Consider the following 56679-nt stretch of genomic DNA (forward strand, 5'->3'; position numbering starts at 1 on the left):
GACCAAAATCCCCCAGAGGGCTTAAAGCCAGGATACGCATCTCGAACAACGGCCCAAGCCAAAACAGCTCGCAAAACCGCCGTCCGCGTATCCCTTCCAATAACAATCAACAATGTCAAAGAGCCGAGGCTTCGCTCGTCCGGATGGATATCCGTTTTGTGAAGGCCTCCGCAGCGGATCGGCCGACGCCGTCGCTGCGCTGAGGTTGCGGGGTATAGCTCCACTGCCCGGGGACTGTCAAACCCTTTGTTACGAATTTCTTTCGCGACCGCAAAACCCCCGTCCCGACTCAATCGAACAACCCGCCAAGCAAGGTTGAGAATCGATGATTCACAGCAACTTGAGTGGGACAGCTCGGTGGTTTATGGATGTATTAACCATTGACATTCAGAATCCGTGCGGACATTGTCCTTTGCAAGGCTAAGGCAGGGGCCATGCCTGGAAGACATACCTCCCGCGTAAAACTCAGCTCGCCTTGTTTATTCCTGGGGCTGTGCTGAGGCGGGGCAGATTCAAATCGGGGAGCACGTGGCCGAATGCGACACGGCAGGCAGAGAACACGCAGATTCGCCACAACATGGCGTCTGTCGCTTCTAGCCGGAACAACAGCACTGACACTGGCGCTTGGCACTTTCACAGTCATCACAGACGTGGGCAGCCGCCCAAATCCTCCCTCTCCTCCCACAGATCTCGAAAAGAACGTCGATCCCTTCCAGCAGGTGGTCTATCTTTCCGGCCTGGTTGGCCAGGAGGACAATGCCGAACTGCTGCAGCAGAAAACCCTGACGGTCACGGTCGAGAGCGGAGACACCCTGACGAAGCTGTTGACCGAGACAGGCGTCAGCCAGAAGGAAGCCTATCGTGCCATCGAGGCTCTGAAGGAGGTCTTCAGCCCACGTGACCTGCGGGTGGGACAAGAGGTCAAGCTCGCATTCAAGCCGGAGAGCCGCGGTCTCTACAGCATCGAAGCCTCCGATGCGCCGCCTGAACTGGTTTCCCTCAGCCTCAGTCCCAACGTGGACGAGGAAGTGGAAGTCCAGAAAACGGATGCCGACAAGTATGCGACCCGGACTCACGAACGCACCTTTGAAATGGTCGATTCCAGCGCCAACGGAACGATCACGACCAGCCTGTTCGAGGCCGCCAGCAAGGATCGCGTGCCCTACAACGTCCTCTCCGACGCCGTGCGCACGCTGAGCTTCGACGTGGATTTCCAGCGGGATATCCAGAGAGGCGACGAATTCGAGCTGCTCTACGAGAGCTACACCAACGAGAAGGGCGAGGTCGTCAAGACCGGCGAGATTCTCTACGTCTCACTGAAGACTGGCGGCGAGGACCTGTCCTACTATCGCTACGAGACGGGCGACGGGGATGTCGACTATTTCAACAGCGAGGGCCAGTCGGCACGCAAGGGCCTGATGAAGACCCCAGTCGACGGTGCTCGAGTCAGCTCAGGCTATGGCATGCGCAAGCATCCCACGCAGGGCTATACCAAGATGCACAAGGGCGTCGACTTCGCCGCGCCCACCGGAACACCGATCTATGCCGCCGGCGACGGCGTCGTCGAGAGGGCCGGGCCTTTCAGCAGCTACGGCAACTACATCCGTCTGCGCCACAACAACTCCTACCAGACCGCCTATGCCCACCTGAACGGCCTGGCCAAGGGCATAACGGCCGGCACCCGCGTAAAGCAGGGAGACGTCATCGGCTATGTGGGCAGCACCGGCCGGTCCACTGGCCCGCACCTCCACTACGAGGTCCTGCAGGACGGCGCTCACGTCAATCCATCGGACATCAAGCTGCCCACCGGGCGCAAGCTGGCCGGAAGCGAACTGGAAGACTTCGAGTCTCACATGCAGGCGATCGACCTGCGCCGGCAGGACATCGACACCTCCACTCAGTTCGCCAGTCGCGAAGACTGCGAGCCGGAAGCCGACACCGCAAAGAAAGAGGCGGAGCCTTCCTGCTGAAGGCCCCGCCTCTTCTACACGCACTTTCCCGATAGAGATCAGGCGGCTGCCGCCTGGGCGGGCTCGCCGTTGATGGTCAGGCCAGAGTCCTGGGTGCGGATCTGTACCCTGTCACCGTCGGAGACATTGCCCTGAAGAATCTGCTCGGCCAGCGGATTCTGCAGCTCCTTCTGGATGACGCGCCGCAGCGGACGGGCCCCGTAGACAGGGTCGTACCCCGCATTGGCAAGCCATTCCCGGGCGTTCTCGTCCACGTCCAGCCTGATCTTGCGCTCGGCCAACAGTTTCTCCAAATGCGCCAGCTGGATATCGACGATGCCGGTCATCTGCTCGCGGCTCAGGCGATGGAACAGCAGGATCTCGTCCAGCCGGTTCAGGAACTCCGGCCGGAAGGCGCCGCGCACCACCTCCATGACCTGCTCGCGCATCTCGGCACTGTCCTCGCCCGGCGTCTGCGCGGCCAGGATCTCGGCGCCCAGGTTGGAGGTCAGGATGATCAGGGTGTTGCGGAAATCCACGTGACGTCCCTGGCCGTCGGTCAGGCGGCCGTCATCCAGCACCTGCAGCAGAACGTTGAAGACATCCGGATGGGCCTTCTCGACCTCGTCGAACAGAATCACCTGATAGGGACGGCGCCGCACCGCCTCGGTCAGCGCTCCGCCTTCCTCGTAACCAACATAGCCGGGCGGCGCGCCGATCATGCGGGCCACCGCATGTTTTTCCATGTACTCCGACATGTCGAGGCGCAGCAGGGCCGTCTCGTCATCGAACAGGAACGAGGCCAGCGCCTTGGTCAGCTCCGTCTTGCCGACACCGGTGGGCCCCAGGAAGAGGAACGAACCGATGGGCCGATTCGGATCCTGCAGGCCGGCGCGGGCCCGACGCACGGCATTGGAGACCGAGATCACGGTCTCCTCCTGGCCTATCACGCGCTTGCGCAGGGCCGATTCCATGTTCAGCAGCTTCTCGCGCTCGCCTTCCAGCATCTTGTCCACCGGAATCCCGGTCCAGCGTGAGACGACCGACGCGATGTGCTCGGCGGTCACCTCCTCCTCCAGGATCTGTTCCTCGGGATCGGCTTCCGCCTCGGCCAGCCTGCCCTCGAGCTCGGGCACGATCGAGTAGCGCAGCTCGGCCACCCGCTCCAGGTCACCGCGCCGCTGGGCCGTCTCGATCTCCTGGCGCGCCTGCTCCAGCTGCTCCTTCAGCTTCTGGGCGTCAGCCAGCTTGCCCTTTTCCTTCTGCCAGCGTTCGGTCAGCTCACTCGACTGCCGTTCCAGCTCCGCCAGTTCGTCCTCGAGCTTCTCGAGACGCTCCCGAGAGGCCTTGTCCTTCTCCTTGCGCAGGGCCGTCTGCTCGATCTTCAGCTGGATGATGCGCCGGTCCAACTCGTCCAGCTCCTCGGGCTTGGAATCGACTTCCATGCGGACACGGCTCGCCGATTCGTCCACCAGGTCGATGGCCTTGTCCGGCAGGAACCGGTCCGTGATGTAGCGGCTGGACAGGTTGGCCGCCGTCACCAGGGCGGCGTCACTGATGCGCACGCCATGGTGCACCTCGTACTTCTCCTTCAGCCCGCGCAGGATCGAGACCGTGTCCTCGATGCTGGGCTCGGAAATGAATACGGGCTGGAAGCGCCGAGCCAGGGCTGCATCCTTCTCGATGTACTTGCGGTATTCGTCCAGGGTGGTGGCGCCGACACAGTGCAGGTCACCGCGAGCCAGGGCCGGCTTCAGCATGTTGGAGGCGTCCATCGCGCCTTCCGTCTTGCCGGCGCCGATCAGGGTGTGCAGCTCGTCGATGAAGACGATGATCTCGCCCTCGGCGGCCGAGATCTCCTGCAGCACCCCCTTGAGGCGTTCCTCGAACTCGCCGCGATACTTGGCACCGGCCACCATGGAGCCGAGGTCCAGGGACATCAGGCGCTTGCGCTTCAGGCCCTCTGGAACGTCGCCGTTGACGATGCGAAGCGCCAGGCCTTCCGCGATGGCGGTCTTGCCGACACCCGGTTCGCCAATCAGGACGGGGTTGTTCTTGGTGCGCCGCGAGAGGACCTGGATGGTGCGGCGAATCTCTTCGTCGCGGCCGATCACCGGATCCAGCTTGTTGTCCCGGGCGGCCTGTGTCAGGTCGCGGGCATACTTCTTGAGGGCATCGTAGCTGTCCTCGGCATTGGCGCTGTCGGCGGTGCGCCCCTTGCGCATCTCCTCGATTGCCTTGTTGAGGGCCTGCGGTGTGACTCCGGCCGCCTCGAAGGCCTTGGCGGCGGCCTGCCCCTTCTCCATGGACAGGGCCTGCAGCAGGCGCTCGCTGGTGACGAAACTGTCACCGGCCTTCTCGGACAGCTTCTCGGCCTGTTCGAAAACCCGTGCCAGCTCCGGCGTCAGATAAATCTGCCCGGCACCTGAGCCTTCGACCTTCGGCAATTTCTCCAGCGCCTCATCCACATGCTTGCGGGCCAGGCGCGAGTCACCACCGGCCTGGCTGATCAGGTTCGCGGCCAGGCCTTCCTCGTCGTCCAGCAGGGTTTTCAGGAGGTGTTCGGGGGTCAGTCGCTGATGCCCGCGGCGCAGGGCCAGGGTCTGGGCCGCCTGCAGGAATCCGCGCGCGCGTTCCGTGTACTGTTCAGGATCCATGTTCAAACTCTCCTCTTCTGCGTCTTATCAAGCCCGCAGATGATTCTGTTGCTTTTTCGCACCCTCTTAAGAGGCGTGCGCCTTATCTCCAACGGCAATCACCGCTCCAGCGATATATGGTGCGTTGCAAAAACGCCACAAGACTTGCGCACAGCAAAAAAAGCCCCCGCACAGAAAACTGTGCGGGGGCAGGGTCAGGAGAGATCGATGCCTACGCCCGTCATCGCCTTGAGGAACTTCAACGAGACCGCAAGACGACCGGCCGCAAACAACGCGTGGAGCATAGTAAACTTCGGCGGGGTAACGCAACTGCAATTCATTATCATCTACAGAAAAAATTTCGCTCCATCCGACACTTGATTGCGGGAACCGCCGGCGGTTGAATTGAAACTCGCAAGCAGTCAGCCGGCCGGACCCATGACAATCACTCTTGCCGCCATCAACCGCTACCCCATCAAGGGCCTGAAGGCCCAGGTCCTGGAGTCCGCGCGCCTGTCTCCCCAGAAGGGCCTGATTGGCGATCGGCTCTTTTCGCTTGCGCGTGGCTCGGCCGGGTACAACCTGCCCCATCATATGTCGCCGAGCGCCATGAGCGTCCTGGACCTGGAGAACGAGGAACGCCTGGCGAAGCTGGAAGCGCACTATGACGACGATACGCAAACGCTGCAGCTGCTGCGCAGCGGACAGCGCCGCCCCCTGGCCCAGGCCCGGGTCGACACCCCTCTGGGCCGCAGCCTGATCAGTCAGTTCTTTGCCGATTTCCTGGGCGACAGCCGGCGCGGCCTGCCCCGCCTGATCGAAAGCGAGGAGGCCCTTGCTCCCAGCGACTGGGTAAGCCTGATCAACCTGTCTTCCCTGAAGGATATCGAGCGCGTCGCACGGCAGCAGCTGGACCCTGAGCGGCTGCGCGCCAATCTCTGGATCGAGGGGGCCGACCCCTGGGAGGAGCGCGAGTGGCAGGGCAGCAGGTTCCACCTCGGAAATGCCGTCCTGCAGGCTACGTCCCCCTTGGAATGCACCGCCAGCGCCAATGTGAACCCGCGCGAAGCCCAGCGGGATATCAACCTGCCGCTGCTCATGCGCAAGGGTTTCATGCATCAGCAGGTGGGCCTGCAGCTGACCGTCCTGGAAGGTGGGCGCATCAAGCAGGGGGACCGGCTACAGCCCTTCACTCAATAAGACGGTTCAGCCCGAAAAAAAACAGGGCCGCCGTCCCCGGTGCGGGACGGCGGCCCTGTCGCGATTCGCTGCAACGCCGATTCAGGAGGTTACCAGACCCGAATCGCCGCTGGTCTCGTCGCTGCTAACCGTTGAACGCCGGCGGCGGCGCTTGGGTGCTTCGTCCTGCTGGGTCGTTTCCGAGTCGCTGCCGGAACCGGCATCGCTGCCGTTGCCTTCCTCCTTGGGGGACTCGCCTAGGATCTTGAGAAGCCCGGCCTCTTCCTCGTTTCCGCTACTGTCGGAGTCGGACTGGCCCGCCTCGCTGGTTTCGGGCTTCTTGCGCGGACGGCCACGGCGTGCCCCGTTTCCGCGCGACGGAGCCGCAGCCTTGTCGCTGCCCTCGTCCTGATCGTTGCCTGTTTTCTGGTTGCGCGCAGCAGGCTTTCGCTTGGGAGAAGAGGCAGGGCTTTCTTCGGTATCACCCTTCTCGCCGTCAGAAGACGACGAGGCCTCTTGCGTGTCCTCATTGTCGCTGCCCTTGGCCGCGGCCCGTTCGGAACGGCTGCGCCCATTGTTGCGGCGGTTGTTGCTTCGTCCGTTGCCGTCACGGCTGTCACTGCGCTCGTCCTGATCGGAGTCGCCCTCGCCGTCTTCCGCATCGTCGCCGTCATTCTGGCGCGGCTGGGTCCGCTGCTGGCCCGGATCCATGCTTTCGTTCAGGATCCGGTAATAGTGCTCGGCGTGCTGCTGGAAGGATTCGGCAAGCACGCGGTCTCCCGCCGCCTGCGTATCCCTGGCCAACTGCATGTACTTCTCGTAGACCTGTGTCGGGTTCCCCCGCACCCGGCCCTCAGGGCCGGCGCTTTCGAAGGTCTGCGCGCGAAGTGGCACATTGGAGCGGCGCCCGGAGCGTCCGCGGCCCCGCCGTTGATTGTTACCTTGTCTCATCGATGCGTACGTCACATGTTGGATAGTGTTTTTTGCACGAGCGGGTCGTTCATTCCCGATGATCTCAAACAATCCGGGAAAGACGCTTCAACATTAATGTCTATTGAACGTCTCGGGATTATCGCCCTGATGTTCAGCGCCGAAGCGCTGGACCCGATCAGCTTCGGGCAACACCCTATCTCCCTCGCCTGCGCTTTCCAACCTTTTTTTTAATTCGCGGCGCATTGCGGAAAGCCGGAAAGCAACAGGCAGCGCGGATGTCCTGCAATATCGCGCAACACTTCCACCGAACCGGCCCCGGCCTGCCGGAAGAGTCGCGCGACCGCCTCGGCCTGAGCGGCACCGATCTCCACTGCCGCGATTCCATTTTTTCCAACGAGATCAGGGAGTTGCCCTGAGAGGCTTCGATAGGCCGCCAGTCCATCCGGACCGGCAAAGAGAGCCGTGGCCGGATCGTGCATCGCCACTTCGACCGGCAGACCGGCGCGCTCCACCTCGCCGATGTAGGGGGGGTTGCAGAGAACAATATCGAACGGCCCCTGCAACGCAGCGCCCCAATCGGCACAGAGAAACCTGCAGCGCGCATCCAGTCCCAGCCGAGTCGCGTTCCGGCGCGCCACGAGGAGCGCCTCCTCACTGCAGTCCGTGCCTATGCCCCGGGCCTGGGGCAGCTCGTGCAGCATAGCCAACAGGAGGCATCCGCTGCCCGTGCCCAGGTCCAACACGGACCATTCACCTTCCCGCTCTGAAAGACGGGCCAGCAGACCCTGTATCAGGGTTTCACTGTCGGGACGCGGGTCCAGGACGGCCGGCGTGATCTCGAACTCCAGCGACCAGAACTCGCGCCGGCCCAGGATGCGGGACAGCGGCTCGCCCTGAAGACGCCGCTCCAGAGCGGCACCGAAATCGTTTTCGCCGCGCGGGGCAACCTCCTGTTCTGGATAGGCCAGCAGCTTGCCCGAAGGAACCTCCAGAACGCCGGCCAGCAACAGCCTGGCCTCCCGGCGAGGGCTGGCGAACCCGCTCTCGCGCAGACGCCGTGCCGCCTCGTCCAGCAGGCGCCCGACCCGGGTCACTGGTAGTCCGCCAGCCGTGCCGCCTGGTCCTCGTAGATCAGGGTCTCGATGACCTCGCCCAGGGCTTCCCCGGAAATCACCTTCTCCAGCTTGTAGAGGGTCAGGTTGATGCGATGGTCGGTCACCCGCCCCTGCGGGAAGTTGTAGGTGCGGATACGCTCGGAGCGATCGCCCGACCCCACCTGCTGGCGCCGTGCGGCCGCCTCGGCCGCCTGCTGCTCGCGCCGCATGCCGTCGTAAAGCCGCGCCCGCAGCACCTTCATGGCCTTCAGGCGATTCTTGTGCTGTGACTTCTCGTCCTGACACTGCACCACGATCCCGCTGGGCATGTGGGTGATCCGAACCGCCGAATCCGTGGTGTTCACATGCTGGCCGCCAGCCCCCTGGGAGCGGAAGGTATCAACACGCAGATCCTTGTCCTCGATATGGACGTCCACCTCCTCTGCCTCCGGCAGCACGGCCACGGTGGCCGCCGAGGTGTGAATGCGACCGCCCGACTCCGTGACCGGCACGCGCTGCACCCGATGAACGCCGGATTCGAACTTCAGCTGGCTGTAGACGTTCTGCCCGGAAATGGAAGCACTGGCTTCCTTGAGGCCGCCGATCTCCGTCTCGGTATAGTCCAGGGTCTCGAAGCGCCAGCCCTGGCTGTCGGCATAGCGCTGATACATGCGGAAGAGCTCGCCGGCGAAAAGTGCCGCTTCGTCACCGCCCGTGCCGGCACGCACCTCCAGGATGACGTTGCGATTGTCGTCGGCATCCTTGGGCAGCAGCATCAGGATCAGTTCGTGCTCCGCCTCTTCTATGCGCTGGCGAAGCGCATAATACTCCTGTTCCGCCAGCTCCCGCATCTCGCTCTCGGCGGTGCTGTCCTGGCGAAGGCTGTCCAGGTCGGCCAGCTCGCGCCGCTGCGCCTCCAGCGAATCCATCTTCTCCACCAGGGGCGTCAGCTCATGGAACTCACGCAACAGCTTGGTATAGGCCTCGGACCCCGGATCGGGATGGTCGCTCAGCAGGGCAGTCAGTTCCCGGTGCCGTGCGGCGACCTGCTTCAGATTCTCGTCCAGTCTCACCTGTCGTTCTTCCCCTTCCCGGTATCGATCCGGAAAAGTCTTTCCAGAAATCGTTCCAGTTGCGCCTTCTCCTCCGGACTCTCGGACGCCATCTCCCGCAGCGTCCGGCTCGGCTCATGCAGGAGGCGGTTCAGCAACAAGCGCGTTGCGGCCTCCGCGTCAAGCCTTCCATCGGCCAGCACCTCTTCACGCAATTCCTCGCAGTGCCTGCGAAAGGCCACCACGGGCGTGTCCGCGCCGCCCGGGTGCACTTCGCGCTGGAAGCTCTCCAGTTCCTCGGACAGGATGCCCCAGGCTTGGGTCGCTGCTTCCTCGCGAGCCTGCTGCCCGGCCCGGGCGCGCTGCTCCAGGTCGTGCAGGTCATAGACGAACGCGCCCTCGACGGCATTGACCTCCGGCTCGATGTCCCGGGGCACGCCGGTATCGAGGAAAAGCAGGGGCCGCCGCCGGCGCTGCTTCATCAGGCGTTCCCCCGCGCGGCGATCCACGAGGAAATGGCCGTTGCCGTTGGCGCAGAGCACGACATCGGCCGTCTCCAGCGATGCCTCCCACTCCGTCCAGTCCAGGTAGTGTCCCGCCAGACGCTCGGCCGTTGCGCGGGCCAGGGCAGGCCGGCGCTGGGCCACCAGGATCTTCTCCATTCCGGCTGCCCGGAATTCGGAGGCCAGGACCTCCCCCATCTCGCCGGAGCCGATCAGCAGAAGGCTGCAGCCCTCGAGGCGCCCGTAAAGATCGCGGGCCACCCGCAGGGCCGAGGCCGCCAGCGTGGCCGGCCGCTCGGCTAGGGAAGTTTCGCTGCGCACGCGCTTGGCCACCCGGAAGGCGGCCTGAAGAGGTTTGTCCAGGCCGGGGCCGCACATGCCCAGGCTCTCGGAGAGGCGATGGCTTTCCTTGACCTGTCCCAGGACGTAGGGCTCACCCAGGACCTGGCTGTCGAGCGCTGCGGTCACGGCGAAGAGGTGGTGCAGGGCATCCGTCCCTCTCAGGCAATAGGCGCGCGGCAGGAGCTCCTCCTGCCCCACGCCGATCCACGCGGCGATCCTGGCAAGAACGGCCTCGTCCGGGACCGCAGTGTCTTGCCCGGCGACCACCACTTCGATCCTGTCACAGGTCGACAGCAGCAACGCCTGCTCGACCCCCAGACCACGCAACTCCCTCAGGGCCTGACTGCGTTTCTCGCTCTCGAGAAAGAGCTGTTCGCGCAGCAGACCGTCGACGGAGCGGTGATTGAGGCCAACAAGGATCAGGTCATCGGGCATCCGCTCATGCTAGCAAAAAAGTGGCCGTACCATCATGCTCGGGTCGGCTTCAGACAAGTTCGCGCAAACGCGTGCCGATGGCATCCAGGGCCAGGGTCTCCTGCGCGCCGCTGTCGAGATCGCGCAGGGTCGCTTCACCGGCCTTCAGTTCGTCCTCGCCGATCATCACGGCAGCCCGCGCATTCATCTGGTTGGCCCGCTTCATGCGCTTCTTCAGGTTGCCGGAATAGCCGAGCTCCACGGCAAACCCCTGATGGCGCAGATCCTGCGTCAGTTTCAGCGCCGTCGCCTCCGATGCGTCGCCCACGGGAATCACGGCCACCGGGCGAGGAGGCGAGTCAACGTCACGGACCAGCATGGCCAGGCGTTCGATTCCGGCCGCCCAGCCGATTCCAGGTGTCGAGGGACCGCCCATGGTCTCCACAAGTCCATCATAGCGGCCGCCGGCGACCACGGCGCTCTGGGCGCCCAGACGGTCGCTGGTGAACTCGAAGGCCGTGTGACTGTAGTAGTCCAGACCGCGCACCAGGCGCGAATTCAGCGTGTAGGGAATCTCCAGGGCATCCAGGCCGCGGCAGACCTGCGCGAAGAAATCGCGGCTGGTCTCGTTGAGGTACGCCTCGAATGCGGGGGCATCCTCAACCACCCTGCGATCGCCTTCATCCTTGGAATCGAGGATTCGCAGGGGATTGCGTGTCAGACGCATCCGGCTGTCCTCGCTCAGTTCGTCCTGGCGCGTCTCGAAATAGCTCACCAGTGCTGCGCGATAGGCCTTGCGGCTGTCCAGGTCGCCCAAGGTATTCAGCTCCAGGACCGTGTCCTGGAGGATACCCAGCTCCTGCAGGATATGACGGCCCAGTGCGATCACCTCGATGTCCGCCTGGGGCTGCGGCGCACCCAGCAACTCGACGCCGATCTGGTGGAACTGGCGCTGGCGGCCCTTCTGCGGGCGCTCGTGACGAAACATCGGCCCGGAATAGAAGTACTTGAGCGGCAGGCTCTGGTGCAGGCCGTTGGAGATCAGTGCGCGCGCCACCCCGGCCGTGTTCTCGGGCCGCAGCGTGATCTCCTCGCCCTCCTTCAGGGAGAAGCTGTACATTTCCTTGGTCACGATGTCCGAGGTATCCCCAAGCGTGCGCTTGAAGACATCGGTGAATTCGAAAATCGGGGTTGCGATTTCCTCGAAACCGTAGCGCTCGGCGACGCCACGCGCGCGCTCGATCACCGCACGGTGACGGCGCATCTCCTCGGGCAGCAGGTCATGGGTTCCGCGTACAGGCTGCAGGGTCGACACGTTTCTTGTTCCTGGTTTCTGTCGAATGGGGACGAACAGGGGCGGTCTGCGCCAGGGCGATGCTATTCAGCTGCCGTCTGATGCTGCGCGTCCTGCTTCTCGGCCTCGATCTCGGCGGCCTTCTTTTCCACCAGTTCGACCAGATGGTCAACGATATCGGCATTCTGCAGGCGATGGTGGGGCTGTCCCTGGATATAGACCTGATGGGTGCCGCGCCCGCCACCGGTAAAGCCGATATCGGTCATGGTGGCTTCGCCCGGCCCGTTCACGACGCAGCCGATGACGGAGACCGTCATCGGGGTGGTGATGTGAGCCAACCGCTCCTCTAGCACCTCGACCGTCTTGATGACATCGAACTGCTGCCGCGCGCAGGAGGGACAGGAAATCACGTTGACGCCCCTGTGGCGCAGGTTGAGGGACTTCAGGAGCTCGAAGCCGACCTTCACCTCTTCCACCGGATCGGCGGAGAGGGAAACCCGCAGCGTATCGCCGATGCCGGACCAGAGCAGCATCCCCAGTCCCACCGAGGACTTGACCGTACCGCCACGCAGGCCGCCCGCCTCGGTAATCCCGATATGCAGCGGCGCATCGGTGGCTTCGGCCAGCTGCTGATAGGCCGCAACGGCCAGGAAGTTGTCCGAGGCCTTGCAGGAGATCTTGAACTCCAGGAAATCCTCGTCTTCCAGCGCCTTGGCGTGATTGAGCGCGCTTTCCACCATGGCCTCCGGACAGGGCTCGCCATAGCGCTCCAGCAGGGAGCGTTCCAGCGAGCCGGCATTCACGCCGATCCGGATCGAGCAGCCGTTGTCGCGGGCCGCCCGCACCACTTCCTGGATCCGTTCGCGCGAACCGATGTTGCCCGGATTGAAACGCAGGCAGGCCGCCCCGTTCTCCGCCGCCTCGATGGCACGTTTATAGTGGAAATGGATGTCGGCAACGATGGGAACCGTCACCTCCGGCACGATCTCGCGCAGGGCTGCGGAGGAGTCGGCATCGGGGCAGGACACACGCACGATGTCTGCGCCCGCGACCTCGAGCTGGCGGATCTGGTCGATCGTGCCCGCAACGTCCGTGGTGGCCGTATTGGTCATCGACTGCACGGTGATGGGGGCATCCCCGCCGACGGGCACCTTGCCGACGTGGATCTGGCGGGATTTCCGTCTCTGGATATCGCGATAGGGCCGCACACTCATGACCGACCGGCTCCTCGGGCTATAGCGGCAGTGGAAAGCATACTCGGAAGATGCCCTTCCAGCGTCCGGACTTCAAGATCGCAGGCTTGGCCCTGCCTACTGCTGCAACGTCCCGGAGGTCAACTGCTGGGGATCCAAAGGCACATCCCGGCGCACGGTGCCCATGCCCCCGAGTGACGGGATCGCGCTGCCGTCCACGCGAATGTCCAGCCCTCCGGCATTGCCCGTCAACAGGGTCATGCCGTCCTGGTCGGGCACGAGATAGCTCTCGCCCGCGCGCAGGACACGCGTGAAGACCAGCTCTCCCTGGGCGTCACGGATCTGGACCCAGCTGTCCGAGGTGGCCTCCAGGACAATGCGCGCATCCTCGTTGTCTTCACCATAGACGCGGCCGGAGGCCGTTTCGGGTTGCGTTTCCTCCGCCCCATCCTCTTCGGATCCCGGCAGCTCGGGAATGTCGTTGTCTTCACCGGTCTCCTCGGCACCTGTCTCGGCTGGACTGTCGTCCTCGGGCAGGGCTGCCTGCTCGCTTTCCTGTTCCGCAGCATCCGCCGTCCCTTCCGCAGTCTCTGGCCCTTCTGCGGTCTCTGGCAGCTCCTCGCCCGTATTATCCGCGGCGAGATCTTCGGATGCGGGCTCCTCGGTCGCCGGTTCCTCCGGGGAAGCGTCGTCCGCCTGGGCGCCCGACGGCTCGTCGGGCGTCGGGGCAACTTCACCATCTCCTTCGCCCTCGGCCGCCTCGGACGCGTCGTCGTCCGCCAGCCCGGAGTCCGCCGGCACCTCCTGCGCATCCGGAGACGCGGTTTCGAAGGCGGTCGTCTCCCCGTCCGCGGGCTCTGCATCCTCGCCGAGAGGCTCGGAGTCGCCCTCCGGTCCGGCGGCGCTCTCCGTCTCACCGGACAAGCTCTCCTGCTCCGAAACCCCGGGCAGGAGCTCCACGTAGGGGCGCCCCTGGTCGTTCCAGAGATACCAGGCTCCATAGACCAGCGCGATCAGCAGGACGGAGATCAGGACCAGTGCAATGCCGGGGATGCGTCCTTCCGGCTTGGGTGCCGGGAAGCTGAGGTCCTGGGATGCGGCGGCAAGATCGCGAACCTCGGCCTTGAAGCGCTGGACCATGTCGTCGGAATCCAGCCCGAGATATTCGGCATAGCTGCGCACGAAGCCGATGGCATAGGTGGCACCCGGCAAATCGTCGTAGCGTCCCTCCTCGATGGCCAGGAGATAGTCATAGCGTATGCGCAACTCCTTGCTGACATCCCGCAGCTCGTGCCCCAGCTCTTCGCGCACGTGCCTCAGTGTCTCGGAAACCGCCGGCTCAGGATATCGCCAATCGCCATCGTCGTACTCGGGATGAGGGGAGGGTCCTCGCATACCGTCGTTTTGCGCCATCTGTGCTTATTGCAACCGTGTCTTTCGGAGACAGACGGGATGCCCGCCTCGCATAAGGTTAAAGAGGCCGGCCGGGGCAGATTCCTATGTGTCCCGGTCAGATAAGTCGCGACTCTTCACATTGGTTTCTAACAAATCCCCGCAGCAAACAGCAAATGACTTAATCATAGCGAAATACCTTCAGATTGAAATACCGTGGTCGATGGCATAGCCGCGCAAGACCTCCCGCACGCTGTGGTCGGGCCGGACCACCAGATCGTCGATGAATTCCTCCAGTTCCGCCAGATCCAGGCTGCGGATCATGGTTCGGATCTGGCCGACGGAGGCAGGAGGCATGGAGAGAATGCGAAATCCGCATCCCAGCGCCGCCAGCGCTTCCAGCGGATGTCCCGCCATCTCGCCGCAGAGGGAAATCTGCGCTCCCGCCTCGTCGGCCTGGCGCATCACGCCCTTCAGGAAGTTCAGGGCCGGCGGTGAGAGCACGTCGTAACGCCGTGCCAGCCTGGGATTTCCGCGGTCGCTGGCAAAGAAGAACTGGAAAAGGTCGTTGCTGCCCAGGGAGACGAAGTCGCTGCGTTCGAACAGGGCCGGGAGCTGCCACGCCAGGGCCGGCACCTCCAGCATGGCCCCGACCTCGAGCCGGGCAGGCTCACTGCCGCCGTTCTGCAGATGCCGCTCCATCTCGCGGTCGAGCAGATTCCGGGCGCGGGTCAGTTCGCTGACATCGCTGATCATCGGAAACATCAGGCGCAGATGCCGCTTTTCGGATGCTTTCAGGAAGGCCCGCAGCTGCCGACGCAGCATGGCGGGACGATCCAGGCCGATCCGGATCGCACGCCAGCCCATGACGGGATTCTCGTCCGGCGTCCCACCCCAGTACGGCAGCGCCTTGTCGCCACCGATATCCAGGGTGCGGAAGGTCACCGGCTTGTCCTCGGCGAGGGTCAGCACCCGGTCATAGAACTCGGTCTGCGTCGGCACGTCGGGAAAGGCCTCCCGGACCATAAACGGCACCTCGGTGCGATATAGCCCGATCCCCTCCGCGCCGCAGTCATGGGCCTGGGAAATGTCAAGCAGCAGGCCGGCGTTGACCTGCAGGCTGACGCGGGTGCCGTCCTTCGTCTCCGAGGGCAGGTCCCGATTGTACGCAAAGAGGGCGCGGCGCTGCTCACGGACCTCGATGGCATCCGCGAAATGCTCGCGCACGCTGAGCCGAGGCCGCAGCAGGACCTGGCCGTGATCCCCGTCCAGGATCATGAAGTCGCCGGGCCGCACCAGGCTGAGAAGATCCGGGCAGCGCCCCAGCATGGGGATACCAAGCGCCCGTGCCACGATCGCCACATGGGCGGTCGGGCCGCCCTCCTCGAGTACCACGCCACGCAACCGGGCCGGATCGTAATCGAGCAGTTCGGCCGGCCCCAGGGTGCGGGCGACCAGGATCATGTCGTCCGGCAGGTCATTGGCCTCCGCCGAGCCTTCCGCGCCCAGCAGGTGGTGGAGAAGCCGGTTGCCCAGGTCCTCCATGTCCGAGTAACGCTCGCGGATATAGGGATCGCGGACCTTCGACATGCGCGTGCGCATGTCCTTCTGCACCCGTTGCACGGCGGCTTCGGCGGTCAGACCGCCCCGCACGGCCTCGCGCAGGCGTTCGATCCAGCCGCGGTCCGCCGCGAACATGCGGTAGGTCTCCAGCACCTCGCGATGTTCGCCGGATTCCGCAAGTTCGCTGCGTTCCAGCAGGTTGTCCAGCGCCCCCAGCATCTCGTGCAGGGAGTGATCCAGCCGCTGCAGCTCGCCGCCGACGTCTTCGGCCACGATCTGCTTGATCACGATCCCGCGTTCGTGGGAGACGGCTTCACCCATGGCGACGCCCTCGTGCAGGGTGATGCCACTGAGCCGCAGGGGCAGCGTGGTGGTGCTGTCGGTATGGCGCTCCTCCTCCTCGCCGATCAGGCCTGCGCCGCCGATCAACTCCACCAGCACCATGGCCACGATTTCCAGAGTCTCAATCTCGTCCTCGGTGTAGCTGCGTCGGGTCTTGTTCTGAACGGCAAGGACACCGATGACGCGCCCTTCGCGCAGCAGGGGCACGCCCAGCATGGAATGATAGACTTCCTCGCCGGTTTCCGGCCGATAGGCGAAGTTCGGGTGCTCCTGGGCCTCCGGCAGGGACAGGGCCCGGCCTGTCAGGGCGACCTCGCCGACGATGCCCTCGCCCATACGCAGGCGTGTGCGGTGCACGGCTTCCGGGCGCAACCCCCAGGTCGCGAAGAGCTCCAAGACCTCGCCGGCGCGCAGCACGTAGAGCGAGCAGACCTCGGCCACCATGTCGTCGGCGATCAGGCGCACGAGCCTGTCGAGGCGGTCCTGCCAGTGACCACCGCTCTGCATGAGATCGCGCACCTGCCTCAGCAGTCTGCGCGACCCTCCCCAACCGGTTGACTGCGGCGACATCGGTCCGACTCCCGCTTCCCGGCCTGACGTAACCTGCGAAAACGCTACGGACGCTAGGTAGCGTCGAGACCGTAAGCCGTATGCAGGCTGCGCAAGGCCAGCTCAAGAAAGGCCTCTTCGATCAGGACGCTGACCTTGATCTCGGAGGTCGTGATTACCTGTATGTTGATGCCCCGGGACGCCAGTGCCTGGAACATCTGCTGTGCCACGCCGGCGTGGCTGCGCATGCCGACACCGATGACGGAGACCTTGACCACATCCTCTTCGGCCGAAAGATCTGCATAGCCAAGCTCGTCACGCCGGCTCTCCAGCACCCCGACGGCCCGGTCCAGGTCGCTGCGGCTTACCGTGAAGGTCATGTCGGTCGTCTTGGTATCAGGAGATATGTTCTGAACGATCATATCAACATTGATGGCCGAGTCGGCCAGAGGCCCGAAAATCGACGCCGCGACGCCGGGGCGATCCGGGACGTTGCGCAGCGTGATCTTCGCTTCATCCCGGCTGTAGGTTACTCCGCTGACGACTGCCTTTTCCACGATCTCTTCCTCATCTACAACCAGCGTCCCGGGCCTCTCCTCGAACGTGGAGCGCACCTGGACCGGCACATGGTGCTTCATGGCCATCTCGACCGAGCGCGTCTGCAGCACCTTGGCCCCCTGGGACGCCATTTCCAGCATTTCCTCGTAGGTCACCCTATCGAGTTTGCGCGCGCCCTTCACGATTCGTGGATCGCTGGTATATACACCATCGACATCGGTATAGATATCGCAGCGATCGGCCTTCAGGGCCGCGGCCAGTGCCACGGCCGAGGTGTCCGAACCGCCGCGGCCCAGGGTCGTGATACGATTGCGGTTCGGCTCCAGGCCCTGGAAACCGGCGACCACGGCAACCTCGCCGTTCTCCAGGCGATGCCGCAGCTCCTCGCTGCGGATCTCGAGTATCCGGGCTGAGCCGTGGGCCTCGTCCGTGACGATCGGGATCTGCCAGCCCTGCCAGGAGCGTGCGGCAACCCCCATGTCCTGCAGGATGACCGACAGGAGGCCGGCCGTGACGTTCTCCCCCGACGAGACGATGGCATCGTATTCGCGCAGGTCATAGAGGCGCGCGGCGGAGCGTACGTTCTCCACGAGCTGGTTGGTCGCGCCCGCCATGGCCGAGACCACCACCGCCACGCTATGACCGGCATCGACCTCGCGCTTCACCCGGGTCGCGACATGCCTTATCCTTTCGATATCGGCGACCGAGGTGCCGCCGAATTTCATAACGATGCAAGCCATCGTTCTCTCTAACCTTGTCGGGAAAAGAAACCGTCAATACCGGCACCCGCGAGGTTGCCGAGCGGACATGCGCTATCCATACTTTATCCGCATCGTCGCACGCAAGCGGATGCAGGAATTATTCTTTCCGGAGCAGCCATATGACCAGGGCCAACACCAGCTCGACCGTCGATCACGCCGAGATCGAGAAGTTTTCCGACATGGCCGACGCCTGGTGGGACGAGAATGGCGACTTTGCCCCTCTCCACCGGCTCAATCCGACCCGCATGGCCTTCATCCGCGATCAGGCCTGCGCACACTTCGGCCGTGACAGAGCGGACCCACAGCCCCTCAAGGGCCTGCGCGTGCTCGACATCGGCTGCGGCGGCGGGCTGCTTTGCGAGCCGCTGGCCCGGCTGGGCGCCGAGGTGACCGGAATCGACGCCGGAGAGAAGAACATCGCCGTGGCGCGCCTGCATGCCGAGGAAAGCGGTCTCGAAATCGACTACCGCTGCATCACGGCCGAGGAGCTGGCGGCGTCCGGAGCCAGCTTCGACATGGTTCTTGCCCTGGAGATCGTGGAGCATGTGGCCGACGTGGAGGCTTTCCTGGCCGCCTGCTCGGAGCTTCTGCGCACAGGCGGCGCCTTTGTCCTCTCGACTCTCAGCCGCACCCCCAAGTCCTTCATGATGGCGATCGTGGGGGCCGAGTACCTTCTGCGCTGGCTGCCGCGCGGCACCCATGACTGGCGCCGTTTCCTGAAACCCTCGGAAGTCTGCAGGTACCTGCGGGACGTGGGAATCGAGGCCGAGGAGCTCTCCGGACTGGTCTACAATCCGCTCAACGACAGCTGGCGCCTGTCCCGGCGCGACCTGGACGTCAACTACCTGCTGTTCGCTCAGAAGAAGGGATGACCGCAGGGGATCTCAGGCGTCCTCGCGGTTGATCCAGGGGACGCGGGCGAAGGGCACCCCTTCGTCCTCCAGTTCCTCGGCCTCCTCGGCTGTGGTTTCGCCGTAGATATTGCGCTGCGGCGCCTCTTCGTTATGTATGCGACGGGCCTCCTCGGCAAAGCCAGAGCCGACATAATCGCTGTTCGCCTCAACGTACTGGCGCAGCTGTCTCAGGGCCTGTCGCACCTCGGCCTCGGTGGGCGCTGTCTGCCCCTCGCCGGCTTCCGTACTGGCATTGGAACTCGGTGCGGCATTGGCCTCGGGTGCGGCGTTGGCGCTGGCCTGCTCGCCATGGCCGGCGGCTGGAACAACCTCCTTGCCCTGGCTGGCGGCCTCCGTCTCCTCGCCTCCGGCTGCACCCTTCGAGAGGCGCGGGGCCATGATCGCCTTCTCCACCTTCTGCGAGCCGCACTGCGGACAGACGACAACGCCCTCGGCCACCTGCCGGTCATAGGCCGAGCTGTCGCGGAACCAGACATCGAATTGATGCGCCTGCTCGCATCTGAGAGAGTAGAGAATCATGATTCAAGCCATACCCGGCACATTGCTCACTCACCACTAGATGGCATTCGCATGAATGTAAGTAAAGCCTCGCACTGCGACCCGGACCAGCCTGCCTCTGCCTGGGTCTGCCGGTTCGCAACCCTGGTGCCCGAGGGACGTCCGGTTCTGGACATCGCCAGCGGCGCTGGCCGTCACACCCGCTATTTCCTCGGGCGCGGGCACCCCGTGGTCGCAGTGGACCACGATGTTCGGGCCCTTCGGGATTTGGAGGACCGGGCGGGCCTGACAATCATGGAAGCCGACCTGGAACAGGAGGGCCGGCCGCCGTTTGCCGGCCGCGGCTTCGGCGCCGTGGTGGTCACCAACTACCTGCACCGCCCGCTCCTGCCGGCCCTGCTGGAAGCCGTCGAGCCCGGCGGCCTGCTGATCTACGAGACCTTCGCGCGGGGCAACGAGCGCTTCGGCAAACCCTCCAATCCGGATCATCTGCTGAACCCGGGGGAGCTGCTGCAGGCATTTGCCGGCCGGCTGCACGTGCTGGCCTACGAGGACCTGCAGTTCGAGCAGCCACGCCCGGCCTGTATCCAGCGCATCGTCGCCCGGCGGGAAGCGGCCTGACAGCACGACTGTCGAGGCGCGGCCGTCTCAGGCGCCGGCATACACACTGTCATAGCTCAGAGAGGGCACCATGCCGCGGGCTTCGCCCACCCGCGCGGGATCGATCTCGGCCACCACCACGCCGGGGTCCTCGCCCGCATCGGCCAGGACCTCGCCCCAGGGAGCCACGATCAGCGCATGGCCGTAGGTCTGGCGATCCTCGGCATGGGTGCCGCACTGGGCCGGGGCAAGGATGAAACACCCCGTCTCGATTGCCCGCGCCCGCAAGAGCACGTGCCAATGCGCCCGGCCGGTGAAGCGGGTGAACGCCGCCGGTACGGAAATGAACGCGGCACCGGCACGTGCCAGCTGTCGGTAAAGGCCGGCAAAACGGACATCGTAGCACACCGTCATACCCAGCCGGCCCCACGGCAGCTCGGCCGTGACCGCGTCGCCACCCGGGCGGAAAGTCCGGGACTCGCGATAGGTCTGTCCGTCCGGGATATCCACGTCGAACATGTGGATCTTGTCATAGCGCGCCGCGATCGTCCCCTCTGGGGTCACCAGGAAGGACCGGTTGGCCACACGCTCGGGAGGCGCCGCCGCGGCCTCCGCCGACGTGCGCGGATCGATGGTCAGCGAGCCGAGCAGCAGCCAGATGCCCAGCTCACGGGCCAGGGCCGAAAAGGCCTCCAGGGCTGGGTGCCCCTCTTCGGGAAGGGCGTTGGCCAGGATGTTCCGACGCCCGGGAATCATGAAACTGGTGTTCTCCGGCGTCAGGACGAAGTCAGCACCCTGCCCCGCCGCCTGGCGAATAAGCTGCGAGGCCTGATCGATGTTGCCCTGCAGCTCCGGGCCGGCCGTCATCTGGATGCAGCCGGCCTTGAAGCCCGTCGCAGCTGTGCTGTCGCTCATGATCCGGCCCGTCCTTCCAGCAAGGGATCCAGCTGGCCGGCCGCATCGAGGGCATAGAGCTCGTCGCATCCGCCCACGTGCTGCCCGTCGATGAAGATCTGCGGCACCGTGGACTTTCCGCCGGCACGCTCGGTCATCTCAACGCGTCGTCGGGGAGCAGAGAACACATCGATTTCCACATAGGAGGCCCCCTTGCCATCCAGCAGCTTCTTCGCTCGATAGCAATAGGGGCACATGAATGTAGAATAGATCTCTATCTCTGCCATCATCCGCCTCTGCGATTCCATGATGTCCTCGGCCTGCGTTCGCGTCCTCGACGCGAAGGACAAGGCATGACGTATCATGCCCGTTCGCCGGCAGCAGGAAAAGACCCCCGGCGGCGATCAGGCCGCCGGATTCCTCAGATTTCCGTGCGCACCACCCGCGCCAGGGTCAGTGCCTCCACCTGGGCGGCTCCGGCGCGCACCAGCGTTCTTGCGCAGGATTCCAGCGTGGCCCCGGTGGTGTAGACGTCGTCGATCAGCAGAACCCGCGCGCCAGCCACTCGTTCCTCCCAGCCGGAGCGCACGGCAAATGCGCCGCGCACATTCCGCTCCCGTTCGGAGGCACTCATCTGCCCCTGCGAGGGTGTCTTCCGGGTGCGCTGCAGCAGATCCGCGGCCAGACGCGCCTGGGGCGCAGCCTTCGCAAGTGGGCGCGCCAGAAGGGCGGCCTGGTTGTATCGGCGCCGGAACAGCCGCCAGTGATGAAGCGGGACCGGAACCACCAGATCGCAGTTGTCCAGTAGCTCCCCTCCCGCCCTGCGCATCCACTCGGCAAAGACCGGCGCGGACTGAAGGTGGTCGGCATGCTTGAAACGAAGGACCATCTCGCGGCTGACCTCCCCATAGGCAACCGCGCTCCGGATACGCTGGCAGGACGGATGGCGCCGCAGGCAGGCGCCGCAAAGAGCGGTGTCTTCCGCCTCATAGGCGAAGGGCAGACCGCAAGCGGCACACAACGGCGCGCTCAAAAAGGTCAGACCGCCCCAGCAATCGCCGCAGATCAATCCCTGCTTTCCCACAGGCTGGCTGCAGCCGGGACAAAGCGGTGGCAGGATCACGTCCACCAACGTTGCCAAACCTCCGCTCCTGCGAGGGGCTCGAAGCTGCATGACACGTCACTCCCGAGTCTGCGCAGAAGGGATTCGGGGCTTTCTCCAACCCGCCTGCTGGGCCATATCTTACACTATGGATGATTCGATCGAGATTTTCGACCGGCGGATCCTGCGCCGGCATCGCGACCGGGCCGCAGCCGGCTTCGGGGACCACGACTTCCTGTTCATGGAGGTGGGGGAACGCCTGCTCGACCGTCTGGACGACGTGAAGCGCGACTTTTCCTCCATCCTCGAACTGGGATGCCGCACTGGCGGGTTCTCTGCAGCTTTGCAGCGGAAGTATCCTGAAGCCCGTCTCGTCTCCTGCGACGTCTCCCCTGCGATGGCCGCCCGGGCGCGCAGCGACGAACGACCGGTCCTGGTGGCCGACGAGGAAGCCCTGCCCTTTGCGCCGGCCTCCTTCGACCTGGTGTTCAGCGTTCTTGACCTGCACTGGGTGAACGACCTGCCCGGCTGCCTGCTTCAATTGCGTCAGGCCATGCGTCCCGACGGCCTTCTGCTTGTGGCCGTTTGTGGCGGAGACACCCTCTTCGAATTGCGCAGCAGCCTGGTCCAGGCAGAAACCATGCTGGAGAACGGCCTCAGCCCGCGCATCTCTCCCATGACCGAACTGCGCGACCTGGGGGGCCTGCTCCAGCGCAGCGGCTTTGCCCTGCCGGTCGCCGATTCCGATACCTTGACCGTAACCTATGCGGACCCCTTTCGCCTGATGCAGGACCTGCGTGCGATGGGGGAAAGCAATGCCGCACGCCACCGCCGCCAGACCTTTACGCGCAGGCAGACCCTGGCCCAGGCGGCACGTCTTTATTTCGAGCAGTTCGCGACTGACGACGGGCGCCTGCCGGCCACCTTCCAGGTCTTCTACATGACCGCCTGGTCGCCGCACGAGAGCCAACCCAGCCCGTTGCGTCCCGGCAGTGCCGAGCACCGTCTCGCCGATGCCCTCGACAGCCAGGAGGAGAGCACCGACGACCCCGTTTCCTCAGAATAATTATTATATATCATATAATTATATTATTTATTGGAAGCTTTCAAAAATATGTTGCAACTGCGATAAGATGACCTATCTATTGAGGGTAACACAAAGCATACGGGTGACCGCTCCCGGACGATTCCCCTATCCCGAAAGAAGGAGAGAACAATCATGTCGCTCAATACCGGAATTCCCGCCGAAGACCGCAAGACCATTTCCGAGGGTCTCTCCAAGGTCCTGGCCGACAGTTACACGCTTTATCTCAAGACGCACAATTTCCACTGGAACGTGAGCGGACCGCAGTTCTCCGCACTGCACAATCTCTTCGAGGAGCAGTACAAGGAACTGGCCGCCGCGGTTGACGAGATTGCCGAGCGCATCCGGGCGCTAGGGCACACCGCGCCGGGCAGCTACAAGGCCTTTTCGCAGCTGAAGTCCATCGAGGAAGCCGAGGACGTGCCGGATTCCAAAACCATGCTGCGCCAACTGGCGGAGGACAACGAAACAGTTGCCCGCACCGCCCGCTCGGTCTTCCCGGCCACGGAGAGCGCCACGGACGAAGCGACGGCCGATCTGCTGACTCAGCGTCTCGCCGCCCACGAGAAGGCTGCCTGGATGCTTCGTTCCCATCTCGAATAAGGTTCTGCAAGAGCCCTCACGAAAAGCCCGCGGCCCCGCCGCGGGCTTTTTTCATGGGCAGCTACGCACGAAGTTGTGATTTTGACTTGGGCTGCTTTCGGCCTATCTCTGGGATCAGGATAATACGTGAGGAGATGCCCAATGCTGATCCGCAGGAAACGCGGCTGGGAAATCCCGGAAAGCCAGGTCACCCCCGAGGAGGTTTTCCGCAATCGCCGCCGCATCATAAAGGCGGCCGGCGCGGGGTCGCTGCTGCTTGCCGGCTGCAGCCTGCTCTCCGCCTGCAGCGACATGGACGGCTCCACCGAGGCCAACGCGGCCGAAGGGGGGCCCTTCGCTCAAGTCCCCGAGGATCCCTCGGCCGATCTCTACCCCGTGGAGCGCAACGACCGCTATCAGGTCGAGCGCGCGATCACGGAACGGGAGCTGAGCGGCACCTATACCAATTTCTATGAATTCGGCTCGTCCAAGACCATCTGGCAGAAGGCTCAGTCCCTGCCGATCCGTCCCTGGACCTTGAGGGTCGAGGGCGAGGTTGAGGACCCCTTCGACATTGCCATCGACGACCTGCTGAAGCAAATGCCGCTGGAGGAGCGCGTCTACCGCCTGCGCTGTGTCGAGGCCTGGTCTATGGTGATCCCCTGGTCCGGCTTCCAGTTGAGCCATCTGCTGGACCTGGCCCGTCCGACTTCCGAGGCCCGCTACATCCGGTTCACGACCCTGGAGGACCCCGAGGTCATGAGCGGCCAGCGCGCCGGCTGGTATCCCTGGCCCTACGTGGAAGGATTGACGATGGAGGAAGCCGGCAACGAGCTGGCCTTCATGGGAACCGGTATGTACGGCGCCCCCCTGCCCAAGCAGAACGGGGCTCCGCTGCGCCTGGTTGTGCCTTGGAAGTACGGTTTCAAGTCGATCAAGTCGATCGTCTCCATCGCCTTCACGCGCGAGCGTCCGGTGTCCTTCTGGGAAGAGATCGCGGGCAACGAGTACGGCTTCTGGGCCAACGTCAATCCGGAGGTGGCGCATCCGCGCTGGAGCCAGGCGGAGGAACGGGTGATCGGCACCGATGAGCACGTGCCGACCCAGCTTTACAACGGCTATGGCGATTACGTGGCCGAACTCTACGCCGGCATGGATCAGGGCGACCGGCTCTTCCGATAGGCCGCACAGGCCACGCGCTCTTCCTCGGGCAGCGACAGCAGGTTGAGCAGCCCGGTGAAGGCCGGATCGCGCTGAACCACCCGGAAAAGCGGTACGTCCTCCAGATAGTCGGCGAAACGGCCCTTGTCGGCGAAAATGCGTCGAAAGCGCTGCTCATCGAACAGCGGGCCCAGGTGCCGCAACACGCCCCCGGTCAGGTACAAGCCGCCGAATGCGCCAAAGGCCAGGGCGGCATTGCCGGCGCTAATGGCCAGGAAATCGGTGAAGAATCCAACTGCGGCCTGGGCAAGGGGGCACTGCTCTTTGGCCGCCCGCGCCACGACATCGGAAGGCGAGAGGTCCGGGACTGTCTTGCCCTCGCCCTCCGCCACGGCCTGAAACAGGACCACCAGTCCCGCCCCACTCACCACCCGCTCCACCGAGGCATGGCCGAAACGCCGCCGCACACGAGCCAGCACATCCGCCTGGCTGTCCTCCAGGGCCGCCTGGGTCATGTGACCGCCTTCTCCCACCACCGGGCGCCAGCGACCGCCACCCAGAGGCAGCAGGCCTGCCATGCCGAGGCCCGTTCCCGGCCCCAGCAGGACTCGGGCAGACTGGTCGTGAACCGGCCTGTCGTTCAGTGCTCGACAGCTCTCCGCTCCCAGGACTGGCAAGGCGAGCACCTGGGCGGTGAAGTCGTTGAGCAGGAGCAGCTCGCTTCCGCTCAGGTATCGCTCGAGGGCCGGAATGTCGATGCGCCAGCCGCGATTGGTCATCTGGATCACGCGGCCGCGAATCGGCGCAGCCACGGCCAGGGCAGTCGCCACAAGCGCTCGGTCCCCTGCCTCCTTCAGAAAGGACTTCAACGCGCTCAGGAAATCCAGGTCCTCGCGCGCCTCGACCACCTGGCGATGCAAGGGGGCACTTCCAAGGCCGCTCTCCCCGTCATAGAGAGCAAAGCGTGCGTTCGTCCCGCCGATATCGGCGAGAAGCCAACAGCCCTTCCGGTCTCCGCGTGACACCCCCATGCCTCAGGTGGCCTCCAGCGCCGCGATGAAACTCCTGCGCCAGGCCGTGATATCCTGTTGGCGAATGGTGTCCATCAGAGCGGACCAGCGCTCCTTGCGTTCCTCCAGGGACATGCTGAGCGCCCGCTGCACGGCTTCTCCGGTGTTTTCGTAGTCCAGCGGATTGACGATCAGGGCTTCCTTCAGTTCGTGAGCCGCACCGGCAAAGCGGGAGAGCACCAGAACCCCCGGATCCTCGGGATCCTGGGCCGCCACGTATTCCTTGGCGACAAGGTTCATTCCGTCCCTGAGGGGTGTCACCAGGGCCACCCGGCTGTGACGCAGGACCCCGGCCAGGGTCCTGCGCGCCAGTCCGCGGTTGATATAGCGCAGCGGCGTCCAGTCCACTTCGGCAAAGCGTCCGTTGATGCGCCCCGACAACCCTTCCAGCCGGCTGCGGATCAGCTTGTATTCCGGCACGTCGATGCGCGAATAGGGGGCGATCTGCAGGAAGGTGACGCGCTGGCGATTCTCGGGATAGCGATCGAGGAGATGCTCGAAGGACAGGAAGCGTTCGGGCAGGCCCTTGCTGTAGTCCAGCCGATCGACTCCGACCATCAGCGAGCGCCCGTCCAGGCTTTCGCGCAGACGGTTCGCGACATCCGAGCGCTCGCTCTCTTCGGCTGCGCTGGCAAAGCCGTCGGGGTCGATGGAGATGGGGAAGACCTGGGCCCTGAACTGCCGGCCGAAAGCCTCGAACTCTTCATTGGCATGCACCTGCCCCCCGGCCTCGTGGGTGATGTAATCCTCGAATGAGCGCAGGTCGGTCGGGGACTGGAAACCGATCAGGTCGCAGTGACACAGCGAGGAGACCAGTTCGCGGTGGTTGGGCAAAGTGGCGAAGACATCGGCCGAGGGGAAGGGCGTGTGCAGGAAGAAGCCGATGCGGTTCTTAACGCCGGCCTGGCGCAGGTCCCGCGGCGCCATCATCAGGTGATAGTCGTGCAGCCAGATCAGGTCGTCTTCCTTGAGCAAGGGAACCAACTGGCTGACGAAGTTCGCGTTCACACGCTGATAGGTGCGGAAATGTTCGCTGTGATACTCCATAAGGTCACTGCGGTAATGCAGCACCGGCCAGAGAATGCGGTTGGCATAGCCGTTGTAGTAGCCGCTGTGCTCGGCCGGGGTAAGGTCCACCGTGACCGTCTCGAAGGGATTGGCCTGCGTAGGCGCGCTATGCTTCGGCGTGTCCAACGGGGCCTCCCGGACGTTCCCGCTCCAGCCGAACCACAACCCCTTGCTCTCGCGCAGCGTCTCCAGGATGGCCACGGCCAGTCCACCGGCACCTCCCTTCGAGCTGCCTTCCGTGATCGAGGCCACACGATTGGAAACGATGACGGTCCGCCTCATTCCAGGGCCTCCCAGCTTTTGCTCAGCCGCGTCGCCGAATGCACGATTCCGACCAGGGAATAGGTCTGCGGGAAATTGCCCCAGAGCTCTCCCGTCTCCGGATGCAGGTCCTCGGAGAGCAGGCCCACGTGATTGCGGCAGGACATCATGTGCTCCAGCAGCTCCCTCGCCTCTTCCTTGCGCCCCACGGCGGACAGCGCATCAATGTACCAGAAGGTGCAAATCGTGAATGCGGTCTCGGGGACACCGAAATCGTCGGGGGCATGGTAGCGATAGAGATAGTTGCCCTTCTTGAGCTCGCGTTCCACCGCCGCCAGCGTCCCGAGATAGCGCGGGTCGTCCGCGGCGATGAACCCCAGTTCGTGCATCAGCAGCAAGCTGGCGTCGATCTCCTCACCATCAAACGATTCGACGAAACTCGATACCTTTTCATTCCAGCTGCGCTCCATGATGACCGCGCGCAGGCGGTCGGCCTCCGAGCGCCAGAAGCCCTTGCGGTCCTCCAGGCCGAGGTGAGCCGCGATCCGTGCCAGGCGGTCGCAGGCCGCCCAGCACATCAGGCTGGAATAGGTGTGGACCTTCTGTGTCCCGCGCAGTTCCCAGGGGCCTGCATCCGGCTGGTCGAAGCGCAGACGGGCCTGTTCGCCCAATGCCTCCAGGCGGTGGAACAGCTCCACGCCCCCCGGCGACATCAGACGGCAATCGAAGAAGCATTGCGTGGCCGCCAGGATCACGCTGCCATAGCCGTCGTTCTGGATCTGGGTATAAGCCTGATTGCCGACCCGTACTGGTCCCATGCCGCGATAGCCGGGCAGGCTGTCGATCTTCCGCTCGTCCAGTTTTTCGTCCAGGCCAATCCCGAAGACCGGCTGCAGATAGCCGTCCTGGGCGCTGCTGACGATGTTCAGGATATAGCGCAGGAACCCCTCCATGGTCTTGGTCGCACCAAGTCGGTTCAGCGCATTGACCACGAAGTACGAATCCCTGAGCCAGCAGAAGCGGTAGTCCCAGTTGCGCCCCGAATCGGGCGCTTCGGGAATCGAGGTGGTCAGCGCGGCGATGATGGCGCCGGTCTCTTCGAAATTGCTGAGCTTCAGGGTGATGGCGGCGCGGATGACCGCCTCCTGCCACTCGAAGGGAATCGAAAGCGAGCGCGTCCAGCCACGCCAGTAGGCATCGGTCTGCTCGATCATGCGTACGGCCGTGGCCTCGATGGATTCCGTCAGGCTCTCGTCCGGCCCCAGGATGAGGTATTCGTCCTGCTCCAGCAGAAACCAGCGCTCCGAGAGCACATAGGACATCGGCGAGGTGGTGTAGAGGCGCAGGGTAAGACCCGGCGACACGAATCGGGCATGGTTGCTGCCACGGGTTCGCTCTGGCTGCGCGGCACCATAACCATACCTTGGATGCAAGCGTACGCGTACACGCGGGGTTCCCGACAATGGTCGCATACGGCGCACCACCATGGTCGGGCGGAAGGTGCGGTCGAACTGCTTGTAGCGTGGCGCACAGTCGGTCACCTCGATGGCACTGCCGTCGCCGGCATAGAGCCGGGTGGTAAGAACGGCGGAATTGCGCTGGTAGAACTGCTCGGACCGTTCGTAGCCGTCGAGGTCGATGGCGAAGAGCCCCTGATCGGTTTCCTCTCCGCCCAGCAGGGCATTGAACCAGGGGTCGCTTTCGAAATCCGGAAAGCAGCACCAGACGATGCGCGCCGCGCGGTCCACGAGCGCCCCGAGAACACAATTCCCGATCACGGCCAGGTCGAGGCCGGGGTTTACCTTGTCCGTCATTACGTCCTTTCGCGCGTCTGCTCGGATGAAACGTCGCTTGCCAGCTGACTCAGCCAGCGCCGCAGGTCCGCGGCCGAAGCAATGGACCAGCGCGCAGCGCTGTCCCGCGAACCGACCAGGACGGAATGCCCGTCCAGTTCGTTCACCTTGCGAAATCCGTCTTCGTCGGTGATATCGTCGCCGATGAAGATCGGGCGCCGCCCGGCGAAGGGCCGCTCCGCCATGAAGGCGGCAATGGCCGTACCCTTGTTGCTGCCCGGCACACGCAGTTCGACCACCATCTTGCCGCGCTGCAGCAGCAGCGGGGGCGTACAGGTGGGCACCAGAGCCTCCGCCAAGGCCAGCACCTCGCGTTCCAACTCCGGGGCCTGGCGATAGTGCAGGGCCAGTCCACGGGACTTGCGTTCCAGGAACAGTTCGGGATGGCAATCCACGAAGAGCGCCAGGCGCGATTCCACCTGCGAGAACCCCTCGGGCAGATCGAACCCGGGCAGCAGTTGCCCGCTGGCGCTGCGCCGCTCAAGTCCGTGCTGGCCGGCCGCCGGAAGATGCAGAGGAGCAAACAGGCTGTCCAGTTCCTTCAGCGGCCGGCCGCTGATCAGGGCCAGCGCGCCGCAGAGCCGGCTGCGCAGGCAGGCGAGACTCTGGACCAGCACCTCGTCGGCCCGGACATCGCCTGGATGATCGGCAATATCGAGAAGAGAGCCGTCCACATCAAGGAACAACGCCCAATCACCGGAAAACTCGGGTACAGCATCTGGGGGCTGTGTCGCAGGTTCTGCGGCCCGAATCATGACCTCGCCTTGCAGGACTGGAAAACGGGAAGCGCCTTAAATGCGCCTTTTCAAGGACCTAACCTAGTCCCTCACCCGCTGCCAGGCAACCGGCCATCTCGCTTCCCTGACTCGGCTGCGTGGCCGGGCAACAGGATTATCACTTGCCTTCGGACTCCCGAAGAGGCTTTTAGGAGGGCGTGACCCGCCTGGACCGGCAAAAGGCTGTCGATGGACCTTCTCCCTTTATTCCTGCAGGCTCTCGTCATCGGCTTTGCCGTGGCCGTTCCGCTGGGGCCGATCGGCCTGTTGTGCATCGAGCGCACGCTGAGCCGCGGCATTGGTGCCGGCCTGTCCACGGGACTGGGCGTGGCGGCGGCCGATGTCGTCTATGCGGCGCTGGTGGCCTATGGCGCGCGCTGGGTGGCCGAGGAGATGATGCCCTTCAGGGACATCCTGCGCTTCGGCGGCGGCGCTGTGATCATCCTGCTGGGCCTGCGCACCTTCTTCCAGAAGCCGGAGGCCCGCTTGCCGCGGGGTGTGACTCTCAGCGGCTCGACCTTCGCGACCTCCTTCATGCTGACCCTGGCCAATCCGCTGGTCCTGGTGGGCTTCATCGCCATCTTCGCCGCGTTGGAGATGGGCAAGGCGATCCAGGACTCCAGCCACGCCCTGCAGGTCGTCGGCGGCATCTTCCTGGGATCGATGGCCTGGTGGGCCTGCCTGACCGGCCTGGTCTCAGCCATCCGGCATCATCTGGACCGGCGCACCCTGATCTGGGTGAACCGCTGCGCCGGAACGGTCTTGATGCTGCTGGGGGTGCTGGTGATGATCTTCGGCAACCAGTAGGGCCGTCAGCGCCGGCCGAAAAGGCGCTCGATATCGGCCAGCTTCAGCTCCACGTAGGTGGGGCGGCCGTGGTTGCACTGCCCGCTGTGCGGCGTGGCCTCCATCTGCCGCAGCAGGGCGTTCATCTCCTCCGTGTTGAGACGCCGCCCGGCCCTGACCGAACCGTGGCAGGCCAGCGTGCCACAAACCTCCTCAAGCTTTTCCCTCAGGCTCAACGCCTGGTCCATCTCGGCGAGCTCGTCGGCAAGGTCGCGAATCAGTCCCTGGACATCCAGGCGTCCCATCAGGGCCGGAACCTCGCGCACCAGCAGGCTGCCTTCACCGAAGCCCTCGACTTCCAGGCCGAGTTCGGACAGTTCCTCGCGGCGCGCCAGCACACGCGCGGCGGCGGCTTCATCCAGCTCCACCACTTCGGGGATCAACAGGGCCTGACGCGCCACCCCGCGGGCGGCGATCTCCTCTTTCATGCGCTCGTACACCAGTCGCTCATGCGCGGCGTGCTGGTCGACGATCACGATGCCGTCGCGCGTCTGCGCCACCACATAGGTCTCGTGCAGCTGCGCGCGGGCCGCGCCCAGGGGATAGTCATCCACCGGGATCGCGGGCTCGTGAACCGTCGCCGGTTGCGAATCCGCCTCCTGCGCGACGGCTTCGGCAGTGGCCTCCGCCTGCCGTCCTGACGGCGGTGCCTGGAGGCCCGGCAACGGAGCATGGTAGCTGTCAGCGCCCTCGGCAAATCCCGCCGCGGCAGGCTGGTGCCAACCCTGGGGCGCGGCCGGTCTGTAACCTCCACCGCCCGGCGGCGCACCGCCGGGACGGAAGGAGCCCAGGGCCGAGCCGGCAACGGTGGTCGACGCCCTGTGCCCGGCCTCGGCCAGGGCATGGCGGCAGGCCGAGACGATCAGGCCGCGCACCAGCCCCGGATCCCGGAACCGCACCTCGGCCTTGGCGGGGTGGACGTTCACATCCACCTCCTCCGGAGGCAGTTCCAGGAACAGCGCCACCACAGGATGGCGGTCGCGCGCCAGGAAGTCCTGGTAGGCGCCGCGGATCGCCCCCAGCAGCAGGCGATCGCGCACCGGCCGACCGTTGACGAAGAGGAACTGCTGCTGGGCATTGGCCCGGTTGTAGGTGGGCAGGCCGATCAGGCCCTCCAGGCGCAGCTTCTCGCGCACGGCCTCGACCGGCAGGCAGTTTTCGCCGAATTCACGGCCCAGGATGGCAGACAACCGCTTGCGCCGGGCATCGAAGAGCTCCGGTCCGCCGCTTTCCAGGTTCAGGACCGTCTTCTTCTCGTCGCTCAGCGTGAAGGCCACGTTGGGATGTGCCATGGCGAGGCGCTCCACGCCGTCCCGGACATAGCCCTGTTCCGTGCGCGCCGTCTTGAGGAACTTCAGGCGGGCCGGCGTGGCGAAGAACAGGTCGCGCACCTCCACGCGGGTGCCGTGGCCCAGCGCGACCGGTTTCGGCTGGTCCATCCGGCCGCCTTCCACGGAGACCGACCAGGCCTCGGACGCGCCCGCCTGGCGGCTGGCAAGACTCACACGCGCCACCGCACCGATGGACGGCAGGGCCTCGCCCCGGAATCCCAGCGAATCGATATGCACCAGGTCGTCGTCGGGCAGCTTCGATGTGGCATGACGCTCCAGCGCCAGCGTCAGCTCTTCGGGCGACATCCCGCCTCCGTCATCGCTGACGCAGAGATAGGCACAGCCACCTTCTCGCAGCGAGACTGCAATCTGTCCCGCACCCGCATCCAGGGCGTTCTCCACAAGTTCCTTGACCACGGCGGAGGGACGTTCGATCACCTCCCCGGCGGCGATGCGGTTGACCAGTGTCTCCGGCAGGCGTCGGATCGTCATGCGGACTCTCTTGCCCCCTTCTTCAGGTAATCGCGCGCCAGCTGCTTGCCTTCCTCCACTGCCGGCTGGTCGAAGGGATTCACCTGCAGCAGTTCGGCGGCGAAGACCGTTTCCAGCATGAAATGCATCAGCAGGCCGCCCAGCACGGTTTCGTCCAGGTCGTCCAGCGTGATGACCCGTGTCGGGCGGCGATGCCGGATCAGGGTCTCGGCGGTGGCCCGGGCCATGGCATCCAGCAGGTCGCCCATGCTGTGCCCGGCCAGGTAATCCAGGGCCGGATCCTCAGCCAGATCCGCCGGAATGGAAGCGCCCTCGGGCGCCTCGGACATGCGGATCAGGGTGAAGAGCTTGTCCCGGGGGCCTTCCAGGTAGAGCTGCAGCTGGCTGTGCTGGTCCACCGCGCCCATGGCGCGGATCGGGGTCAGGCCGCGGCCCTGCTTGCCCAGGCTCTCGGCCCAGAGCTGCCGGAACCACAGGCCGAAATATCCCAGGCGGTCCAGATAGGGCATCAGCACGCTCTGGGTCAGCCCGGCGCGGCGGGCATACTCGACGGACAGGACTGCCCCGGCCTGCGGCGACCCCCGCTCCTCAGCGCCCCCGCCGAGGCTGCGATCCAGGACCTCCTTCGCGCCGCGGCGCAGGGCCGCCGCATCCAGGCCCGCCAGCAGTGCCGGCAACAGGCCCACCACGGAGAGCACCGAATAACGCCCGCCCACGCCCTCGTCATGATCCAGGCAGGGCAGGTGATAGCGTTCGGCCAAGGCCTTGAGCGGACTGTCCTTGGGCTCCGTAATCACCGCCACCTGGCGGGCCAGGCGGCTTTCGTCGACCTCGGTCAGCAGGGCCTCGAGAACAAGCATGGTCTGGCACAGTGTTTCGGCCGTAGCGCCGGACTTGGAAACCGCCACCACGCCGAGACGGGGCAGGTCCACGGCGGCGAGGAAATCGTCGAAGCTGTGCGGATCCACGTTGTCCAGGAAATGCAGGTTGGGCCCGCCCAGCCTGTTGCCGTAGCCGCTGTCGGCTAGCGCGTAGAGAGCCTGAGCGCCCAGCGACGAACCGCCGGTGCCCAGAATCAGGATATCGTCGCAGGTTTCGGCCAGCGAGGCGGCGAGCTCGCCCGCCCGGGCCAGGTCCTCGGTGCGTTCGGGCAGCTGCAGGAATTCCGGACCCGAGCCCGCCGCGCGCTGCTCCGCCAGCTTGCGGGTCGCGGGCGTCAGCGTCTCCAGGCCCGCCTTCAGGTCCTCTCCGGTCAGGGCGTCGTCACGTCCGGGCTCTGTCAGACAGCCTTCCACATCGATACGAAACGGCATGCTCCCTCCTTCAGGCTCGGCTGCGGGGTATTCTTGGGAAGCCGGAGGCTGCACACAAGTGACTTTGCGAGGGCCTTTCCAACCCTCTGGTTTGCCTGAACTTTAGTCCTGGGCTGCGTCGCGTTTCGGCAGCACCAGATTCGACTCGACGCCTTCCGGCTGGCCCACAACCACGAAGGTCAGGGCCTCGGGCTGCAACAGCTCGCCGGCCACGCGCTTCACGTCCTCCAGGCCCACCTCGGCGATCTCCTCCCGCCGCCGGTCGATGTAGTCGATGCCCAGGTTGTCCATCTGTATGGAGAGCAGCACGGAGGCGATGCTGTCGCTGCTGTCCAGCTGCAGCGCGAAGGCACCGGTAACATAGCTCTTGGCATGCTCCAGTTCCTCTTCCGTCGGCCCCTCCTCGGCCAGGCGCTCCCATTCGGCGCGCAGGACCTCCAGGCTTTCGTCCACCCGGGCGTTCTGCGTAGCCAGACCGCCCGCCAGTACAGCCGCATGATCCATGGTATTGAGGCCGGTGCTGACCGAATAGACCAGGCCGCGCTCCTTTCGGATTTCCTCGTACAGGCGCGAGGAGAAACTGCCGCCGCCAAGGATGTAATTCACGATATAGGCCGAATAGAAATCGGGATCGTCGCGCGCCATCCCCGGTTGGGCCAGGGCCACCACGGACTGTGGCTGGTCGCGCTCGACCACCGCTACGCCGCCGCTGCTGAGCGGCTGGACGGAGGGCACCTCGATGGCGGGGCTCTCCTTGGGCAGGTCGCCGAAGGTCTCGTCCAGCAGCGTCCCGAGCTCCTCCGGCGTGATATCGCCGGTCACCGCAATGTGCATACGGTCCCGCGCCAGCTGCTCCTGCAGGAACGCCCGCATGTCGGCCACCTCGATGGAGGCGATGCTCGCCGGCGTTCCCTCGGTCGGACGGCCATAGGGATGATCCGGGAACAGCAGGCGATAGAGTCCGTTCCAGGCAATCGACTGCGGGTCCTCCAGGCGCCGGGCCTGCATGACCTGGTACTGGCTTTTCAGGCGCTTCACCGCCTGCGGGTCGAAGCGGGGTTCGGTCAGCGCCATCCGCAGGTAGTCGAAGGCATCCTCGCGATGGCGGGTCAGCGTCATGAGCGACCCGCTGAAACGGTCGCGGCTGGCGGAGAAGGACATGCGGATCGAGCGATCGGCCAGCGCCTCCTGGAAGGCCGTCGAATCCATGTCCCCGGCCCCCTCGTCCAACAGGGCGGAGGTCAGGCCGGCGAGACCTTCCTTGCCTTCGGGATCGGTGGACGCCCCGCCGCGGAAGGCGAACTCCATCGCCAGCACGGGATTGCTGTGATCCTCCACCAGCCAGGCCTCGATGCCCTGGGGCGAGACCACCTTCTGGATGTCCATGGCCTGTACACTCAGAGGCAGGCCGAGCGAGACAAGCAGGGCGCCGAGGACGGCTGGCAGCCGGTGAAGGGAGAACTCTGTCCACATGATGCGTGCTGTCCTCAAGATGTCGGTTCGCTTTTCAGGACACCGGTCACCGAGCGATCGGGGTCGAAGACCAGCTCGGCGGCGGCCTCGACCTCCTCGGCAGTCACCTCGCCGATGCGCTCGGGCCAGGCCTCGATATCCTCCAGGGACTGTCCCGTGGTCAGCGCCCGGCCGATGAAATGCGCGGGGCCGCTGACGGAATCCTGGGCATAGGCGACAGAGTCCATCAGGCGCTGGCGGGCGCGCTCCACCTCCTGCTCGCTGACACCCTTCTCCAACAGGCGTTCGATTTCCTCCCGCAACGCCGTTTCGGCCGCCTCCAGATCAGCACTGTCGCGCGGGGTTACGGATACGGAGAATTCCGAGAGATCAAGGCTGTTGGCGCGATAGCTGGCTCCGGCGCCGGCGGCAACCTCCTGCTTGACCACCATCTCCTGGTAGAAGCGGCCGGTTTGTCCACCCAGAAGTTCTTCGAGAACCTGGAGTGCATAGGGCGCGCGTTCGCTGCTCTCGCCCAGGGCCTTGTTGTAGCTGGGCGCCAGGTACCTGATGCTCACGGATGATTGACCCACCTGGGGATCCGCCAGTTCCACCCGGCGGCCCGCCCACTGTGTCGGCTCTTCCACCCGCTTGCGCTCCGGCACGGCGCGCCGTTCGATGTCGCCGTAGTGCGTCTCGGCCAGGCGGCGCACCTCTTCGACACTGGTATCCCCGGCCACGATCAGGATGGCGTTGTTGGGCGCATACCAGGTCTCGTAGAACTCCAGGGCATCCTCTTCACCCAGCTGGCGGATCTCGTTCTCCCAGCCGATGATCGGCTGGCCATAGGGATGATGGAGATAGAGTGCGGCAGAGGCCATTTCGCTGAGCCGCGAGGCGGGTTGGTTCTCCGTGCGGCTGCGCCGTTCCTCGAGCACGACGTCGCGCTCTGGAATCACCTCCTCCTCGTCCAGCGCCAGGCCGGTCATGCGGTCGGCTTCCAGTTCCATGACCATGTCCAGGCGATCGCTGGCGATGGTCTGGAAATAGGCCGTGAAGTCATAGGAGGTATAGGCGTTGTCGCGCCCGCCTTCGCGCGCCACGAGACGCGAGAATTCGCCGGCTTCGACCTCGTCGGTTCCCTTGAACATCAGGTGCTCGAGAAAGTGCGCTATTCCCGATTCCCCGACGGGCTCGTCGGCTGATCCCACGCGGTACCAGATCATGTGGGTCAGGATCGGCGCCCGGTCGTTCGGCACCACGACAACCTGCAGGCCGTTGTCCAGGGTGAAGCTTTCCGGTTCGAAGACCTGCGCCTTGGCAGTGAAGGCCAGGGCGCCGCTCATCACGAGAACGAGGAGGGCAAGAATAGGACGCATGGTCACTTTCCGGGGCTGGGATGATCCGAACACCCGATTGATATGGGGCCGGTCTGCGGCCTCGCAATCCGCAGACCGTCAGAGATCCTCAGAAAAACTTCTCGAAGAGCGTTTGTTCGGGCTTCTCGATGACCGGAACGCCTTCGCCTGTGGGTGTCTCGCCCATGGCGGAGGCTGCGCGCAGCCTGCGGGATTCGGCTGCAGGGTCGATCACCTCACCCGGCTGCTCCTCGTCGGAGCTCCAGAAGATCAGGTCCTCGACCAAGCTTTCGTTGGCCTCGTTGATCTCGCGCGTTTCCTGCTCGACGACCTGCCGGATATCGGAATCGGCCTCGTCGGCGCCAGCAGCCCGGGCCAGAGCCGCCTCGCCGGGCGAACGACCGTCCGTCGGCATCTCCTGTTCGGCAGAGCCGTTTTCCGTATCCTCGATCCGGAAAACGGTCTGGCGCGCCTGCTCCGTGGGCGATCCCTCCTGCGGACGCCGTGCGCCGGGCTCGGGCGGACGCAGTGAAAAATCGGGCGGCATCGTCAGAGGCGCCCGCGAGACAACGCGGAATTCATCGGGGGCCGAACGCGTCAGCCCGAATTGCTTGCGAATGTCACTGCCGCAGCCCGCAAGCAGCAGAACTGCTGCCAGCAGACCCGCGACACCTGCCGTACGCTGAAATCTCGTCATCACACCTGCCACCTTTCGCGTGCTGTTCCCGCTTTAATCTTTAACGCCGTCTTGCGCCCCGAACAACCCGTCCCATAGCAGCAGGGCGACACCTGCCACAATAGCCGAGTCGGCCAGGTTGAATGCCGGCCAATGCCAGCCTGCATAATGGAAGTCGAGAAAATCCACCACACCTGGATGCAGGAAGCGGTCGATCACGTTGCCTGCGGCGCCCCCGCTCACCAGACCGACTGCCAGGACAGTCAGGGCACTTGTCTGCTGTCGCAGCCAATAGAGCAGCGCGATCACGATAACCGTGGACAGGGCCGCCAGCAGGTACGGCTGCCAGGGATTGCCCCCGGCCAGCAAGCCGAAGGAGACACCCCGGTTATAGGTCAGGACCAGGTTGAAGAAGCTCGTGACCTCGATGCTGCGCGGCGGCTGCATCACGCCCAACAGAATGTACCACTTGCTGGCCTGGTCCAGGACCATGACCACTGCAGCAAGGCCCAGGGCACGCCCCAGGGCTGCACGTGTGTGCAGCGTCATTGGGCCGCTGCGTCCTGCTGCGCCACCGCTGAGGCACAACGTCCGCAGACCCCCGGTGCCTCCGGATAGCTGCCCACCTCGGGCAGCACCTGCCAGCAGCGCTCGCACTTCTCGCCCTCGGCCTCCTGCACCACCACGGCGACCCCCGGAATCTCCTCCAGGCGATATGCCGTTTCAGGGGCGGACTCCGCCTTCAGCTCGACGTCCGAGGTAATGCAGATCTCCGCGAAATCCTCGCCTTCCAGCAGTGCCCGCAGGCTTGGATCTTCCACATAGACGGCCGGCCGGGCCTGGAGAGAGGAGCCGATGCGCTTTTCCGCCCGCTCCAGTTCCAGCGCACCGGTCACGACGCGGCGCGCCTGGCGGATGCCGGCCCATTTCTCGGCCAGTTCGGGCTGCTCCCACGCCCTGGCAATCTCGGGGAAGGTCCGCAGGTGGACGCTTTCGGCCTCTTTGAGCTTGCCGCGCGCCCACCAGGCCTCCTCGGCGGTGAAGCAGAGGATGGGCGCCAGCCAGGCGCTCAGATGATCGAACAGGATGTCCATGACCGTCCGGCAGGCCCGCCGCTTGGCCGATTCCGGCGGATCGCAGTAGAGGCAGTCCTTGCGCACATCCAGGTAGAAAGCCGAGAGGTCGACGGCGCAGAAATGGTGCAGGGTCTGGTAGATCTCGTGGAAGCTGAACGCCTCGCAGCCACTGCGCACGATCCGGTCGATCTCGTGGACGCGATGCAGGACCCAGCGCTCGAGTTCGGGCAGCTCCTCGTAGGCCACCTTTTCGGTCTCGTCGAAGCCGTCCAGGGCCCCCAGCAGATAGCGCAGGGTGTTGCGCAGGCGGCGGTAGGCATCGACCTGGTACTTCAGAATCTCCTTGCCGATGCGCAGGTCCTCGGAGAAGTCGGAGGCCACGACCCACAGCCGCAGGATGTCCGCGCCCTCGCGGTCGATGACGTCATAGGGCGCGGTCACGTTGCCCAGCGACTTGGACATCTTGCGGCTTTTCTCGTCCAGCACGAAGCCGTGGGTCAGCACCGCCTCGTAAGGCGCGCGCCCCCGTGTGCCGCAGGATTCCAGCAGCGAGGTATGGAACCAGCCGCGGTGCTGGTCCGAGCCTTCCAGGTAGAGCGAGGCCGGCCACTTCAGGTCGTCGCGGGCCTCCAGCACGAAGGAGTGGGTGGAGCCGCTGTCGAACCAGACCTCGACCACGTCCTGGATCTGCTCGTACTCCTCGGCGCTGTAGTCATCGCCCAGCCAGCGTTGCGGCGGCGAGGTGAACCAGGCATCGCCGCCCTCGGCCTCGAAGGCCTCGGCCACGCGATCGATCACGGCCTGGTCGCGCAGCGGCTCGCCCGTTTCCTTGTGCACGAACAGCGGCAGGGGCACGCCCCACAGGCGCTGGCGCGAGATGCACCAGTCGGGGCGCTGCTCGATCATGCTGCGCAGGCGCAGCTGGCCGCGCGGCGGCACGAAGCGGGTCTCGTCGATGGCCGCCAGCGCCTTCTCCCGCAGGCCGTTCTCGTCCATGGAGATGAACCACTGCGGCGTGTTGCGGAAGATCAGCGGCGCCTTGGAGCGCCAGGAATGCGGATAACTGTGCCTGAGCGAGCCCTTGGTCAGCAGCTTGCCGGCCTCCATCAGAGCCTTGATGACGGCGCCGTTGGCATCGCCGTCCTTGCCCTCCTGGGTATAGATCACCTTGCCGGCGAACAGCGGCACATGCGGCAGGAAGCGCCCGTCCCCGTCGATGGTCTGGGGAATCTCCAGGCCGTGCTCAAGGCCCAGGTAATAGTCGTCCGTGCCATGTCCGGGCGCCGCATGGACGAAGCCCGTTCCCTGGTCGGTGGTGACGAAATCGCCCGGCAGCAGCGGTGTGTCCTGGGGATAGCCCTGGTCGTGGAAGGGATGATCGAGGATGCCCCCGGCCAGGTCGCGCCCCTTCAGCGTGTCCAGGCGGCGCACCGTCTCGATGCCGGCATCCGAGAGCAGCTGCTCCTCCAGCTCCGTGGCGACCAGGAAGCGCTCGCCCGGCACAGCCAGGGATGTCTCGGCGACCTCCCCGACTTCCAGCAGGACATAATCCATGTCCTCGCCATAGACGACAGCGCGGTTGCCCGGAATGGTCCAGGGCGTCGTCGTCCAGATCAGGACAGAGGCGCCTTCCAGGGACGGGCTGGGGGCCTTGCGGAAGGGAAAGCGCACCCAGATGGTGGGCGACTTGTGCTCGTGGTATTCCACCTCGGCGTCGGCCAGGGCCGTCTTCTCGGCCACCGACCAGAGAACCGGCCGCGAGCCCGCATAGAGGCTGCCGTTCAAGAGGAACTTGCCGATCTCGCGCACGATCTGCGCCTCGGCCGAGAAGGCCATGGTGGTATAAGGCTGCTTCCAGTCGCCGATCACGCCCAGGCGCTGGAATTCCTCGGTCTGCTGGGCCACCCAGCGCTCGGCGAAGGAGCGGCATTCCTGGCGGAACTCCACCCGGTCGACGGTGTCCTTGTCCAGGCCCTTGGCACGATAGCCCTCCTCCACCTTCCATTCGATGGGCAGGCCGTGGCAGTCCCAGCCGGGTACGTAGTTGGCATCCTTGCCCAGCATCTGCTGGCCGCGGTTGATCACATCCTTCAGGATCTTGTTCAGCGCGTGGCCCATGTGCAGGTGGCCGTTGGCATAGGGCGGGCCGTCGTGCAGGACAAATTTCTCCCGGCCGCGCGCCTCTTCGCGCTGGCGGCGATAGAGATCCATGTCCTTCCAGCGCTCCAGGATCTCCGGCTCGCGCTTCGCCAGGCCCGCGCGCATGGGAAATTCGGTCTTGGGCAGGAAAACGGTGGAACGGTAGTCACGGGTCATCTGGAGGCAACCTTGGGCTGGGCTGGAAAGCTCTTGTGGCCGGTCCGCGGCAGGATCGGCGGGCGCCGGCCGGTCCCCGAAAGGCGCATTGCCGCTCGACGGGCCGACAGGCATCGTGTCACCCCGACCTTCCTCAGAAGGCCGGGCCGATAATTCGACGTCTGTCGGACACCTGCGCACACCGCATCATGGGCGCGGATGGTAATCATCCCGCGTTCCGGGTCAAGCGCGATACGGGGGTTTTGAGCGGTGTCGGGGTTTTGCGCGGCCGTGCGGCGCGTCGAGCTATTCGGCTGCCGCGGTCTGCTGCTGCCGGCTGGCCACCATCAGCGTGGCCTCACCCTCCAGGACGGTCTTGCCGCCGACCAGGCAGACGGTCTCGAAGACCACCCGACGGCTTTCGCGGTCGACGGACTTGATCTCGACACGCGCGGTCACCGTGTCCCCGATCCGCACGGGGCGCTTGAAGCTGAGCGACTGGTCCACATAGATGGCCCCCGGCCCCGGCAGCCGCGTGCCGAGCACGGTGGAGACGAAACCTGCAGTCAGCATGCCATGGGCGATGCGTCCCTTGAACATCGTGGTCTCGGCGTAGTCCTGGTCGAGATGCAGTGGATTGGTATCCCCCGTAAGGCCGGCATAGAGAACGATGTCCGCTTCCGTCACGGTCTTGCTGAACTGCTCGACCATTCCGGTTTCGAGATCTTCCAGGCAATACCCCTGCGAACCTTGCATGCTGTCCTGTCCTTCCCTGTGTGCAATTCGGGACGGAACGTCCCCGTGCCCCTTATATATTGTGCAATGCAAAAAATACTACGGGGCGAAAAGCAGTGCAAACATTACGCTTTCTCTCTGAATTTCCTGAGTTTTTCCGGAAGATGGAGTCGCCCCACGATTTTGCGTGATGTTTTGCGCACGCGAGATGCGCTCAATGATCGCGGCCATGGCGCATGCCGGTGCTCTGGCACGGCCTCGGGCAGGCTTCACCACCTCCTCAGCTACATCTAGAGCGATACGGCGAACAGACATACAACCCCTATGAATGCGGGGCTGTTGCTAGCGAAATGCGATTTCCGCGTGGCTTGTCAGGGGGATGGCTGCAGGGCGAAATCGTGACATCTGACTGATTGCTGGTGATTTACGATTCAAAATGGGGTAGAGTGGCCATTCGTTTTGCCATGCATTGAGCCATCGGAATTTGTGGTCTCCACATGTCGGTTGTAAGAGACACCAGAGACGGGACGGGCGTCCCCGGGAATCGCATTTCCAGCATGGTCCCAGTACAGGAAAGTCGGCATGGCTACATCACGGCGTCCCGCAGTGGGGGCGCCGTTTGTTTTCTCGCGTGGAGTCTTTAGCAAGTGATGAGCGATTTTTCCGGGTCGGATGCCTCCCAGTCCCAAGTCAAGGCAGTCGTCAAATGGTTCAACGCCACCAAGGGGTTCGGCTTCGTGCAACCCATGGACGGCTCGCCGGATGCCTTCCTTCACGTTTCAGTGCTTCAGACCATCGGGCGTAATGACCTGCCTGAAGGTGCGGAGCTGATTTGCGAAATCGGTCCGGGACGCAAGGGGCTTCAGGTTTCGACGATCACCAGCATTGAATCCATCCCCGACGCGCCCCCGGCCGGGGGAGGCTTCGATCACAGCCAGGCCCCGGCGGGGCCCGAGGTTCAGGGAACGGTCAAGTTCTTCAACGCCGAGAAGGGCTTCGGCTTCGTCGTTCCCGATGACGGCGGCAAGGACGTCTTCGTGTCCCTGCGTGTGCTGGAACGAGCCCGCCTCAGTGCCCTCGAGCCCGACCAGCGGGTGCGCATGACGACCCGCATGGGACAGAAGGGCCCCATGGCGGAAACGGTCGAACTGGACTGAGATCCCCGACCCGCCGGACCTATCCCGGCAGGTGGAGATCAGGCGCAGCCACGGGCATGGTCGCCCGAGGCTGCGTTTTTGCTTTTCGACGGCTTTCACCCAGTAAGTCGCCCGCGTAGGGCTGATTAGGCTGCAAGGCAGCTATAAATACATAGCCAATTGATGCATAGAGGAACTATGTATATGCAGGCGGCATGAGCGAGAATGCCGAAAGTCCTGCCGCGGAGCGCGCACACCTGGACCTGACCTGCCCCGCCTACTGGCGCGGCACCATCAAGATGGGCCTGTCGCGCTTCTTCATCCTGCGCGTGCTCCATGACGGGCCCTTGCATGGCTACGACATCGCGCGGGCCGTGGCGCGCACCACGAACGGCTGTTGCTCGCCCACCGAAGGCGCGCTCTACCCGGCCCTGAAGGAATTCGAGAAGGGTGGGTACGTCACGGTCACCCCCCAGATCGTCGGCGGCCGCACCCGCAAGGTCTACAGCCTGACGGCGCGCGGGCGCACGGCCTTCCAGGTGGCGCTGGACGCCTGGATGGAGGTGACCGACTGCCTGCTGGATACCGAAAGGCAGTTCGGTCAGCCGGCCGAGCGCGCCGAGCAGGAGGAGGAACGGTGACGACAGACGTCCCGAGCGAAGGCCGGCAGCGCGCAGGCCAGCGCCGCTTCATCGCCGCCCTCGGCGTGGGCCAGATCATGTCCTGGGGCACCTTCTATTACAGCTTCCCCCTGATCGCCGAGGCCATGGCCCCGGACCTGGCGGCCGACAAGCCAGCCATCTACGGGGCGGCCACCCTGGGCCTGGCCGTTTCCAGCCTGGCCGCCTATCCCATCGGCGCTGCCATCGACCGCGGCCACGGACGCGCCATCATGGCCACTGGCTTCCTGCTCGGCGGCCTGATGCTGCTGGCCTGGAGCCAGGTGAGCGCCATCTGGCAGCTCTATCCCATCTTCATGGGTGTGGGCCTGACCATAGCGGCCACCCTCTATGACCCGGCTTTCGCGGTCGTGGCGCGCCGTCTTGGCCGCGAGGCCCGACAGGGAATCACCGCGCTCACGCTCTGGGGCGGCTTTGCCAGCACGGTCTTCATCCCGCTGATCCAGGTCCTGCTGGATCGCACGGACTGGCGCGAAACCCTGATCGCTCTCGGCGCAATCAACCTGGTTGTGGGCGTCGGCCTGCACCTGCGCACCATCGACCCCAGGCAGGATATCAGGGCCGTCGACACCGAAACCGACGCCCAGTCCGATCAACCGCCTGCACTGGAAGGCAACACCGCCCTACGCTGGGCCAGCCGCCGTCTCGTGTTCTGGGCTCTTCTGATCGCTTTCACGCTCTATTTCGGAAGCTTCTCGGCACTCACATTCCACCTCTATCCCCTGCTGCTGGAGCGTGGTTTCACCGCCACCACGGTGGTCAGCGCCATCGCCATCATCGGTCCGGCCCAGGTGGCCGGCCGCGTGGTCATCTGGACCCTGGCCCGGCACAAGCCAATCCGCCAGGTCGGCCTGGTGGCCACGCTGGGCTTTCCCCTGGCGCTGGCCCTGCTGATCCTGCTGCCCGACCACTTTGTCGTCCTGGCCCTCTTCGCGCTGATCTACGGTGCGGCCAACGGCATCATGACCATCGTGCGCGGCCTGGCCGTTCCGGAGATGCTGAGTCGCCAGGCCTATGGCGCTATCAACGGCGCCATCTCTGCTCCCAGCAATGCCGCCAAGGCCCTCGCCCCGGTGGGCGCCGCCCTGCTCTGGTCGGCCAGCGGCTCCTACGACTCACTGCTGCTGGCCGCCGGCGCGGCCGGCCTCCTAGTGGTCGCCAGCTTCGCCACCGCCGCCTGGTACAGCGCCCGCAGCGCAGCCTCACGCCCGTCCTGATCTTCAAGGAGGACAGCCATGCCGATTCATGATCTGCCGAATCCCGACAGCCTGCCCAACCTGGAACAGGCCCACTTCGCCGCACCCGACGTCGCGCAGCTCGAACCGGCCGAACCCGCCACGCACGCCCCGCGCATCCTGATGCTCTACGGCTCGCTGCGCGCACGCTCCTACAGCCGCTTCCTGACCGAAGAGGCCGCGCGCATCCTCACCCGCCTGGGCGCCGAGGTCCGCATCTTCGACCCGCGCAACCTGCCCCTGCCCGACTCGGCCGGGCCGGACCACCCGGCCGTGCAGGAGCTGCGCAATCTCTCCATCTGGTCCGAGGGCCAAGTCTGGTGCTCTCCTGAGCGGCACGGCAACCTCACCGGCCTTCTCAAGACCCAGATCGACTGGCTGCCCTTGGAAAGTGGCGGCGTGCGCCCCACCCAGGGTCGCACTCTGGCCGTCATGCAGGTCTGCGGTGGCTCGCAGTCCTTCAACGCCGTCAACAGCCTGCGCATGCTGGGCCGCTGGATGCGCATGATCACCATCCCCAACCAGTCCTCGGTGCCCAAGGCCTGGCAGGAATTCGACGACGACGGCCGCATGAAGCCCTCGCCCTACTACGAGCGCGTGGTGGACGTGATGGAAGAACTGGTGAAGTTCACCCTGCTGACCCGCGACCGCAGCACCTATCTCACCAGCCGCTACAGCGAACGCCGGGCGGAGGCGGCCAAACAGGTGTCAGAGGCAGAGAAGGTTGCCGCCCGGATCTGAACCGCCCTGCTATCGGCCGTCGCCTCCCTACTCTGCCGGCAATTCGCCGGCCCAGACGGCATGCTCGACCATGTCCTCGACAATCCCGGTGACGGCCTCTCCGGCAAAGCGCGCCAGACGGGACACGGGACGATCGGCCGGATAGGATAGGACCAGATGGCGCACGGGCGCGGGGTTGCGCAAGGCGGCGGCCGTCAGGCGACCCGACTCTATGTCTTCGTGAATGGGCGCGCGCGGCAGGATGGTCCAGCCCTTCCCGTGCCGCACGAGCCCCTTCAGGGTGGCAAAGGAATCGGCCTCGACGGCAACGTCGAGCGCGATTCCGGCCTCTGCCGCACAGCGTTCGACGATGATCCGCAAGCCATGCTGGGGGCTCGGCAGCAGCAGGCGTTTGCCCGCCAATTGAGCGAAGGGAACATCCCGCTCATTCGACAGTCCGGCCCCGGGCGGGCCGATCAGGAACAGCGTCTCGTGCAGCAGGGGCTGCGAGCGCAGGGAACGCGCTGACTGGGGGTCGTAGAGGATGGCCAGGTCGATCTCGCCGCGGTGCAGCCAGTCGAGGAGGTGGCCGGTATAGGCGCTGACCAGGCGCAGCATGACCCTGGGATGGGCCGTCTCGAAGGCCGTCACGAGCGGGACCGAGATGATGTCGGCCACGGTCGGCGGCATGCCGATGGCGATCCGCCCCGTCAGAGGGGCCTCGGCCTCTGAAGTCTGCGCCATGATCTCGTCCAACTCCGCCATCACGCGCATGGCATGGCCGAGGACGTCGCGCCCCTGATCCGTCAGCAGCATGCCGCGGCCATGCCGGGCGAAGAGGCGGATGCCCAGTTCCGCCTCCAGCATGCGGATCTGCCGGCTGAGCGCCGGTTGCGCGACATGCATCTGGTCGGCCGCCTTGCTGAGGCTGCCCAGTTCGGCGACGTGAATGAGTGTGCGAAGCTGTGACAGCTCCATCAAGCTATCCAATTCGGTTATATCTGCTCACGAAAAACGGTCGCAGAATTAACGAAAAAAGATAGCTATGCTGCCTTAGACTGTCGAGACGACATCGGAGCAAGAGCCGTGCAGAACGCTGAAACACCTGCGGCCCCTTCGCCGAAGACGCAGGACGCCAAATCGGGGGACGCCAAATCGGGGGACGGTGCATCGGGGGCCCATTGGCCAACCGCCGTCTATCATGCCCTCAAGGCTGCGAACGTGCGCCAGATGGCCTATGTGCCGGATGCCGGGCACAGCACGCTGATCAAGCTGCTGTCGGAGGATCCGGACGTGGTCTCGAACGTGCTGACCACCGAAGAGGAAGGCATCGCTATTTCGGCCGGCGCCTGGCTCGGCGGGCAGCGGTCCGTTCTGCTGATGCAATCGAGCGGCGTCGGCAACTGCATCAACATGCTTTCGCTTCCGGCGATCGCGCGTTTCCCGCTGCTGACGCTGGTGACCATGCGCGGGGAATGGGCGGAATTCAATCCCTGGCAGGTGCCCATGAGCCGCGCCACCCAGCCGGCCCTGGAGGCCATCGGCGTGCGCTGCCTGCGCGCCGATACCGCCGAGGACATGGTCGAGACCGTCGAGGCGGCGGCCGCGCTGGCCTATGAAGCGGACCAGCAGGTGGCCGTCCTGATCGGCCAGCGCCTGCTCGGCAAGAAGAAGTGGTGACCGTCATGACAGAGACCTCCTCCAGCCAAGCGCCTTCACTGGGTCGTCGCGAAGCTGTGGCCGCCCTGCTGCACGCGCGGGACAACACGCTCGTGGTGACCGGCCTCGGATCGCCGAGCTATGACGTCCATGCCCTCGGCGACCGCAACGACAACTACTACCTCTGGGGCGCCATGGGCAGCGCGGCACTGGTTGGCCTCGGCCTGGCCCAGGCACAGCCCGATAGGCGCGTGCTCGTGGTCACCGGCGACGGCGAGCAGCTGATGGCCTTCGGCAGCCTGGCCACCATCGCCGTCGCCCGGCCCAGGAACCTCGCCATCGCGGTGATCGACAACCACCACTACGGCGAAACCGGGATGCAGATGAGCCATACCGGACACGGCATCGACCTGGCCAGGGTCGCAGCCGCCTCCGGCTTCGCCGAGACGCGTACGCTCAACAGCCTCGAGGAGGTCGAGCAGGCCGGGAAAGACCTGAACACTCCGGCGGAGGGGCCGCGCCTCTTTGTTCTCAAGGTCACGCCGGAAAACCCACCACGCTCCCTGCCCGTGCGCGACGCGGTCCATATCAAGAACCGGTTCCGTGCCCACCTGGGGCTTGCGGCCGAATAGAGGCAGCAGAGCCCCTCGCCCGGCTCTGAGCGCAAACAGGCCTCTGGCGCTGGGCCTCGTTTTTCGGAACACTGATCGCATGGAGCGCATCCGCCCGGCCGAGCCCAGCGATCTCGCCGCCGTCGAACGGCTGGTCGAGGCCGCTTATGACCATTACGTCCCGCGCATCGGCAAGCCGCCCGGCCCGATGCTGGATGACTATGCCGCGCACATCGCCCATGGTCGGATCCACCTGCTCTGCCGGGAAACCACGCTGCTTGGTCTCGTGGTGCTTATCGAGGCGGAGGGGCGCATGCTGCTCGACAACGTGGCCGTCCATCCCGACGCTCAGGGCCAGGGCCTCGGACGTCGCCTGATCGCCTTTGCCGAAGAGCGGGCCCGGCAGGCCGGCCACGACCGCCTGCAGCTCTACACCCACGAAGCCATGGTCGAGAACCTGGCGCTCTACCGGCGCCTGGGCTTCCGCGAGATCCGCCGGGTGGAGGAGAAAGGCTATCGCCGGGTCTACATGGAGAAGACGTTGGCATAACTGCCCAAGCACTCATCCCAAGCCGTGCTTCAGGCACTGGACCGTCAGGCCGCTGTCGCCATGGTTGGCCCGCGCCAGGTTGGCAAGACCACCCTGGCCCTTGAAGTTGCCGAGGAAAAAGAGGCCCTCTAACTCAAACTGGAAACCGCAGGGATCGGGACAAGCTGAGCGATCCGGCACTCTTTTTCGAGACCTATGAAAACCGCCTTGTGATCCTGGACGAGATGCATCGCAGGTCCGAACTCTTTCAGAAACTGCACGGCATAATCGATCGAGGAGACGTCACGGCCACCGACCTGGATGCTTTCTGATCCTGGGCTCCGCGTCCATGGATCTGCTTGGGTATTTATCGGTGCCAAGCAAGGGTTTCTCCAACCCTATGCACGACCTGAATCCGACAAGGCCTTTGTCGTGAATTCGGGTGAAGAGCGTTACCCCTTGTTTAAAATGTGGAAGCGACCGGCGTCAGGGAAATGGCCACAATCATTGCAGAAAGCTGAGTGGGTGGACAGCAGGCCCTGGCCTGGTACTCCTGGTCATACCTGCTTTCGCGAACAGAATTTTTTATAAATCCACGATCTGTTTATTTGCAAAATCGCGATCCTCTGAGTTATAAAATCGCGGGCACGCTAATTATAAAACCGCGAATAAAGTTCATCGATATCGGTAATGGCATATGAGCAACCTGTACCAACGATGGCAGGCAAAATCCCTGAAGAACGCGATGAAACAGCGGCGTGTTCTGCTGCTTACCGGACCACGCCAATGCGGCAAGACGACACTTGCGCAGGCGATCACAGGCAATGGCATCGAATACCGGACCCTGGACGATCAAACCCTGAGACAGGCGGCCGAAAACGACCCTCATGGGTTCGTGCAACACGATGCCTCCACGCTGATCATAGATGAAATCCAGCGTGTCCCCGATCTTCTTCCCGCCATCAAGAAAGTGGTCGACAAGGACAACCGGCCCGGCCAATTCCTGATGACAGGATCGGTCAATGTACAAGAGTTACCCAGCGTTCGTGAATCTCTGGCGGGACGGATTGCGAAGATCAGGTTGCGCCCGTTTTCTCAAGGGGAACTCCTGAACAGCCAGCCGCGCTTTCTCGATCTGGCTTTCGCAGAGTCCTTTGAGCACAGCTGGCAGATTTTCGAGCGGGGCGAACTCATCGACATTGCATTTCGAGGTGGTTTCCCGGAAGCGGTTCGCCTTCAAGGCCGGGCACGGCGGCATTGGCATCGAGACTACATCGCCGCGCTGCTGGATCGTGACCTGCGAGATATCACGCGAATTCGTCGGTTCGATGCGATGCGTGAACTCGTGCGCACAATGGCAGCTTGGTCTTCCAAGCTGATGGATGTTTCCGCAATCGGCTCTGGACTGTCCATCAAACGCCCGACCCTGGAAAGCTACATCAACGCCCTGGAAACCCTGTATCTGAGCGAACGCGTTCATCCATGGACACACACAGACTATGAACGTGTCGGCAAACAGGACAAGCTGTTCATGAGCGACTGCGGCCTGATGGCTTCCATCCTTGGATGGCGAGAGGACCAGGTGCGCCTCGATCCCGACCGTAGCGGCAAGCTGTTTGAAACCCTTGCCTTCAATGAAATCGCCGCGCAGATCGAGTCTTCCGAGGACGAATACGAACTGTTTCATTACCGGGACCGCGAAAAGCGGGAAATCGATTTCATCGTGGAGCGCGATGACGGTGCGTTGCTCGGTATCGAGATCAAGGCCGCTGCCACGGCCAACAAGAAGGATTTCCGGCACCTGGAATGGTTCCGTGACAATCTCGCGAAAGACCGTCCCTTCATCGGTATAGTACTCTACACGGGCGAGTTTTCCGGCTCATTCGGCAACGGCATGTGGGCCGTTCCGTTCAGCGCTTTGTGGTCTTAGATCGCAGTCCCTGATGCTCCGATATCGAGCATCTCCCCTGCCAGATGACCCTGACCGCTACTTCGTGCCGCCACATTCCCGCCGCCGAAAACGTGGAAGCGGCTGGAGTCAGGGAGATGGCGGCATTCATAGCGGAAAGCTGAGTGGGCAGACAGCAAGTCCTGGCCTGACAGTCCAAATCATACCTGCTTTCGCGAACTGCGATGTCGGAAATTGGTGCCCCTGGAGGGACTCGAACCCCCACTCCTTTCGGAACGCGATTTTGAGTCGCGCGCGTCTACCGGTTCCGCCACAGGGGCGTGGGGAAGCAGGCCGGCAGAATACCCGAGACAGACGGGTTTGCAATGCCTCTCTGCACAGCCCGGACAGGGGCGCTGGCACGACCGCAAGGCCTGTATTTCTCGCGCGCCGTGAAATCGCACGAGAGACATTCAGGACTGGAAATGCCAGGATGTTCCTGTCGGCGGTTTTTCTTGAAGATCCTCGAATCCTTTCTATCTGTACAATGGGCTTCGAAACATAAATCTCTTTGAAATCATAGCCGTGGGAGACTTTCAGGATACAGGCACTCCCTGAAATCCCGCCCTGCAGATACCTCCCGGAGACTCGAAACTCATGTGTGGACTGGTCGGTGAAATCCGCTTTGACAACAAGGAGGCCTCCCTGTCGCGGGTCGAGGCCATGTCGGGGCACATCGCCCGGCGCGGGCCCGACGCCACCGGCCTGTTCCGGCAGAACAGCCTGGCCGTGGGCCATCGCCGCCTGAAGATCATCGACCACAGCGAGTCGGCGCAGCAGCCGATGATCGATTCCCAGCTGGGCCTGGGCATCGTCTACAACGGCGCCATCTACAATTTCCGGGAGCTGCGCGAAGAGCTGCGGGGCAAGGGCTACAGCTTCTTCTCCAACGGCGACACCGAGGTCATCCTGAAGGCCTATCACGCCTGGGGCCCGGCCTGCGTCGAGCGCTTCGCCGGCATGTTCTCCTTCGCGCTGTGGGAGCGCGACAGCGGCCGCATGATGCTGGCCCGCGACCGCCTGGGCATCAAGCCGCTCTACCTGGCGGAGATCCCCGGCGGCCTGCGCTTCGGCTCCAGCCTGCCGGCGCTCGGCCACAGTGAGGGCGTCGACACCGACGTCGATCCCGTGGGTCTGCACCACTACATGACCTTCCACGCCGTGGTCCCGGCACCGCACACCATCCTGAAGGGCGTGCGCAAGCTGCCGCCGGCCAGCCGCCTGCTGGTCGAGCCCGACGGCCGCATGAAGCAGGAGGTCTACTGGCGCCTGGCCTTCGGCCCGCAAGCGGGCGACGAGGCCCGCAGCGAGGACGAGTGGCAGGACCTGGTCCTGGAGAGCCTGCGCACCGCCGTGGAGCGCCGCCTGGTGGCCGACACGCCGGTGGGCGTGCTGCTCTCCGGCGGGCTCGATTCCAGCCTGATCGTCGGCCTGCTGGCCGAAGCCGGCCAGGAGGGTCTGGAGACCTTCTCGGTGGGCTTCGAATCCGTGGGCGACGAGGCCGGCGACGAGTTCCGCTATTCCGACGTCATCGCCGAGCATTTCAAGACGCGCCACCACCAGCTGTTCATCAACAGCAGCGAGCGCATGCTGCCCAACCTGCCTGGCTGCATCCGCGCCATGTCGGAGCCCATGGTCAGCCACGACAACATCGGCTTCTACCTGCTGTCCCAGGAGGTCGCCAAGCACGTGCGCGTCGTGCAGTCCGGCCAGGGCGCCGACGAGGTTTTCGGCGGCTATCACTGGTACCCGCCGCTGCTGGACAGCCGCGATGCCGTGGCCGACTACGCCCGGGTCTTCTTCGACCGCGACCACCAGGAGTTCGCCCAGGCCGTGGACCCGCGCCTGGTGGAGGAGGACTACAGCCGCGAACTGGTGCGCCGCCACTTCGAGGACTGCCGGGCCGAACGCCCCGTGGACAAGGCGCTGCACCTGGACAGCACCATCATGTTGGTGGACGATCCCGTGAAGCGCGTCGACAACATGACCATGGCCTGGGGGCTGGAGGCGCGCGTGCCCTTCCTGGACCACGAGCTGGTGGAGTTGGCCGCCCGCATCCCGGCCGAGATGAAGGTTCGCGACGGCGGCAAGTACGTCCTGAAAGAGGCCGCGCGCAAGGTCATCCCCAACGAGGTGATCGACCGGCCCAAGGGTTATTTCCCGGTGCCGGCGCTGAAGTACCTGGAAGGCGACTCCCTGGAGTACGTGCGCGGCGTCCTGGACCAGCCGGCCGCCCGCGATCGGGGCATGTTCCGCAAGGAGTACGTGGACCAGCTGCTGCAGGCACCGGACCAGTACATCACGCCGCTGGGCGGTTCCAAGCTCTGGCAGGTGGCGCTGCTGGAAGCCTGGTTCCAGGAGCATGGATTCTAAGTGCACGCCAGGCGCAGTGAGGTAAGGCCCATGCGGACCTCGTCGAACCCGACAGCCGGAGACAAGGACCAGGAGGCGGCCGAGAACGTCGTTCTCGACTGCGGCTGGGGGCGCCTGCTGTTCGCCCAGACCTTCGAGGACGGCGATCTGCTGCTGGACACCCTGCTGGAGGAACAGGAAGGCCGCCGCGACATCGCCTTTTATGTCACCGATCCGCACGTCCTGCTCAGCCTGCGCCCGCAGCAGGTCTTCCTGGACCCCTCGCACACCTATCGCCTGGACCTGGAGGAGACGCCGGAGCGGCAGACCCACCCGGCCTTCACCGTTTCGCGCCTGGAAAGCCGTGAGGACGCCGAGGCGGTGAACACCTGCTACATGCACTGGGGCATGGTCAGCGTGGATGAGGAGTTCCTGCTGGCCTGCCGCGACGACCCGCGCTACCTGCACCTGGTGGCCCGGGACACGACCTCGGGCGAGGTCCTGGGAACGGTGACGGGCCTGGACCATGTCGAGATCTTCGGCGACCGCGACAACGGCTCCAGCCTCTGGTGCCTGGCCGTGGATGCCCAGGCCCATTATCCCGGCATCGGCGTCGCCCTGGTGGCGGAGCTGGCCCAGCGCCTGCGCCAGCGCGGCCGCACCTACATGGACCTCTCGGTGCTCTACAGCAACGAGGAGGCCATCGCGCTCTACGAGAAGCTGGGCTTCTATGCCGTTCCCCTGTTCGCCCTGAAGACGCGCAACTCCATCAACGAGAAGCTCTATATCGGACCCGCCCCCGAACAGGACCTGAACCCCTATGCCCGCCTGATCGTCGACGAGGCGCGCCGGCGCGGCATCGCCGTGGAGGTCCTGGATGCCGAGGGCGGCTTCTTCCGCCTGACCCACGGCGGGCGCTCCATCGTCTGCCGTGAATCCCTGTCGGAAATGACCACGGCGATCGCCATGAGCCGCTGCGACGACAAGGCGGTCACCCAGCGCCTGCTGCGCCAGGCCGGTCTGTCCGTGCCCGAGCAGATGCGCGCCGGCACGCCCCAGGAGAACGCCCACTTCCTGGAAACACACAAGCGCGTGGTGGTGAAGCCCCTGCGCGGCGAACAGGGTCACGGCGTGGCCGTGGACCTGCGCACGCCCGATGAGGTGGAGGCCGCCGTGGCCGAGGCCCGCCAGCACTGCGACGTGGTCCTGCTGGAGAATTTCGTCCAGGGCGACGACCTGCGCGTCATCGTCATCAACTATGAAGTGGTGGCCGCCGCCGTGCGCCGGCCCGCCGAAATCTACGGCAGCGGCAAGCATAGCATCGCCGAGCTGATCGAGGCCCAGAGCCGCCGCCGCTCGGCGGCGACTGGCGGCGAGAGCAGTATTCCCATGGACGCCGAGACCGAGCGCTGCGTCGAGGCAGCCGGCTATTCCATGTCCGACATCCTGCCCGCCGGCGAGACGCTGACGGTGCGCAAGGCCGCCAACCTGCACACCGGCGGCACCATTCACGACGTCACCGAATCCCTGCACCCCCACCTGGCCGCGGCCGCCGTCGAGGCCGCGCGTGCCATAGAGATTCCCGTGGTCGGTCTTGACTTCCTCGTCCCTTCCCCTGAGGAGTCGGACTATGTCATTATCGAAGCCAACGAACGGCCCGGGCTGGCCAATCACGAGCCCGCGCCGACCGCCCAGAAGTTCATCGACCTCCTGTTTCCCCACCTTGCCGCCTGAAAGGAGAGCCTGAGTCATGGCCAGTCCGAGCCCGAAGGCGCTTCCCGTGGATATGGACTATCTGCAGGACGTGATGGTCCGCCTGCTGGAAACGCACTCCCCCGCCGGCTACACCGACCAGGTCGTGCACATGGTCTGCAACGAACTGGACGCCCTGGGCATCGAGCACGAACTGACCCGGCGCGGTGCCATCCGCGGCAACATCCAGGGCAGCCGCCGTGCTCCCGACCGTGCCGTCGTGGCGCACGTGGACACCATCGGCGCCATGGTCCAGGGCCTGAAGGACAACGGCCGGCTCAGCCTGGTGGCCATCGGCACCTGGTCCAGCCGCTTCGCCGAAGGCGCCCGCGTCACGGTCTTCACCGACCAGGGCGCACGCACCGGCACGATCCTGCCGCTCAAGGCGGCGGGGCACACCTTCAATGAGGAAGTCGACAGCCAGCCGGTGGACTGGGATCACGTCGAGCTGCGTCTGGACGAGATCGTCTATGACCGCGCCGGCCTGGAGGAACTGGGCGTTGCCGTGGGCGACTTCGTGGGCATCGACAGCCTGCCGCGCATCACACCGGCGGGCTTCGTGGACGCCCGCCACCTGGACGACAAGGCAGGCGTGGCCTGCCTGCTGGCCGCCGTGAAGGCGATCACGGAATCCGATGTGCGCCTGCCGCTGGACTGCCATCCGCTGTTCACCATCTCCGAAGAGGTCGGTGTCGGCGCCTCGGCCGTGCTGCACCAGGACGTGGCCGAGATGGTCGCCATCGACACCGCCCCCCAGGCCCCCGGCCAGGAGAGTATCGAGAGCTGTGTCACCATCGGCATCAAGGATTCCTCGGGGCCCTTCGACTGGCACCTGACCCAGCGCATGCTGGAGCTGGCGCGCGAGAACGAAATCCGCCACGTGCGCGATATCTTCCGCCACTACCGCTGCGACGCGGCGGCAGCGCTGGAAGCCGGCAACGATCTGCGCACCGCCGTGGTCTGCTTCGGCACCGATTCCACGCACGGCTACGAGCGCACGCACCTGAAGGCCCTGCAGGGTGTGGCGGAACTGCTGACCGCCTACATGCAGAGCCCGGCCGTCATCGCCCGCGACAGCAAGCCGCTGGGCCCGGCCAAGGGCTTCCCCCTGCAGCCGGTGGAGGAGGCCACGGAGCATCCCGACACCGAGCACCACGATCCGGAGGCGGCGGAGTAGCCTCCGCCATCCGACGGCACTCCGGGCCGAAGCGGGCCGGGCCTCAGATGATGTTCTTGCGCACCGTGGAAGAGACCCATTCCGAGAAGATCACGGTCGCCAGGATCAGGACGAAGATCACCGTGACCTGGGACCAGGCCAGCACGTTCAGCGAGCTCTGCAGCTGCAGGCCGATGCCGCCCGCCCCGACGAGTCCCAGGATCGTCGATTCCCGGATGTTGATGTCCCAGCGGAACACGCTGATCCCGGCAAAGGCCGGCAGGATCTGGGGCACGATCCCGTAGTCGATGACCTGCGCCCGGCTGGCTCCGGTGGCCTGCACGGCCTCGACCTGGCTTTCGTCGATCTCCTCGATCGCTTCATAGAGCAGCTTGCCGACGAAGCCGATGGAGCGCAGCGCAATGGCGATGATGCCGGCCAGGATGCCGGGGCCGAGGATCGCGACCAGCAACAGCGCCCAGATCAGCGAGTTGATTGAGCGCGAGGCGACGATCACGAACAGCGCGAACGGGCGCAGCACCAGATGGCTCGGCGTGGTGTTGCGGGCGGCCAGGAAAGCCACCGGCACGGCCATGATGACACCGATCAGGGTGCCCAGCGTGGCGATGTTGATGGTGTCCCAGAGCGCCCCCCAGAGCGTGTTGACATAGGACCATTTGGGCGGCCAGGCGCGCGAGAACAGATCCGCCGCCTGCTTGGGCGCGTCCTCGACAAAGAACCATTTCGTATCGACCGTCATGATCTGCCAGCAGGCCACGAAAACCATGGCGGCGAGCAGCCAGCCCAGCCAGCCGAGCCACTGGGCTTTCGTCGTACGGTGGCGCCAGACGGGGCCCTGTTCACCTTGCAAGACCGGCATTACTGGATCCACTTCCGGATATAGCCGGAGCTGTATTCGGCCAGCATGACGAAGAGGATGATCAGGATCAGGATGGCGCTGGCGGTGCTGTAGTCATAGCGATCCATCGCCGTGTTGAGCGTCGCGCCGATCCCGCCGGCGCCGACGATGCCGATCACGGCCGATTCCCGGAAGTTGATGTCGAAGCGATAGAGCGAGAGGCCGATCAGCCGAGGCATGACCTGGGGCTGCACTCCGTAGTTCACGACCTGCCACCAGCCGGCGCCGGTGCCGCGCACCGCCTCGGCCTGGCGCGGATCGATCTCCTCGATGTCGTCGGCCAACAGCTTGGCGAGGAATCCGATGGTGGCGAACGACAGCGTGACGAAGCCGGCGAAGGCGCCGAAGCCGAACATTGCCACGAAGAGGATCGCGATGATGATTTCCTGGAAGGCGCGCGAAACGGCGATGATGGCGCGACAGACGAGATAGACCGGCAGCGGCGCGATGTTGCGTGCGGCGCCCAGGCCGATGGGCACGGAGATCAGGATTCCCACAATGGTCGAACAGACGGTCATGGTGACGCTTTCCACCATGCCGCGCTGGATCTGGTCGAAGCGGCTCGTGAAATCCGGTGTCAGGAACCCCTGCAGGAAGCGGCCGCCCCGCTCGAGCCCCTCATAGAGGCGCTGCCAGTCCACCTCCAGCGTACCGACAGCCAGCAGCAGATAGAGCAGCGCGCCGCTGTAGACGAGCCGGCGCCAGAAATCGTTGCGGATCAGGACGGGCGGCCGGCGCCAGCGCCGGGAAACCGCCTGGGCCTCGCTCATACCGTGCCCGCCATGCGTTCT

50 protein-coding genes and 1 tRNA gene (1 of these 51 only partly in view) are annotated in these 56679 nt (G+C 64.8%); 20 read left to right on the forward strand and 31 right to left on the reverse strand.

Translation table 11 applies throughout. The features are described 5' to 3' along the window. On the forward strand, positions 1-203 hold a 203-nt coding region (locus ACFOW6_RS03820), incomplete at its 5' end, for a hypothetical protein (protein ID WP_382421014.1). Between the two features lie 447 nt (positions 204-650). After that, on the forward strand, positions 651-1970 hold the full coding sequence (locus ACFOW6_RS03825; RefSeq protein ID WP_382421015.1) for a M23 family metallopeptidase: 1320 nt from the start codon (positions 651-653) through the stop codon (positions 1968-1970). Positions 1971-2008: 38 nt separating this feature from the next. Here the strand turns inward: ACFOW6_RS03825 and clpB are convergent, their stop codons facing one another. After that, entirely contained in the window at positions 2009-4606 is a 2598-nt protein-coding gene (clpB, locus tag ACFOW6_RS03830; RefSeq protein ID WP_382421016.1) for an ATP-dependent chaperone ClpB, read from the reverse strand. A gap of 417 nt (positions 4607-5023) precedes the next feature. On the opposite strand from clpB, the gene ACFOW6_RS03835 reads away from it, so the two are divergent. Further along, positions 5024-5785, forward strand: a complete 762-nt coding sequence (locus ACFOW6_RS03835; RefSeq protein WP_382421017.1) for an MOSC domain-containing protein — start codon at positions 5024-5026, stop codon at positions 5783-5785. An 81-nt stretch (positions 5786-5866) separates the two neighbouring features. Here the strand turns inward: ACFOW6_RS03835 and ACFOW6_RS03840 are convergent, their stop codons facing one another. The 9 genes from ACFOW6_RS03840 to ACFOW6_RS03880 form a co-directional block, all read right to left on the reverse strand. Next, complete coding sequence (locus tag ACFOW6_RS03840; RefSeq protein ID WP_382421018.1) at positions 5867-6715, reverse strand: DUF4167 domain-containing protein; 849 nt, start codon at positions 6713-6715, stop codon at positions 5867-5869. Between the two features lie 209 nt (positions 6716-6924). Continuing rightward, positions 6925-7791, reverse strand: a complete 867-nt coding sequence (gene prmC, locus ACFOW6_RS03845; protein WP_382421019.1) for a peptide chain release factor N(5)-glutamine methyltransferase — start codon at positions 7789-7791, stop codon at positions 6925-6927. Beyond that, entirely contained in the window at positions 7788-8864 is a 1077-nt protein-coding gene (prfA, locus tag ACFOW6_RS03850; RefSeq protein ID WP_382421020.1) for a peptide chain release factor 1, read from the reverse strand. The genes prmC and prfA overlap by 4 nt, the downstream gene beginning before the upstream one ends. Next, a complete protein-coding gene (gene hemA / locus ACFOW6_RS03855; protein WP_382421021.1) occupies positions 8861-10123 on the reverse strand; it encodes a glutamyl-tRNA reductase in 1263 nt (420 codons plus the stop codon). Before hemA ends, prfA begins: the two co-directional genes overlap by 4 nt. A gap of 49 nt (positions 10124-10172) precedes the next feature. Further along, a complete protein-coding gene (gene hisS, locus ACFOW6_RS03860; RefSeq protein ID WP_382421022.1) occupies positions 10173-11417 on the reverse strand; it encodes a histidine--tRNA ligase in 1245 nt (414 codons plus the stop codon). A 62-nt stretch (positions 11418-11479) separates the two neighbouring features. After that, complete coding sequence (ispG, locus tag ACFOW6_RS03865) at positions 11480-12610, reverse strand: flavodoxin-dependent (E)-4-hydroxy-3-methylbut-2-enyl-diphosphate synthase (RefSeq protein ID WP_382421023.1); 1131 nt, start codon at positions 12608-12610, stop codon at positions 11480-11482. Between the two features lie 96 nt (positions 12611-12706). Beyond that, positions 12707-13984 carry a RodZ domain-containing protein gene (locus ACFOW6_RS03870; RefSeq protein ID WP_382421024.1) on the reverse strand — a complete coding sequence of 426 codons (1278 nt, stop codon included), beginning with the start codon at positions 13982-13984 and terminating at the stop codon, positions 12707-12709. A 198-nt stretch (positions 13985-14182) separates the two neighbouring features. After that, the gene (gene ptsP / locus ACFOW6_RS03875) at positions 14183-16456 is read right to left on the reverse strand and encodes a phosphoenolpyruvate--protein phosphotransferase (protein WP_382421025.1); all 2274 of its coding nucleotides are present in this window, start codon (positions 16454-16456) and stop codon (positions 14183-14185) included. A 53-nt stretch (positions 16457-16509) separates the two neighbouring features. Then, positions 16510-17733: an aspartate kinase gene (locus tag ACFOW6_RS03880; protein WP_382421026.1), complete on the reverse strand. Its 1224-nt coding sequence runs from the start codon at positions 17731-17733 to the stop codon at positions 16510-16512. Between the two features lie 140 nt (positions 17734-17873). On the opposite strand from ACFOW6_RS03880, the gene ubiG reads away from it, so the two are divergent. Continuing rightward, complete coding sequence (ubiG, locus tag ACFOW6_RS03885) at positions 17874-18626, forward strand: bifunctional 2-polyprenyl-6-hydroxyphenol methylase/3-demethylubiquinol 3-O-methyltransferase UbiG (RefSeq protein ID WP_382421027.1); 753 nt, start codon at positions 17874-17876, stop codon at positions 18624-18626. 12 nt (positions 18627-18638) lie between these two features. Here ubiG and ACFOW6_RS03890 read toward each other — a convergent pair whose 3' ends face one another. Beyond that, positions 18639-19187, reverse strand: a complete 549-nt coding sequence (locus tag ACFOW6_RS03890; RefSeq protein ID WP_382421028.1) for a DUF1178 family protein — start codon at positions 19185-19187, stop codon at positions 18639-18641. Between the two features lie 51 nt (positions 19188-19238). Here ACFOW6_RS03890 and ACFOW6_RS03895 point away from each other — a divergent pair, with 51 nt between their 5' ends. Continuing rightward, on the forward strand, positions 19239-19787 hold the full coding sequence (locus ACFOW6_RS03895; protein WP_382421029.1) for a class I SAM-dependent methyltransferase: 549 nt from the start codon (positions 19239-19241) through the stop codon (positions 19785-19787). A 27-nt stretch (positions 19788-19814) separates the two neighbouring features. On the opposite strand, the gene ACFOW6_RS03900 is transcribed toward ACFOW6_RS03895, so the two are convergent. From ACFOW6_RS03900 to ACFOW6_RS03910, 3 genes are all read right to left on the reverse strand, one after another. Continuing rightward, complete coding sequence (locus ACFOW6_RS03900) at positions 19815-20681, reverse strand: carbon-nitrogen hydrolase family protein (protein WP_382421030.1); 867 nt, start codon at positions 20679-20681, stop codon at positions 19815-19817. Beyond that, on the reverse strand, positions 20678-20947 hold the full coding sequence (gene grxC, locus ACFOW6_RS03905; protein ID WP_382421192.1) for a glutaredoxin 3: 270 nt from the start codon (positions 20945-20947) through the stop codon (positions 20678-20680). The genes ACFOW6_RS03900 and grxC overlap by 4 nt, the downstream gene beginning before the upstream one ends. 134 nt (positions 20948-21081) lie before the next feature. After that, complete coding sequence (locus ACFOW6_RS03910; protein ID WP_382421031.1) at positions 21082-21801, reverse strand: ComF family protein; 720 nt, start codon at positions 21799-21801, stop codon at positions 21082-21084. 109 nt (positions 21802-21910) lie between these two features. Between ACFOW6_RS03910 and ACFOW6_RS03915 the strand changes: the two genes are divergently transcribed. The 3 genes from ACFOW6_RS03915 (at position 21911) to msrP (ending at position 24610) form a co-directional block, all read left to right on the forward strand. Beyond that, positions 21911-22828: a methyltransferase domain-containing protein gene (locus ACFOW6_RS03915; protein ID WP_382421032.1), complete on the forward strand. Its 918-nt coding sequence runs from the start codon at positions 21911-21913 to the stop codon at positions 22826-22828. Between the two features lie 153 nt (positions 22829-22981). Beyond that, entirely contained in the window at positions 22982-23449 is a 468-nt protein-coding gene (locus ACFOW6_RS03920; protein ID WP_382421033.1) for a Dps family protein, read from the forward strand. A 141-nt stretch (positions 23450-23590) separates the two neighbouring features. Further along, positions 23591-24610, forward strand: a complete 1020-nt coding sequence (msrP, locus tag ACFOW6_RS03925) for a protein-methionine-sulfoxide reductase catalytic subunit MsrP (RefSeq protein WP_382421034.1) — start codon at positions 23591-23593, stop codon at positions 24608-24610. Here msrP and ACFOW6_RS03930 read toward each other — a convergent pair. From ACFOW6_RS03930 to otsB, 4 genes are read right to left on the reverse strand one after another with little or no spacing between them, the layout of a single operon-like run. After that, a complete protein-coding gene (locus tag ACFOW6_RS03930) occupies positions 24586-25620 on the reverse strand; it encodes a glucokinase (RefSeq protein ID WP_382421035.1) in 1035 nt (344 codons plus the stop codon). The two genes, msrP and ACFOW6_RS03930, sit on opposite strands and share 25 nt — an antisense overlap. A 3-nt stretch (positions 25621-25623) precedes the next feature. Further along, complete coding sequence (gene otsA, locus ACFOW6_RS03935; RefSeq protein WP_382421036.1) at positions 25624-27009, reverse strand: alpha,alpha-trehalose-phosphate synthase (UDP-forming); 1386 nt, start codon at positions 27007-27009, stop codon at positions 25624-25626. Next, a complete protein-coding gene (locus tag ACFOW6_RS03940) occupies positions 27006-28802 on the reverse strand; it encodes a glycoside hydrolase family 15 protein (protein ID WP_382421037.1) in 1797 nt (598 codons plus the stop codon). Before ACFOW6_RS03940 ends, otsA begins: the two co-directional genes overlap by 4 nt. Then, positions 28802-29596, reverse strand: a complete 795-nt coding sequence (gene otsB, locus ACFOW6_RS03945) for a trehalose-phosphatase (RefSeq protein ID WP_382421038.1) — start codon at positions 29594-29596, stop codon at positions 28802-28804. Before otsB ends, ACFOW6_RS03940 begins: the two co-directional genes overlap by 1 nt. Before the next feature lie 210 nt (positions 29597-29806). Between otsB and ACFOW6_RS03950 the strand changes: the two genes are divergently transcribed. Next, positions 29807-30424, forward strand: a complete 618-nt coding sequence (locus tag ACFOW6_RS03950) for a LysE family translocator (RefSeq protein WP_382421039.1) — start codon at positions 29807-29809, stop codon at positions 30422-30424. A 5-nt stretch (positions 30425-30429) separates the two neighbouring features. Here the strand turns inward: ACFOW6_RS03950 and mutL are convergent, their stop codons facing one another. From mutL to ACFOW6_RS03990, 8 genes are all read right to left on the reverse strand, one after another. Next, positions 30430-32286, reverse strand: a complete 1857-nt coding sequence (mutL, locus tag ACFOW6_RS03955) for a DNA mismatch repair endonuclease MutL (protein ID WP_382421040.1) — start codon at positions 32284-32286, stop codon at positions 30430-30432. Beyond that, positions 32283-33599: a glucose-6-phosphate isomerase gene (locus tag ACFOW6_RS03960; protein WP_382421041.1), complete on the reverse strand. Its 1317-nt coding sequence runs from the start codon at positions 33597-33599 to the stop codon at positions 32283-32285. The genes mutL and ACFOW6_RS03960 overlap by 4 nt, the downstream gene beginning before the upstream one ends. Before the next feature lie 102 nt (positions 33600-33701). Next, complete coding sequence (locus tag ACFOW6_RS03965; protein WP_382421042.1) at positions 33702-35072, reverse strand: M16 family metallopeptidase; 1371 nt, start codon at positions 35070-35072, stop codon at positions 33702-33704. Positions 35073-35086: 14 nt separating this feature from the next. Next, positions 35087-36430 carry a M16 family metallopeptidase gene (locus tag ACFOW6_RS03970; protein WP_382421043.1) on the reverse strand — a complete coding sequence of 448 codons (1344 nt, stop codon included), beginning with the start codon at positions 36428-36430 and terminating at the stop codon, positions 35087-35089. 88 nt (positions 36431-36518) lie between these two features. Then, entirely contained in the window at positions 36519-37106 is a 588-nt protein-coding gene (locus ACFOW6_RS03975) for a DUF3035 domain-containing protein (RefSeq protein ID WP_382421044.1), read from the reverse strand. 33 nt (positions 37107-37139) lie between these two features. Continuing rightward, entirely contained in the window at positions 37140-37634 is a 495-nt protein-coding gene (lspA, locus tag ACFOW6_RS03980) for a signal peptidase II (protein ID WP_382421045.1), read from the reverse strand. Further along, positions 37631-40477, reverse strand: a complete 2847-nt coding sequence (gene ileS, locus ACFOW6_RS03985; RefSeq protein ID WP_382421046.1) for an isoleucine--tRNA ligase — start codon at positions 40475-40477, stop codon at positions 37631-37633. The genes lspA and ileS overlap by 4 nt, the downstream gene beginning before the upstream one ends. A 285-nt stretch (positions 40478-40762) precedes the next feature. Then, entirely contained in the window at positions 40763-41212 is a 450-nt protein-coding gene (locus ACFOW6_RS03990; RefSeq protein WP_382421047.1) for a MaoC family dehydratase, read from the reverse strand. Between the two features lie 629 nt (positions 41213-41841). Here ACFOW6_RS03990 and ACFOW6_RS03995 point away from each other — a divergent pair. The 4 genes from ACFOW6_RS03995 (at position 41842) to arsH (ending at position 44983) form a co-directional block, all read left to right on the forward strand. Next, a complete protein-coding gene (locus ACFOW6_RS03995) occupies positions 41842-42348 on the forward strand; it encodes a cold-shock protein (protein WP_382421048.1) in 507 nt (168 codons plus the stop codon). Between the two features lie 194 nt (positions 42349-42542). Further along, positions 42543-42968: a PadR family transcriptional regulator gene (locus ACFOW6_RS04000; RefSeq protein ID WP_382421049.1), complete on the forward strand. Its 426-nt coding sequence runs from the start codon at positions 42543-42545 to the stop codon at positions 42966-42968. Beyond that, the gene (locus ACFOW6_RS04005) at positions 42965-44224 is read left to right on the forward strand and encodes an MFS transporter (RefSeq protein WP_382421050.1); all 1260 of its coding nucleotides are present in this window, start codon (positions 42965-42967) and stop codon (positions 44222-44224) included. The genes ACFOW6_RS04000 and ACFOW6_RS04005 overlap by 4 nt, the downstream gene beginning before the upstream one ends. An 18-nt stretch (positions 44225-44242) precedes the next feature. Next, positions 44243-44983: an arsenical resistance protein ArsH gene (gene arsH / locus ACFOW6_RS04010; RefSeq protein WP_382421051.1), complete on the forward strand. Its 741-nt coding sequence runs from the start codon at positions 44243-44245 to the stop codon at positions 44981-44983. Positions 44984-45010: 27 nt separating this feature from the next. Here arsH and ACFOW6_RS04015 read toward each other — a convergent pair whose 3' ends face one another. Continuing rightward, positions 45011-45940 (reverse strand): LysR family transcriptional regulator, encoded by a 930-nt coding sequence (locus ACFOW6_RS04015; RefSeq protein ID WP_382421052.1) that lies wholly within the window; start codon positions 45938-45940, stop codon positions 45011-45013. A gap of 108 nt (positions 45941-46048) precedes the next feature. Between ACFOW6_RS04015 and ACFOW6_RS04020 the strand changes: the two genes are divergently transcribed. The 4 genes from ACFOW6_RS04020 to ACFOW6_RS04035 all read left to right on the forward strand — a co-directional run bounded on the left by ACFOW6_RS04020 (position 46049) and on the right by ACFOW6_RS04035 (position 49691). Further along, positions 46049-46642, forward strand: a complete 594-nt coding sequence (locus ACFOW6_RS04020; protein WP_382421053.1) for a phosphonopyruvate decarboxylase — start codon at positions 46049-46051, stop codon at positions 46640-46642. Between the two features lie 5 nt (positions 46643-46647). Then, positions 46648-47253, forward strand: a complete 606-nt coding sequence (locus tag ACFOW6_RS04025) for a thiamine pyrophosphate-dependent enzyme (RefSeq protein ID WP_382421054.1) — start codon at positions 46648-46650, stop codon at positions 47251-47253. Positions 47254-47332: 79 nt separating this feature from the next. After that, the gene (locus ACFOW6_RS04030) at positions 47333-47782 is read left to right on the forward strand and encodes a GNAT family N-acetyltransferase (protein ID WP_382421055.1); all 450 of its coding nucleotides are present in this window, start codon (positions 47333-47335) and stop codon (positions 47780-47782) included. Positions 47783-48458: 676 nt separating this feature from the next. Continuing rightward, a complete protein-coding gene (locus tag ACFOW6_RS04035) occupies positions 48459-49691 on the forward strand; it encodes an ATP-binding protein (protein WP_382421056.1) in 1233 nt (410 codons plus the stop codon). Positions 49692-49905: 214 nt separating this feature from the next. Here ACFOW6_RS04035 and ACFOW6_RS04040 read toward each other — a convergent pair. Beyond that, a tRNA-Leu gene (locus ACFOW6_RS04040) sits at positions 49906-49990 on the reverse strand. A 316-nt stretch (positions 49991-50306) separates the two neighbouring features. On the opposite strand from ACFOW6_RS04040, the gene ACFOW6_RS04045 reads away from it, so the two are divergent. Genes ACFOW6_RS04045 through ACFOW6_RS04055 form a run of 3 tightly spaced genes read left to right on the forward strand, consistent with a single transcriptional unit; the run spans position 50307 to position 54990 of the window. Next, positions 50307-52082, forward strand: coding sequence for an N-acetylglutaminylglutamine amidotransferase (locus tag ACFOW6_RS04045; protein WP_382421057.1), 1776 nt, complete (start codon positions 50307-50309; stop codon positions 52080-52082). Between the two features lie 30 nt (positions 52083-52112). Then, complete coding sequence (ngg, locus tag ACFOW6_RS04050) at positions 52113-53795, forward strand: N-acetylglutaminylglutamine synthetase (RefSeq protein WP_382421058.1); 1683 nt, start codon at positions 52113-52115, stop codon at positions 53793-53795. Between the two features lie 16 nt (positions 53796-53811). Further along, positions 53812-54990 carry an osmoprotectant NAGGN system M42 family peptidase gene (locus tag ACFOW6_RS04055; protein WP_382421059.1) on the forward strand — a complete coding sequence of 393 codons (1179 nt, stop codon included), beginning with the start codon at positions 53812-53814 and terminating at the stop codon, positions 54988-54990. A 43-nt stretch (positions 54991-55033) separates the two neighbouring features. On the opposite strand, the gene phnE (ACFOW6_RS04060) is transcribed toward ACFOW6_RS04055, so the two are convergent. The 3 genes in view from phnE (ACFOW6_RS04060) to phnC are tightly spaced (each overlapping or abutting the next) and all read right to left on the reverse strand, a layout consistent with a single transcriptional unit that may run on beyond the window. Next, the gene (gene phnE / locus ACFOW6_RS04060; protein ID WP_382421060.1) at positions 55034-55849 is read right to left on the reverse strand and encodes a phosphonate ABC transporter, permease protein PhnE; all 816 of its coding nucleotides are present in this window, start codon (positions 55847-55849) and stop codon (positions 55034-55036) included. Beyond that, positions 55849-56658 (reverse strand): phosphonate ABC transporter, permease protein PhnE, encoded by an 810-nt coding sequence (gene phnE / locus ACFOW6_RS04065; RefSeq protein ID WP_382421061.1) that lies wholly within the window; start codon positions 56656-56658, stop codon positions 55849-55851. The genes phnE (ACFOW6_RS04060) and phnE (ACFOW6_RS04065) overlap by 1 nt, the downstream gene beginning before the upstream one ends. Next, a protein-coding gene (phnC, locus tag ACFOW6_RS04070) for a phosphonate ABC transporter ATP-binding protein (RefSeq protein ID WP_382421062.1) crosses the window boundary here: on the reverse strand, positions 56655-56679 show its 3' end. It continues 815 nt past the right edge of the window; the window shows 25 of its 840 coding nt (coding positions 816-840); the start codon falls outside the window, past its right edge; its stop codon occupies positions 56655-56657. The genes phnE (ACFOW6_RS04065) and phnC overlap by 4 nt, the downstream gene beginning before the upstream one ends.

This window comes from Fodinicurvata halophila (assembly GCF_042651425.1).
Taxonomy (GTDB): domain Bacteria; phylum Pseudomonadota; class Alphaproteobacteria; order Kiloniellales; family DSM-21159; genus Fodinicurvata; species Fodinicurvata halophila.

Bases quoted from the DNA above. Each gene is read 5' to 3' on its own strand.
- ACFOW6_RS03965 (WP_382421042.1), bottom strand. From the start codon at position 35,072: ATGTGGACAGAGTTCTCCCTTCACCGGCTGCCAGCCGTCCTCGGCGCC.
- ACFOW6_RS03915 (WP_382421032.1), top strand. From the start codon at position 21,911: ATGGATGATTCGATCGAGATTTTCGACCGGCGGATCCTGCGCCGGCAT.
- ACFOW6_RS03975 (WP_382421044.1), bottom strand. From the start codon at position 37,106: ATGACGAGATTTCAGCGTACGGCAGGTGTCGCGGGTCTGCTGGCAGCA.
- ACFOW6_RS04045 (WP_382421057.1), top strand. From the start codon at position 50,307: ATGTGTGGACTGGTCGGTGAAATCCGCTTTGACAACAAGGAGGCCTCC.
- ACFOW6_RS03940 (WP_382421037.1), bottom strand. From the start codon at position 28,802: ATGACGGACAAGGTAAACCCCGGCCTCGACCTGGCCGTGATCGGGAAT.
- mutL (WP_382421040.1), bottom strand. From the start codon at position 32,286: ATGACGATCCGACGCCTGCCGGAGACACTGGTCAACCGCATCGCCGCC.
- ACFOW6_RS03995 (WP_382421048.1), top strand. From the start codon at position 41,842: ATGAGCGATTTTTCCGGGTCGGATGCCTCCCAGTCCCAAGTCAAGGCA.
- ACFOW6_RS04015 (WP_382421052.1), bottom strand. From the start codon at position 45,940: ATGGAGCTGTCACAGCTTCGCACACTCATTCACGTCGCCGAACTGGGC.
- ACFOW6_RS03950 (WP_382421039.1), top strand. From the start codon at position 29,807: ATGGACCTTCTCCCTTTATTCCTGCAGGCTCTCGTCATCGGCTTTGCC.
- ispG (WP_382421023.1), bottom strand. From the start codon at position 12,610: ATGAGTGTGCGGCCCTATCGCGATATCCAGAGACGGAAATCCCGCCAG.
- ACFOW6_RS03895 (WP_382421029.1), top strand. From the start codon at position 19,239: ATGAATGTAAGTAAAGCCTCGCACTGCGACCCGGACCAGCCTGCCTCT.
- msrP (WP_382421034.1), top strand. From the start codon at position 23,591: ATGCTGATCCGCAGGAAACGCGGCTGGGAAATCCCGGAAAGCCAGGTC.
- otsB (WP_382421038.1), bottom strand. From the start codon at position 29,596: ATGATTCGGGCCGCAGAACCTGCGACACAGCCCCCAGATGCTGTACCC.
- lspA (WP_382421045.1), bottom strand. From the start codon at position 37,634: ATGACGCTGCACACACGTGCAGCCCTGGGGCGTGCCCTGGGCCTTGCT.
- ACFOW6_RS03970 (WP_382421043.1), bottom strand. From the start codon at position 36,430: ATGCGTCCTATTCTTGCCCTCCTCGTTCTCGTGATGAGCGGCGCCCTG.
- ACFOW6_RS04035 (WP_382421056.1), top strand. From the start codon at position 48,459: ATGAGCAACCTGTACCAACGATGGCAGGCAAAATCCCTGAAGAACGCG.
- ileS (WP_382421046.1), bottom strand. From the start codon at position 40,477: ATGACCCGTGACTACCGTTCCACCGTTTTCCTGCCCAAGACCGAATTT.
- grxC (WP_382421192.1), bottom strand. From the start codon at position 20,947: ATGGCAGAGATAGAGATCTATTCTACATTCATGTGCCCCTATTGCTAT.
- ptsP (WP_382421025.1), bottom strand. From the start codon at position 16,456: ATGTCGCCGCAGTCAACCGGTTGGGGAGGGTCGCGCAGACTGCTGAGG.
- arsH (WP_382421051.1), top strand. From the start codon at position 44,243: ATGCCGATTCATGATCTGCCGAATCCCGACAGCCTGCCCAACCTGGAA.
- ACFOW6_RS03835 (WP_382421017.1), top strand. From the start codon at position 5,024: ATGACAATCACTCTTGCCGCCATCAACCGCTACCCCATCAAGGGCCTG.
- ACFOW6_RS03960 (WP_382421041.1), bottom strand. From the start codon at position 33,599: ATGCCGTTTCGTATCGATGTGGAAGGCTGTCTGACAGAGCCCGGACGT.
- hemA (WP_382421021.1), bottom strand. From the start codon at position 10,123: ATGCCCGATGACCTGATCCTTGTTGGCCTCAATCACCGCTCCGTCGAC.
- ACFOW6_RS03990 (WP_382421047.1), bottom strand. From the start codon at position 41,212: ATGCAAGGTTCGCAGGGGTATTGCCTGGAAGATCTCGAAACCGGAATG.
- ACFOW6_RS04055 (WP_382421059.1), top strand. From the start codon at position 53,812: ATGGCCAGTCCGAGCCCGAAGGCGCTTCCCGTGGATATGGACTATCTG.
- ACFOW6_RS03880 (WP_382421026.1), bottom strand. From the start codon at position 17,733: ATGGCTTGCATCGTTATGAAATTCGGCGGCACCTCGGTCGCCGATATC.
- ACFOW6_RS03900 (WP_382421030.1), bottom strand. From the start codon at position 20,681: ATGAGCGACAGCACAGCTGCGACGGGCTTCAAGGCCGGCTGCATCCAG.
- ACFOW6_RS03870 (WP_382421024.1), bottom strand. From the start codon at position 13,984: ATGCGAGGACCCTCCCCTCATCCCGAGTACGACGATGGCGATTGGCGA.
- ubiG (WP_382421027.1), top strand. From the start codon at position 17,874: ATGACCAGGGCCAACACCAGCTCGACCGTCGATCACGCCGAGATCGAG.
- phnE (WP_382421060.1), bottom strand. From the start codon at position 55,849: ATGCCGGTCTTGCAAGGTGAACAGGGCCCCGTCTGGCGCCACCGTACG.
- ACFOW6_RS03840 (WP_382421018.1), bottom strand. From the start codon at position 6,715: ATGAGACAAGGTAACAATCAACGGCGGGGCCGCGGACGCTCCGGGCGC.
- ACFOW6_RS03890 (WP_382421028.1), bottom strand. From the start codon at position 19,187: ATGATTCTCTACTCTCTCAGATGCGAGCAGGCGCATCAATTCGATGTC.
- ngg (WP_382421058.1), top strand. From the start codon at position 52,113: ATGCGGACCTCGTCGAACCCGACAGCCGGAGACAAGGACCAGGAGGCG.
- ACFOW6_RS03930 (WP_382421035.1), bottom strand. From the start codon at position 25,620: ATGGGGGTGTCACGCGGAGACCGGAAGGGCTGTTGGCTTCTCGCCGAT.
- ACFOW6_RS03920 (WP_382421033.1), top strand. From the start codon at position 22,982: ATGTCGCTCAATACCGGAATTCCCGCCGAAGACCGCAAGACCATTTCC.
- ACFOW6_RS04000 (WP_382421049.1), top strand. From the start codon at position 42,543: ATGAGCGAGAATGCCGAAAGTCCTGCCGCGGAGCGCGCACACCTGGAC.
- phnE (WP_382421061.1), bottom strand. From the start codon at position 56,658: ATGAGCGAGGCCCAGGCGGTTTCCCGGCGCTGGCGCCGGCCGCCCGTC.
- ACFOW6_RS04025 (WP_382421054.1), top strand. From the start codon at position 46,648: ATGACAGAGACCTCCTCCAGCCAAGCGCCTTCACTGGGTCGTCGCGAA.
- ACFOW6_RS04030 (WP_382421055.1), top strand. From the start codon at position 47,333: ATGGAGCGCATCCGCCCGGCCGAGCCCAGCGATCTCGCCGCCGTCGAA.
- clpB (WP_382421016.1), bottom strand. From the start codon at position 4,606: ATGGATCCTGAACAGTACACGGAACGCGCGCGCGGATTCCTGCAGGCG.
- otsA (WP_382421036.1), bottom strand. From the start codon at position 27,009: ATGAGGCGGACCGTCATCGTTTCCAATCGTGTGGCCTCGATCACGGAA.